The sequence below is a fragment of the Paenibacillus sp. HJGM_3 genome (genome assembly GCF_045062745.1).
GTDB lineage: Bacteria > Bacillota > Bacilli > Paenibacillales > NBRC-103111 > Paenibacillus_AA.
In genome coordinates this window covers 1-57,671 of the sequence record NZ_JBJGED010000003.1, presented here as the reverse complement: position 1 = coordinate 57,671, position 57,671 = coordinate 1, and the positions used below count along the sequence as shown (strand labels likewise).

The following is a 57,671-nucleotide window of genomic DNA, read 5'->3' as shown; positions in this document are numbered from 1 at the left end:
AGCGCGATACCATAGCGGTCGCAGATCGCGGCGATCGGCTCCAGATCGGCGCTCTGTCCGTACAGATTGACGACGACGGCCGCCTTCAGCGGATAGCCCTCGTCGGTGATCGTGCGGCACGCCCGCTCGAACGCCAGCGGGCACATGTTCCATGTCTCCGGCTCCGAGTCCACGAAGACCGGACGGGCCCCTAGGTATAGGATCGGGCCCGCGCTCGCCACGAAGGTGAGCGTGGAGCACAAAACGTAGTCGCCCCGTTCGACGCCCGCCAGCCGAAGGGCGAGGTGGATCGCGGCGGTGCCGGAGGAGAGGGCGAGCGCCCCCTTCGACCCGGTCATCGCGGCGACCTCCCGCTCGAACGCATCGACGTGCGGCCCGAGCGGGGCGATCCAGTTCGACGCGAACGCGTCGTCGACATAAGCCTTCTCCCGGCCGCTCAGATGCGGCGGGGACAAGAGGATGCGCGGCGGCAAGTCGCCGGTGCGCGGGATAGGTTGTGGCAGGCTCATCTGGAGCATCTCCTTCAATGGCATAGTGCGGGATGGCGATAGAGGGGAAAATACTCCCCAAGATCGGCCCCGCCTCCGAGCTCGGAACGAAGCCGGTCGTACAGCTCGGGGAAGAACACGCGCCGGCCCAAGTAATACTCGAGCGGCGGCAGGTGCGTCCCGAACCCCTTTTTGAAATCGAACAGCCGGTCATCGCCCCGGTACCCTCCGCCGAGGTGGAACTGCTCGAAGCCATGCTCGATGCCCCACAGGGCCGCGGCGTGGATGAGCAGCTTGGTCGGTGCCCAATGCAGGTAGTCCCGGTTCCATCCGCTCAGGTGGTAGTGCATGAACGGGTGCTCGTGCATTACGAGGCAGGCGGCCACCGTCTCCTCCCCGTGGCACACTTCGAACAGCTCCAGGCGTCCCGCAAGCAGGCGGGCGGTGTTATGCAGGAACGGGCGGGGAAAATAGTAAAACGGATCCGCCTGAAGGTCCTGCATCGTCCCGTAATACAGCTCGATAAAAGTGTCCATCCGTTCGCCCGGCGACGTGTGCCGGATCGTGAGCGGAGAGGAGCGGAATTTCCGCACGTTTTTCTTATGATTGCTGCAGTAGTGCTCGAGCAAGCCGGCCTCCGATTGTCCCCGCAGGTCTATGGAGGCGGTATGCCGGCTCAACCGGGTCTCGACCCCGGCGTAATCGCGGGCATTGCCGAGCAGCGGATGAAAGCGGACAAACTCGGTCAGGATCCGGCGTTCCCGGGCATACTCGAAGAAGGCGTCCGAGAAGGCGATCATCAACGCTTCACGCTCTCTTCCCGGAGGGAGGTTCGAGATCGGCCCGCCATACCCGTAGGGCGATGAGATGTCGTACCAATCCCCCGGCAGCCCTAGCGTTCGGACGGCAGGCAGATGGTTAACGGCCCTAAGCAAATAAGGGTAAACGACGAGCCGGCTGCCTTGCCGAAAGACAAACAGCTCCGCCTTTTGCTCCCCCTCCGCTTCCCCTCCCTCCACCTCGTACAGGCGGGCGTACTCGGCGGTGTAATAGATGTCCCGTTGCGGCAGGCGGGCGATCCAGTCGTTCCACTCCTCGGTTCTCGAGCTCGGAACGATCTCGTAACTCGCGAGATCAGTAAGCTTCATACAGCCCCGCCTCCTTCTCCAGCATCCGGATCATGCGTACGCTCTCGCTCAGCCGGACGAGCCGCGGATCGGCATCCGCGAGATGCGCGTCCGGCGACAGCACGAGCAGGCGGCGGCCCGTGCCCAGCTCCAGCAGCATCCGGGTCCATCGGCCCCCGGGATCCCATTCGCCGTCCTTCGCCTGGATCCGGTAATAGCGGTCGCCCAGCCGGCCGACTTGGGCAGTGCCTTGCGAGGTCCGCAGCTTGAACGAGGAGAAGCCGTAAGCGGCATGATGGGCCTCGGCCATCGGATAATCCTCGATGACGAATCGCACGGGCTCGCCCGTGAAAGGCCCCCCTGGTCTACCATCACACTCCTGGGGCTCGAGCTCCCCCTCGTACCAGTACGTCCGGCCCGATTCGACGAACCCGAGCCGCCGGTACCAATCGTAAGCGAGCCGGTTCCAGGCGAATACGTCGAGGGCCAGCGTCCGCACGCCCTCCTCGCGGGCCAGCGCTTCCCCGTAGGCGACGAGCCGGCGTCCGATGCCTTGGCTGCGGCACTCCCCCTCCACATTGAGGTTGTTCAGCACGAGCATCTGCTCGAGCCGCCGCCATTCGGCGAAGCCGAGCAGCCGCTCCTCCGCGTAGGCGCCGATCAGCAGCGTCGCCGCGTTCGGCCCGCACCGGGAGGAAGCCCGCAAGTAGTCGGGGTACCCGGAGCAGGCGAAGATCGTATGGCTGTACTCCCTCTCCGGCATCCCCCGCTTCAGCAACCGGCACGCCGTCTCGATATCGTTCTCCTGCAGAGGACGTAAGATCACGTTCATGCCGATCCCTCCTTCCCGGCCATCCGGTGCGCATCCAGCGGCGGATCCTGCTCGCCCGGATTCGCCACGACGCCATCCTGCCTCAACACCTTCAGCACCGTCCGACCCAATATCGCCAAATCCTGCCGCAGGCCGAGCCCCTCGACATAGGCGATATCGCAGGCGAGCCGCTCGTTCCAGCCGAGCCGGTTGCGTCCGGATACTTGTGCGAGCCCCGTCATGCCGGGGCGGACGGTGAACCGCAGCTTTTCCCGCTCGGAATAGTAGGGACCGTAGCGCATCAGCAACGGGCGCGGCCCGATCAGGCTCATATCGCCCTTCAACACGTTCAGGAGTTGGGGCAGCTCATCCAGACTCAGCCTGCGGATCCATCCCCCGAACGGAATGTAGCGCTTGTCGTCTGGCAGCAGCTCGCCGGCCGCGTCGTATAGATTGGCCATCGTGCGGAATTTGTAGATCCGGAACGGCTTCTCGTGAAGTCCCGGGCGCAGCTGGCAGAACAGCACCTCCCGCCCCAGCTTGATCCGGATCACGAATGCGACGACGGCCATGACCGGGGAGAAGACGAGCAGCAGCAGGGCTGCCCCCACGATATCGAAGCCTCTTTTCCAATACACATACATGGGCGTTCGCCTGCCTTACTCCTGAAATAATCGTTCGCGGATGGACCGCACCTGCCCCTGGTCCGCGCTCCAGTAATACACCTCGTCCCCTACGAGCGGGTCATGCCCGAACTGATCCTTGCCGGGAATTTGCTCATATGTAAAATCTTCCGCCTCCATTCCCCGGAACAGCCAAGCGAGGCTGAGCAGATCGCTGTCGGCAAAGCTGGTGTCGAGGATGTCGTCTCTGCCGGTACGCAGCAGGCCGGCGAGGTCAGGCAGATGCTCGGGTCGGAGCAGCTGCTTGGCTGCCGCCCGGACGATGCGGAATTGCTCCCGCTGGCGCCCGAAATCCCCGTCGGCGAGCGTATACCGCTCCCGGGCGAGAAACAGCACGTGCTGCCCGTCGAGCCGCTGGGCGCCCCGCTTGATCGTTATCTCGGGCGTGATCGTCACGTCCTGCTCCACCACCATGTCGAGCCCGCCCATCGAATCGATGAAATCGATGACGCCGGCGAAGTCCGTCTTCATGTACTGGTGTACCGGAATCCCCAGGAAGTCGCTCACCGCCTGCACGAGCGTCAGAGTCCCCTGCCGGTTGCCCCCCTTGTTCTCGCCGACGATATGGGCATGGTTGATTTTCGTATAGCCGACCCCCTGCACATACACCCGGGTGTCCCTGGGGATGGACACGACATTCACCTTCCGTTTCTCCGGCATGACGTGCGCCACCATGATCGTGTCCGCACGGGCATGCTCGTCGCCCCACGTATCGGTACCGATTAGCACGACGTTGAATGACGAGGAGGCGGTGGCCGGCGCCGGCGACGCCGCTGCGGCTGCGGGCGAAGGTGCTAGGGCGGCGGACCGCTCAGCCGGGAAGTTGGACGGCCCGGAGGGCTCCGCATCCGATGAAGCGGGCTCCGTATCTTCCGGCGCGACCGGCAGTGGGACGGTCAAGGCGTTTCCGGCCAGCGAGCGAAAGTGCGTCTGCGGGTCCAAGGACCGCGCCAGCCCGGTTAACCAAACGCCGCCCGCTATAAGCAGCAGAAGCAGGCCGAGCCCCAGCCGCTTCCATGCCTTGCGTTTGAGAGGCTTTCCTGCCGGCAGCCGATTCGCATACGTTGCCTTCTCAGCGGTCTGAGTCTCATGTGCCTGCATGGGCTTCCACCTTCACCCGCTCCGGCGCCGCCGCAGGCGGTTCCTCCTGCCCGCCCAAGTAGCTCGGGACGAGCTGCTTCAGCAGCCGCTTGACTTGCATACCGCTGACGGCGTATTCGTGCCGGCTGCTCATATTCTCCAGGACGCCGAGCACGAGCGCGATCTCGGCCCTCGAGATGCACGAAGGGCGGCTCATCAGGATGCGGTCGTACTTCGTTACCGCTAGCCCCTCCTCTTCGGTGAGCAGCTCCTCGTACAGCTTCTCGCCGGGCCGGATGCCGGTGAAGACGATCGGGATGTCCTTCTCCGGCTCCAGGCCGGACAGCCGGATCAAGTCCCGGGCGAGATCGTAGATCCGCACCGGCTGGCCCATGTCTAGCACGAATACTTCGCCTCCCTGCGCCAGCACGCTCGCCTGAATGACGAGCTGTACGGCTTCCGGGATCGTCATGAAATACCGGACCATGTCCCGGTGGGTGACCGTGACCGGGCCGCCGTTCTCGATCTGCCGCTGGAACAGCGGAATGACGCTGCCCCGGCTGCCGAGCACGTTCCCGAACCGGACGGCGGCGAACGCGGTGGAGCTGGAGGCGTTCAGGTCATGGATGATCATCTCCGCCACGCGTTTCGTCGCACCCATGATGCTCGTCGGATTGACCGCTTTGTCCGAGGAGATGAGGATGAAGCGCTTGACGCCGTACTTGTCGCTCGCCTCCGCCACATTGCGCGTTCCGAGCACGTTGTTCTTGATCGCCTCGATCGGGTTCAGCTCCATGAGCGGCACATGCTTGTGCGCGGCGGCATGGTAGACGATCGTGGGTAGGTGCTTGTGAAACACGCTGTCGAGACGGGAAGCGTCCTGGATGTCGGCGATGATCGGATGGACGCTGAGCTCCGGGAACCGCGTCCGCAGCTCCTGCTCGATCAAGTAGATGCTGTTCTCCCCGTGGCCGAGCAGCAGCAGCTCCCGGGGCCGGAATGCGGCCAGCTGCCGGCACAGCTCCGATCCGATCGAGCCCCCGGCCCCGGTGACGAGCACGATCTCGTGCTCGAGGCTGCCGCGGATCTCCCGGGTGTCGAGTCTGACGGGCTCCCGGCCGAGCAGGTCGTTCACCGATACCTCGCGGATCATGTTGACCGCCATTTTGCCGTTCAGCATCTCGGCGATGCTGGGCATGAGCTTGATCTGTGCCCGGGTCGACTTGCAGATCTCGATGATTTCCGCCAGGGCGGCTCTAGGGGCCGCCGGGAGGGCGATGATGATGTAGCGGATGCCGAGCCGCTCGACCGTCTCGGGGATGAGCCGGCGGTCTCCGAGGATAGGCAGCCCCATGATCTCCAGCCGCTGCTTCGCCGGATCGTCGTCGACGAACGCCACCGGCTGCATGAACTTGAACCGGGAGTGGTTGATCTCCCGCGCGACGAGCAGCCCGGCTTTGCCCGCGCCGACGATGAGCAGCTTGCCGCCGTCTTGGCTTGGCTGCCCGGCGGCTTCCTCTGACGCCCCGGCTCCGAGCGGAGACCGGTGTTGATCGCTGAGCAGCCGGCTGATCATTCGGGCGCCGGCGATGCCCAGCAGGACATAGCCGGCCGCCGAGTACAGCGACAGCGGGAGCCGATAGGCCGGTATGAGCAGATGGACGGTCGCATTCACCGCGATGACGGTGACGAACGTCAGGCAGCTCGCCTTCAGCAGCAGCACGAGCTCCTCTATGCCGGTGTACCGCCAGATGCGGTGGTACAGCTTGAAGCCGAAGAAGCATGCGGCGTGCGCCGCGATGTGAATGAGGATCGCATACGGGAGCATGTGCATGTACTGCGCGGGGATGTTGAAATCGAACCGGAGCGAGAATACGAGCCATACCGATGCCGCTACGATCCCCGCATCCAACAAAGCCAATCGAACCAGACGCGTTCTTCTCACCATGACTTCCACCTTATCGTCCGAATGAACTAACCGATCCGTACATCCGTGTACGATTGTTGCTTCCTAGGCTGGCTCATGGCCGGCCGGACCGACGGAGCTGCCCGAGTCCGGGGCCGCTTGGGCCGGGGCAGTCGGCTTCGCATCCAGCGCTTCTATGTAAAGGGCCTCCATCTCGCGCAGCACGGCGGGCAGGCCGAAGCCCTTGATCCGCTCGCGGCCGGCCTCGCCCATGGCGCGGGCGTGCACCGGATCGTCGCGCAGCCGGCGCAGCGCGTCGGCCGTGGCGCCGGCGTCGCCGACCGGCACGAGCCACCCCGTCGCGGTATCCGCGATCAGGTCGCGGATGCCGCGGATGCGCGTGCCGATGACCGGCTTGCCGGCGGCCATCGCTTCCATGACCGCGCGGGGCAGCCCCTCGCGGTACGACACGAGCGCGGCGGCGTCGCACGCCCGCAGCAGGGCCGGGATGTCGCGCCGGAACCCGAGCGCGTGCACCCGGTCCCGCACGCCGAGGCGCTCGGCGAGCGCGAGGAGCTCCGGCTCGGACGGTCCCGTGCCGGCCAGGACGAGCTGCAGGCCGCGCGCGGATCCCGCTTCGGCCCGGATGCGGCCCAGCGCCTCCACGAGCTGGCGCTGGTTCTTGTTCGCGTTCAGCTCCGCGATGCACAGCACGACGCACGCGTCCGGCTCCTCCGCGAGCTGCGGCAGCCCGAGCGCTTGCCACGCCTCTGCCTTCTCGTCCGCGCTCGGGGCCCCGCCGCCGGGGCAGCTGAGGCTACCGGGGCTACCGGGGCTGCCGCCTCCGTACACGCCCAGGTCGAGGCCGACCCCCGGCACGTACACCGCCTTCCGCCGCACGGGGAACTTGAGCGACCGCTCCCAGTCCTCGCCGTTCATCGTGATGAGAATGTCGGTCCAGCGGGCCAGCAGCCGCTCGAGCGGATAGTACAGCAGCCAGTTCAGGAGCGGCGCCCCGGCGTAGAAATGAAACCCGTGCGCCGTATACATCGTGCAGGGCACGCTGGCTCGGCGAGCGGCGATGCGCCCGAGGAAAGAGGCTACGGGCGTATGGACGTGCACGAGTTGGAACTTCTCGGTGCGGAAGCTCTCCGTCAACAGCCCGAGCGCCCGCCAATTGCCAGCCTGGAGGGGGCTGCGGCTGATCGGGACGTCGTGGCAGACGACCCCCAGCCGCTCGAGCCGCTCCCGCTCCTGCCCCGGCTGCGCGTAAGCGTGCACTTCGCACCCGTGCTGCTGCAGGAGCTCCATGTAGGGCAGGTGGAAGGCGCCAAAATGTCCGTAGATCGAAGCGACGAACGCCACCTTCCGGGATTGTTCGTGAGGAAGAAAGGCCTTACTCATGCGCTTACCCTCCTTTCGTTTGACTGGGTGAACCCTTCTGTCGGGTCGAATCCGTCAAGTGAATGCAAGCCGCGTTCATGGCCATCATGAACCACCAATACCGCTGGTACAGCGCTTCGATGCCCATGGACAATCCGATCATGGCGGCATGCGCGAGCAGGAATGCCAGAATGACCGGTCGATGAGTCGGCTCGGCCGCCCGGTAGGACCGGATGCCGACCAAGAAGTACCAGAGCATGAAGCCGCCGTAGATCAGGAAGCCGATGAGGCCGAACTCGGTCATGAACCACATCGGCGTGTTGTGGATGATGATGCGCAGCTCGTGGTTGTACGTGCCGAGGCCTATGCCGATCAACGGGCTTTGGGCGATCCACTCGTACGCTTTGCTGATGATGTCGAGCCGCGACTGGATTTGCGAAGGGCGGCTGGCCATCGAGCCGAAGACGTCCAGGTACGCGGTCCCCTTATAGAGCAGCAGCGCCGCGAAGGCTACCACGAAGCTGGCCCCGATCCGGATCAGCTGCTTCGGCTTCGTCACCGTGAGGGCCATCAGCACGAGCGCCAGGCCGATCCAGGACGACCGGGAGAACGTCATCAGGATGCCGCCCGACAGCGTAACCGTTGCGAACAAACCCATCCACCCGCGGAGCAGTCGAACCGGTCCGCCGCTCGTCAGGATGTGGACCGCGAAAGCCGTAACCAGCAAGCCCCCATAGGCGTTCGGATCAATCAGCATGCCCGCCAGCCGGCCGTCCATCACCATGAACGGGATTCGTACGCCGCTGAAGAACGCGAACAGCGCGACTGCGTTCAGCCAGACGACGCTAAGGAGGAATACCCGCAGCAGCCGGTACAGCCTTTCCCACGTATCGGTGACATGGATGAGCAGGATGTATGTCAGCAGGAGCAAGAGGAAGCCGACGTCTTTTTGCAGCAAAGCGTACCTTGGCAGGAACCCGTTCCATACGATGGATACGCCCGAAGCGGAAACGAAGATAAGCAGCATCCCCCAGTGCCACGAGCTGAATTGCCGCCGATCGAGCTTCAGCCTCAGTCCGGCCGCGAGCAGTCCGATCAGCAGGAACATGTCGGAGGGGGCGAACCGGAAGGCTCCGCCGAAATCGAACTGCATCGGCAGGCAGACGATGTACCCTACGACCGCGGCCAGCATGAGCTTGCGGGTCGTGAAAGGGGTCCGTATTGTAGCATGGACGCCAGAACTCGGCACTTGAATCGGTTGAGACGGCATACGGTCGGGTTTCCCCTTTCCTTCCTTTCCTGGCTAGTTAGGCTGCCGCCCTCCCCCGCTCCGCGCGCTTTGCCTTGCGTATCGCAGCCGCCAGCGCTGCGGCGCCGCCTGCCGTCTGTACTCCGGCTGCGGCTAGGGCGCCTGCGGCTGCCCCGACGAGTCCGTGGCCCGGGACGGCCAGCAGGCATACGAGCGCGTTCGCGCTCGCGGTGGCCAGGAACAACGGGACTTGCACCTTGAACTGGCCGGTAGCCGTAAGGGCATACCAGAGGAACGATGCGGCGAAGACCGGCACCGTCGACACGAGAATCCAATGGAACAGGCGGGTCTCGTCCGCCATCGCGGGGCTGTACAGCAGCGCTAACAGCTCCTGCCCGTACAGCCAGCCGCCGGCCAGCGCCGCAGCACTGACGGTGAGTCCTATCGCCATTAGCCGGCGGAGCAATCGGATGAAGTCGCCGTGCAGCCCGGCTGCGTGCCAGAGTGCGAGCCGAGGAGTTGCGGCTTCCCCGAGCGCCGTCACGACCACATTGCAGGCGACGATGAAATAGGAGAGCGAGGCATAGATGCCGAGCTCATGCTCCCCCCGAAAGGCGGCGATCGAGTAGGCCGGAATATTCGCGTTGAGCGACAAGAGCGCCAGCACGACGCCAAGGGGCGCGCAGGCCCGCAGCAGCAGCAGCAGTCGCTGTGCGGTAAATACAGGCCTTAGGGTAGCGAGCTGGCGCGCCCTGCGGCCTTCCAATCCGAGCGTTAGACAGAACCATCCGGTGATCATGGTGAGTAGAGCCAAGCTGAGGCTATGTGTGGGGATGTAGACCAGAGCGATGCTGATCATGGAGAACAAACCTTTGGCCGCTCTGGAGGCGGCAATGGTATCGAGCCTCTCGTGTTTCTGACAAATGCCGAGCCACAGGTCGCTGATCGATTCGATAACGCGCGACACGCTGATCAGCAGGATGATCGCGACCGTCTCGGCTCCGAAGCGGCCCAGCAGGGCGATGGCGCCCGAGATGCCGAAGGCTGCGATCGTGGTGAGGAGGCGCAAGCCGGCATATTCGCCGATCGCGTACCGGCCGGCCACGTCGACCGTCAGCATCGCCCGGAGGTGCAGATGCGACAGCATGAAGACGGGCGCGGTCACCGCGAGGCCCAGCGCGTATTGGCCTACGCTCGCAGGCGAGCCGAACTTGCTCAGCAGCATCACGATGACGAACTGGGCCCCCGCGTATGTCAAGTTGCCGAGCAAGTAGCGCATGGCCGCCAGACGCATCGCGTTATCCTTTCCCCGGACTCGAGGCGGCCGCCCAGTCGGCGAACTCCTCGCTCCGGATCGCGTACGGGCGCGAGCCGCCTCTTCGCCGGTTCAGCACCGCCCCGAGCAGATGCGCGCCATTACGCTCCAGCAGCAGCTTCGCGGCCGTCACATGCTTGTGCAGCACCTTGCCGGATTGGACGACGAGCAGGACGCCCTCCGCCATCTTGGCCAAGGTCAGGGCGTCGGAGAACGGCATGAGCACCGAGGACGCGTCGATGACGATCGTGTCCCAGCTGTCATGCAGCTCCTCGAACAGCTGCTGCATGCCGGCCGAGCCGAGCAGCTCGGCCGGATTCGGCGATACGGGGCCGGACGGCAGCACGTGCAGGCCGGGCGCGTCCCGGATCGCGTACACACAGTCCATCCATCCGGCTTGGTCGACGAGGATGCTCGTCAGGCCGGAGCCGTTCGGCAGGTCGAACGCCTCATGCACGGCCGGCGTCCGCAGGTCGCCGTCGAGGAGCAGCACCTTCCTCCCGCTTTCCGCCATCGCGGCCGCCAGATTGACGGCCACCGTCGACTTGCCTTCGCCCGGCAGCGAGCTGGTCACCAGCACGGAGCGGATCTCGCCGCCGACGCGGGAGTAGCGGATGTTCGTCCGGATCGTGCGGAACAGCTCCGCGTTAGCGGACTTCGGTTGGGCCAGGCAATACAACCTGGGTATGGTTTTCTTCATAGCCGCTTGCTCCCTCCGCAGGTTTGGTTTTCGGGGCCGGCTTGCGTTTGCGCGGCTTCAGCTTGCCGAGCGTGCCCAGCAGCGGCAGCTGCAGGTCGAGCTCGATGTCTCTCGCGCTGTTCACCGTCTTGTCGGCCATCTCCCTGAGCATCGAGAGCGCGATGCCCGCCATGAACGCCAAGCCGAACGCGACCGTCATGTTGAAGTAAGGCTTCGGGGTAATCGGGATCGGCTGGGACGGCACCTTGGCGGAATCGAGGAACAGGACGTTCTCTACCCCCATGATCGAGCGGATGTTGTCATTGAACGCTTCGGCGAAGCCGTTCGCGATGTCGGCCGCCCGCTGCGGATCCCGGTCCTTGGCGACGACCGTCGTCACGAGCGATTCACTGCTCGTCCGGGTCTTCACTTGCTCGAGCAGCTTCTCCGGCGTCATCTCCAGCGAGAGCCGCCTGACCACCTCCTCCGCAATCCGGTTGCTTCGGATGATCTCCCCGTAGGTCGTCACCAGCTTTTGCCCGGCTACGATGTCCCCCATCGCTTGCGCTTGTTTGTCCCCCTGAATGAGGAGCGAGGCGGTCGCCTCGTATTCCGGCTTCAGGACGTAGTAGCTGACGTACCAGGCGAGAGCGAGCGCGCCGATCGACAGGGCGGAGATGAACAGCAGACGGCGTTTCAGCATTTTCCACAGGCTGCCCAGTTCGAATTCCATAGCGATTCTCCTTACGGCGGGATGTGTTGCAGGCTTGGTTGGTTTTGGTTTGCGGGATCGATGGGCCTTGCATCGGGCTTGATACATTTCGTGATTGCTGTACTATCTTATTCTCGTCCTTCCATGTTATGTCCAATTTGCAATCCGTTTTTTTGGGGGAGTTTAGGGAGAACGGATGGGTTGTCCGAAGGGTTGTCCGAAGGATTGTCCGAAGGGATCATACGTTCGGCGGGGTTGTAGAGTAGAAAAGTCTCTTTAGAGCGTGAGTTCGGGCTTTCGGCGGGGCTGCAGAGTAGAAATGTTACTTTAGAGTGCGGGTTCGGGCTTTCTGCGGGGCTGTAGAGTAGAAAAGTCTCTTTAGAGCGTGAGTTCGGGCTTCGGCGGGGCTGCAGAGTAGAAAAGTTTCTTTAGATCGCGGGATCTGGCGGGCAGCGGGGCTGCGGTCACCTTCAAATAAACGATTAACGGCAAACTTTGCTGCTAACCCTCCAGCCCCCACAAACAAAAGCCGCCTCCGTGGCGAACCACCGGAGACGGCTTTCCGAGCTTAACTCTTCAATTAGACATGACATGGTTTCAACCCACATCCCGCAGGGGATGACCTTCTTGCAGAAGTTCCTATGAACAATACATTCGCCGTTCAAACCGGAACTCCTGCTTATAGACAAAATTTTCTGATTATTTAGCCCCGCTAACCACCCGATCCATGTCCATCCACAACGCTTTGAATTATGCGGAGTAATGGCCAACACAGCCTTAACCCCCACCTTAAACGACCCATGCCAACCACTAAAAGAACCTTGTATATGTCGCCGCCCATTCTATATTATGATAAAAAGACTCGACACCGTAGAGGAGGACACCCGATGCATGTCGTCATCGTCGAAGATGAGAAAGAAATCCTGGCCGGCATGACCGAGGTCATGGCCGAGCTGGTTGACGGGCTCGACCATGTGCACGCGTTCGACAATGCCGAGGAAGCCATCTTGCATATTCAGGACCACGCTCCCGAGGTGATCATCACCGATATCGTGCTGCCGCATGCCTCCGGCCTGGAGTTGATTGAACGGGTCGTGACCAAAACGTACCAACCGAAAACGATTATTGTAAGCGGATACAACCACTTCGAATATGCGCAACAAGGGATTCGGCTCGGCGTGCAGGACTACATCCTGAAGCCGTTCGACAAGCAGCGCTTCCGCTCCGTCGTACTCGGCATGATCGAGGCCGTCCGCGAAGAGGACGAGGCGCGGAAGCACCGCGACCCGGCCGCCTCCGAGCTGGGCGCCAAGGCGCTGCGAGACAAGTTCCTGCACGGGCTGTGCCTGCAGACGACCGCGCTGCACGAGCACGTGTACCATCGGCTCATGTTCTGGTCGCTCGAGTGGCTGGCCGCGACCGACTACGCCGTGATCGCAATCGACGCCGCCGGACACGGCCGGTCCCGTGCCGAACAGGAAGCCGACCTGATCAGCTTCGCCATAGGGAACATCGTAGACGACATCATCCGGGAGTTCACTCCTTCCGTCCTGTTCCGCAACGCCCGCAATCAGTGGTGCCTCATCGCAGGCGCGGCCGACACGGACCGGCTCACCGAGGAAGTCGCCGAGAAGATCGCCCTCTACAACAAGACCACCGTCCGGATTGGCATCAGTGTCCCTGCCGGGGGCGTGCAGTCGCTCGCCACCGCCTATGAGCAGGCTTTGCAGGCGCTGCAGGTGTGCAGCCTGAGCAAAGGCCGGACCAAGCAGTATTACGCGGAGCTGCACACCCGCACAAGCCTCCATACAGGGGCGAAGGGGCAACAAACGTCCCCCGAGCACATCGCTCAAGCGATGCTGGCCGCCGACGCGGCCACCCTCACGGCAGCGGTAGAGGCGCTGCTTCGGGAGCTGGCGCTGCGCCTCCGCACACCCGACCTGCGCGAGCTGTCCCGCGCCGGGCTCGAATGGCTAGCGGAGCTGCACGCCTCGCTCGCGAGCCGGGTCGAGAGCAGCCTGCACCACGTGCCGCTCGAGCTCTGGGAAGCGCTCGACCGCTGCGACAGCTTTGAATCGCTGCAAGCGTGCATGAGCGAGTACGTGGTGCAGCTGGCGAGGAAGATCAACTCCACCACCTCGCACTTCATCATCGAGAAGGCGAAGCAGCTCATTGAGAAGCGATACGCCGAGCCGATCACGCTCCAAGGGATCGCCGAGACGCTGTCCATTCACCCGGTCTGGCTGAGCCAGCTGTTCAAGCGCGAATGCGGCGTCAACTTCGTCGACTACTTGGCCGACGTCCGCATCGAGCAGGCCAAGCGGCTGCTGCGCGACTCGGAGCTCAAGATCTACGAGATCGTCCGTGCGGTCGGTTACCAGGATCTGCAGCATTTCGGCCAAATTTTCAAGAAGAAAACCGGGCTGTCCCCCAAAGACTACCGCATGGGCATCGCCCACCCATTCGACCGCTAGAGGAGACCGGACCATGAAGCGTTGGCGACTGCCCACATTGACGCTGTATCAGAAGCTGCTGTTCCTGCTGCTCGTCTCCGTCTATATCCCTGTGTTCAGCCTCGGCTTCTTCTCCAACAGCCAGTACGGGCGGCAATTGGAAAAGGCGGCGGAAGCGTTCCTCTCCGACAATCTGCAGATGAATGCGCAGCGGATGGAAGAATGGTTCGACGATGTGGAGCGCCGCTCGGTTGACATCTACTCATCCAGCGCCTTGCAGCGCCTCCTCATTAGCGCGAAGAACGACCAGCCGCAGGAGATCGATTTTCTGTATGAATTGGGCAAAATCCGCTACTCCCTCGCCGGGCCGTACGACCTGAGCATTTACCCGGCCGATCTGGACAAATATGCCGGGTACGGGACACTCATCGGCAGCATGCCGCAGCTCGACACCGACTGGTTCGGGCAGGCGCTGCAGTCGGACGGGCGCGGCTTCTGGCTGTCCGACGAGTCGGCGAATGCTTCGGGCATGCGGCAGACGGATTTTTACTACATCCGGTTGATTCGTTCCCTCGACGGCCGCTTTCAAAACTTGGGGGTCATGGTTATCCGCGCCCCAAGCCCTTTCGTGCAGAAGCGGCTGGTGACGAACGACCGTTACGCGAGATACCAACTGACCGTCATTGACGGGAACGGGCGCAACTTGCTCGACCCGGCGTCCCGGTTCGGCCCCTCCTTTTTCTCCCGCCTCCCCATTCCTCAGGATTCCGGGCGCCTGGACCGTCTCCCCGCGATCTCAAGCGACAACACGCTCTATTATGCAGATGCGCTGGCGCTCCGCTACAACGGCTGGCGAGTGGCCGCGATGATCCCGGTGTCGGATGTGCTCGGACCGATTAACGCCATTAAGCAATATACGTGGCTCGCCTTGGCCGCCAGCTTGGCCGTGATCACCACACTCCTCGCCCTGCTCACCCGCCACGTGACCGTACCGATCCGAACGGTCGTACGCTACATGCGCCGCGTGCGCCAAGGCGCGCTCGACCGCTGCGACCCCTATACGCAGCGTCGGGACGAGATCGGCCAGCTCGTCGGCGGGTACAACGCCATGATCGGCGGCATGCTCGACCTGCTGGAGACGACGAAGCAGGCGGAGCGAGAGAAGCGCAAGCTCGAGCTGCAAATGCTCATGCATCAGATCAATCCTCACTTCCTGTTCAACACGCTCGACGCGATCAAGTGGAAGGCCGAGTCCGCCCAGCAGGCGGCCATCGCCGACATGGCGACGGCACTCGCCGACTTGCTGCGCTTCAGTCTGAACGAAGGCGAAGAGCTGACGACGCTCGAGCGAGAGCTGGAGCATATGAAGTCCTACGTGTTCATCGAGCAGCTGCGCAAGGGCGGCTTCCAAGTGCTGTACCATGTGCAGCCGTCGCTATTGAACGTCCCGTTCATGAAGCTGATCCTGCAGCCGATCGTGGAGAACGCCGTCCGCCACGGCATGGATCGGCTGCCGTTCGGCGAAGGGAAGCTCTTGATCTCCGTCTTCCGCGAGGAACGCTCGATCGTATGCATCGTGGAGGACAATGGGCCGGGCTGCACGCCGGAGCAGCTGTCCGCCTTGACTGGGCTGCTGTCCTCCGGAAATAACGACCGTCCCGTTGAAAACGCGGCGGCGACGTCCGAATCCGCGGGCACGCCCGGCCGCATCGGGCTCGGACTCCGCAATGTGCACCGCAGGCTCGCCGTCAGCTTCGGCGACGAGTACGGGCTCACGCTCGCTAGCAGCCCGACCTCGGGCCTGCGCGTCGTGATCCGCCATCCAATGCTTGAGCACACTCCATAAATCACCCTTGCGAAAGGCTAATTCAGCCCTGTTCCTGGCTGCGCCGCCGGGTTCTACAATTAGAAATGTAAGCGCTCGCCACTTATACATCAACCACAGGAAGGGAGGAATCCGGCAATGGGGAGAACGGCTCGGCTGCGGCTGCTGCGACGCTATAGCCCGCTATACTTGATGCTGTTGCCGGGACTGATCTACTTCGTGATCTACCGCTACGCTCCGATGTTCGGGACGCTGATCGCCTTCAAGGAGTTCAGCTTCATGAACGGCATCTGGGGCAGCCCTTGGGCGGATCCCTGGTACAAGCATTTCCAGTATTTCATCGACTCGCCTTATTTCACGAAGATCATGTCCAACACGATTCTCATCTCCGTCTATAAGCTCGTCTGGGGGATGGCGCCCGGCATCGTGTTCGCGATCCTGCTGCACGAGGTGCGGTTCGCCCCCTTCAAGCGGATCGTCCAGACGATCGCGTACTTGCCGCACTTCCTATCCTGGGTCATCGTGTACGGCATGCTGCTCGTCCTGCTGTCGGAGACGACGGGGCTCGTCAATGTCTGGATGAAAGAGCATTTCGATGCGGCCATCCCCTTCCTCACTTCGACGACCTGGTTCCGCAGCGTGCTGATCGGCTCGGAGGTCTGGAAGGAGTTCGGCTGGAGCGCGATCATCTACTTGGCCGCCATCACCGGCATCGATCTTACCCTGTATGAAGCCGCTCGGGTCGACGGCGCCGGCCGGCTGCGCTCCATCTGGCACATTACGCTCCCGGGGATCCGCAACGTCATCCTGTTGCTGTTCATCGTGCGGTTGGGGCACATCCTGGACGCGGGGTTCGATCAGATCTACATCATGTACAACGTGAAGGTGTACGAGGTCGCCGACATTCTCGACACGTACGTGTTCCGCACCGGGCTCGAGCAGTTCAACTTCAGCCTCGCCTCAGCCGTCGGGTTGTTCAAATCGCTCATCGGGCTGGTGCTCGTCATCAGCGCCAACCGGATGGCGAGACGTTGGGGGGGAAGCATATGGTGACCCGGGGCTGGCAGGAACGGACTTATATGATCATCGTGTATAGTCTGCTGACAATGGCGGCGATCAGCGTCATTTTCCCGCTGCTGTACGTCATCGCCGTATCGCTCACGCCCTATGCGGAGGTGCTGAAGCGAGGCGGCTTCGCGATTATCCCGCGCCGAGTGACGTTTGAGGCCTATGCGACTTTTCTACAAGATTCCAAAATTCCGCGGGCGTACGGGGTCACGATTTTCATCACGATGGTCGGAACGCTGGTGAATCTGGTGCTCACCTCGCTTATGGCGTATCCGCTGAGCAAGAAGGATTTGCCTTACCGCAACGTCTTCCTGCTTCTCGTCGTCTTCACCCTGCTGTTCAGCGGCGGCATCATTCCGACTTATCTGGTGGTCAAAGCGACCGGGCTCGTCAATTCGGTCTGGGCGATGATCCTTCCAGGGGCCGTCAGCGCGTTTTATTTGCTCATCATGAAGACGTTTTTCGAAAACTTGCCGGAAAACCTGGACGAAGCGGCCAAAATCGACGGCGCCGGGGAAACGCGCATCTTCCTCTCCATCGTCCTGCCGCTCTCGCTGCCGATTCTGGCGACGGTAGGGCTGTTCTATGCGGTGGGGCATTGGAATGAATTTTTCGGCGCGATCATCTACGTGACCGACAACACGAAGCATCCGCTGCAGGTTATCCTCCGGGGGATTTTGAACCAGAGCCAAATGCCGGAGCAAGACTTCGAGCGGGTGCTGCCGACGGAGACGCTGCAGATGGCCGCGGTCATTTTATCGACGCTGCCGATTCTGGTCGTGTACCCGTTTATCCAGAAATATTTTACGCAGGGCGCGCTGTTGGGCTCCATTAAAGGATAGTGTGTTTTCCCAAAATTAGAGAGGGGTATGATTCGATATGAAAATCCGTCTGCCGCTTGTACTGAGTGTCGCGCTTGGAACCGGGCTCGTCGTTTCGGCCTGCAGCTCCGGCTCCGACAACCCGCCCTCGGCCTCGTCGTCCGGCCAGCCGTCACCAGGTGCTTCCGTTTCCGCGACTGCCAAGCCTCCCTCCGCTCCCGTCAAAATCACGATGCTACGCGGCGGCACGGGCTTGCCGGCTCCGGATAAGGATGTGCTGCTACAGCAGCTGAACAAGGACTTGAACATGAATCTCGACATCTCCATGGTGCCTTCCGAGTACGAACAGCAGTTGAACGTGCGGTTGGCGGGAGGGACGCCTCCTGATATTTTCGGCGTGGACAAAAATCAGATGTTCGCTTATGCGAAGCAAGGGATGCTGCTCGACTTGACCCCTTACCTGAAGAAGATGCCGAATTTGACGCCGGCCAATGGGTTCACCGATACGCTTATGAAAAAAGGGCAAGTGAACGGTAAGCAATACGCCATTCCATACCGGCCGCTTATTCCCGTGCAGACGACATTCTGGGTGCGCCAGGATTGGCTTGACAAGCTGGGGCTCAAGGCGCCGACGACGCTCGACGAGCTCAAGGCGGTGGCCAAAGCGTTCGTGGAGCGCGATCCGGACGGCAACGGCAAGAAGGATACGATCGGCATTACCGGCCTCGGCTTCGAGGGGACGCTGAGCCCCATCTTCGCCGCCTTCGGCGTCGCCGCCCCGGGGCATATCATGATCAAGGATAACAAGGCGGTGTATTCGTCCGCGCTGCCCGAAACAGTCAAAGCGCTTGACTATATCAAAGGGATGTTCGACGAAGGCCTGATCGACCCCGAGTTTCTGACCAATACGGGGTTGTCTCACCAGGAGAAGGCGTTCAAGGGGCAAGCCGGTATCGTCTACGCCCACTGGGCGCACATCAAGCGGCCCGACATGGAGCAGAAGATGAATTCGATCAATCCGAATCAAAAATGGACGCAGCTCGACGCTATGACCGGGCCGGGCGGGAAGTTCGCAGACATGTACGACGAGGGCAACACCTCAAACCGCTATGTGCTGCCGAAGTCCCTCGAGAAGGAGCCGGCCAAGGTGGAGAAGATTATCGAGTACCTGGACTATGTGTCCGGCGGTAAAGGCCAGCTGCTCGTCAACTACGGCATCGAAGGGACTCACTATAAGGTCGTGAACGGGCAAGTCGAAGTCGATCAGACGAAGGTGGCGGAGATCGGGCAGGCGACGATTCATCAGCTGACCGGCCGGATCGAGATGGACTATTTGAATGCCCGCTTCCCGGGGCAGAAAACGTACTTCGAGTTCACGAACAAGCTGCCGGTCATACGGATCTATGACGGCTTCCTGCCGGTGCCCGATGGCGTCAATATGAGCGACAAGAACAAATATGAGCTGGAGGAAATGGTGAAGTTCGTCTACGGCAAACGCCCGACGAGCGATATGCCGGCGTTCCTGAAGACGCTGCAGTCGACCTACCAGCTGGACAAAATCGTGAGCGAGGCGGAGAAGGAATTGAAGGCATTGGGGTTGATCAAGTGACCGTAGGTGACTCTGAAAAGAGAGGAGTAGGCCGCTATGCATGTGTATGAGTTTCAGACGTCGCTGCCGGTTAGCGCCGAATACGACGTCCTCGTCTTCGGCGGCGGCCCGGCCGGCTGCGCCGCCGCGATTCAAGCCGCCCGGGACGGGGTTCGGGCAGCGCTCGTGGAGAAAAACGGGATGCTGGGTGGCACGACGACCGTGGCGTCGGTCAACTTCCCGGGCTTGTTCCACACGCGCCTCGGCCGGCAGGTGATCCGCGGCATCGGCTGGGAGCTGATCGAGGAGACCGTCGCGCGCGGCGGAGCCGATCTGCAGGACTTCTCGGTCCCCTACGAGCCGGGACGCCATCCTGCCCACCATATCTCGGTCAACCGGTTCGTCTATGCGACCGTGTTGGACGACATGTGCGTGCAGGCCGGCGTGACGCTCCGGCTGCATGAGCTGCCGGCCGCGATCCGGCCGGACGGGGACGGCTGCGTGGCGGTGCTCGCGGGCAAGTCCGGCCTCACGGCCGTCCGGGCCCGCAAGCTCGTCGACGCCACGGGCGACGCCAACATCGCCGCGCTGCTCGGCTGCGCACTGGAGGAAGACGCGTGCAAGCAGCCGGGCACGCTCATCTACCGGCTCGGCGGCTACGCGCTCGCCGAGGTGGACCGCACCGCGCTCGAGCGGCTCGCGCGGGAAGCGATCGCGGCCGGCGAGCTGCGGCCGACGGACTTCTCGCGCCCGGGGCCGGGCGAGCCCCCGCTGTGGCGGGAGCTCCGTTCCGGCGGCGGCAACCACAACCACATCGTCGGCATCGACGCCGCCACCTCGCCGGCCAAGACGGCCACCGAGCTGCATGCTCGCGCCGCGCTGCTGCGGGCGTACCGGCTGCTGCGCCGGGTGCCGGGCTGCGAGCGGCTCGCCGTCGAAGACGTCGCCGTCGAGTGCGGCATCCGCGACACGCGGCGCATCGTGGGCGAGACGCGGATCACCGGCGACGCCTACAAGACCGGCTACGTCTGGCCGGACGCCGTCTGCTACAGCTACTACCCGATCGACATTCACCGGCACGACGACAACACGATCGACATCCGTCCGCTGGCGGACGGTGTGGTGGCGACGATCCCGTACGGCGCGCTCGTCCCGCAGGGCAGCGAGCACCTGCTGGCGGCCGGGCGCTGCATCTCCGGCGACGCCGAGGCGCACTCGGCCTACCGCGTGCAGGCGTCGGCCAGCGCGATCGGCCAGGCCGCCGGCGCGGCCGCGGCGATCGCGGCCCGGCGCGGCGTCGCCGTGCGCGACGTCGACGTCGCGGAGCTGCGCGACGCGCTGCGCCGGGCCGGCGCGATCGTGCCGGCGCCGGCTGCGGCCGCCGCGCCGGCGGACTAGCCGCTCGGGCCGTGCGGCAGGGGAGCAGTCGCACCGCCGGGAGGTGTGTGCGCCAGCCTTTGCGGCAGGTGGTCAGGCGTGGCCCAAAGTGTTTCCGCTTCGAGCAGGAATTAGTTGGCCTCGCCGACTAATTCCTTGCTTTGCGTGCACTTCTCATGTGAATTCAGTCGGTCTTGCCGACCAACTCGCGCCGAAGGCCGGGGTCACGTGCCTAATTAGTCGGTCCCATCGACCAACTCGCGCCGCAAGCCGGGGTCATGTGCCGAATTAGTCGGTCCCGCCGACCAACTCGCGCCGATGGCCGGGGTTACGCATCGAATTAGTCGGTCACGCCGACTAACTCGCGCCGCAAGCCGGGGTCACGTGCCGAATTAGTCGGTCCCGCCGACCAACTCGCGCCGATGGCCGGGGTCATGTGCCGAATTAGTCGGTCCCACCGACTAACTCGCGCCGATGGCCGGGGTCACGTGCCGAATTAGTCGGTCCCGCCGACTATTTCAGCCGGAGACCGGGTGGTCAGCTTCGAATAGAATGGTTTTTCCCGCTAATTCGGCCGGAGACCGGGAGTTCCGCGTCGAGTTAGGTGGTTTTTCCCGCTAATTCAGCTGGGCAGGCCCCTCCTCACGTCATCCACACGTACACGTGCCCGTCCGCCTCCTCCACCTCATAGCCGCGCAGCCTTACGCCTTCGTCGGCCAGGTGCCGGCCGCTCATCGACCTCTCCTTCGCGGCTATTGCCCGATTCCAGTAAGATTAACCGCCTGTACCGTTTATGCATCCTGCCAGCGAATGGCTCCCCATGGCATACATTGGCCTAATGTTGGAAACACAGTAGATAACGCCTGCGGTGAACAAGGAGGTTGGTCCATGCTACGGACGATGATCGTGACCCGCGACTTGGGCTTGCTGCACAACATTCCACTGGAGGAGATTCCCCGCCAGAACCCGCTCTGGTATTGGGTCGATTACAACGCTCCGACGGAGGAAGAGGCGCGCAGCCTGGAGACGCATTTCCACTTTCACCCTCTGGCCATCGAAGACTGCTACCATTTGCTCCAGCGGCCCAAGCTCGACCATTACGAGGACACGCACTTCTTCGTGCTGCACGCCCTGGATGAGGTGAAGTTATCCGCTCATGAGGTTGACGTGTTTATCGGAGAGGGGTTCCTCGTGACGTTCCACAAGGCCGAGCTTAGGGAGCTGGATGCGGCCTGGGAGAGGGTCACCTCCGAGCGCCATTGGGAGAAGGGTCCTCTGTACGCCATGTATTCGGTGGTGGACAAGCTTGTCGATCAATATTTCCCGGCCGTCATTCAGATCGAGGATCATTTGCTGGAGATCGAGACGGACGGTGGCCCGATACACAGCCCGACCTTGATGAACGAAGTGTTCGACATCCGTTCCCAATTGCTCAAAATCCGCAAGACGGTCATCCCCATGCGCGACCTCCTGTACCGGATTGTCAATTCTGACCGCATTACGGGGCTGAAAGAACAGCGTCTCTATTTTCACGATGTCTACGACCATCTGCTGAAGCTGGCCGAGATGATCGATGCGAACCGGGAGATGACGGCGGATATGCGGGACAACTATATCTCGCTCAGCTCCAATCGGATGAATACGATCATGAAGACGCTCACGGTTATCACGACGATCTTCATGCCCCTTACGTTCATAGCGGGCATCTATGGGATGAATTTCAACTACATGCCGGAGCTCACCTGGCGGTGGGGATACTTCGCAGTGCTTGCCCTTATGTTCGGCATCGGATTCGGCATGTTCACTTGGTTTCGCCAAAAAGGATGGTTCAAGTAGCCGCCACGACCAGCACATCCATATGACGCGCGGTCCGCAGCAAATCCTTCACAAGCGAGCCTTGCCACAGCTCCTTCCAGAACGAGGACTTCGGCTGACCGACGATCATCTGCGTCGCGCCGTATGCGGTCGCGGTGCGCACGAGCACATGCGAAATGTCCTTGGCCCGCCGCGCATGCTGCACCTCGAACCGGCCGCCCAGCCGCTCCGTCAGCTTCTGCAGCCTTGCCAGACACTCTGGGTCCTTAATGGACCGCTCACCTTGGCGCCCGTGCTCCACTTGCACGAAAGTCACCACCCATTCGGCCTTCAGCCGATACGCGATGCGGAAGCCCCGGCGGATCAGTCGCTCGGCGTGCTGCATGTTGTTCACGCACACATAGATGAATTCCTTCCGCCTCCACGGGCCCCGGAGCGAGCTGCGGCGCTCCCAGGCCTCGAGCCTCTCGTCCACATCGTCCGCGATTTCCCGCAACGCCAGCTCCCGCAGGGCGATCAGATTGCCGATACGGAAAAAATGGTTAAGCGCCTGATCCACCTTCTCCTTCGCATAGATGCGCCCTTCCTGCATGCGCTGCTGCAGCGTCTGCGGCGTCACGTCGATCAGCTGCACCTCGTCGGCCAGGCGAAGGATGTGGTCCGGCACCGTCTCCCGCACCCGCACACCCGTGATTTGCTCGACCGCGTCGTTCAAGCTCTCCAAGTGCTGCACGTTGACAGTCGTGATGACTGAGATGCCCGCTGCCAAAATGTCCAATACGTCCTCGTACCGCTTCTTGTGGCGGCTGCCCGGGACGTTCGTATGCGCCAGCTCGTCGACGAGCACGACCTCGGGATTGCGTCGGAGGATCGCCTCTGTATCCATCTCCTCCAAGCGCGTGCTCCGGTACTCGATCATCTGACGCGGCAACACTTCCAGCGCCCCTACCTGGGCGAGCGTCTCGGCCCGGCCGTGCGTCTCGAGCAGCCCGACGCACACTTGCACGCCTTTCTTCAGCAAGTCGTTGCCTTCCCGCAGCATCGTGTACGTCTTGCCCACGCCGGGCGCGGCCCCGATATACACCTTGAACCGTCCCCGCTTCATTCGCAGCACTTGGCGGTCCATCTCCTGCGAGGTGAGGCGGCGGAACAGCTCCGCCTCCTCGTCCTCCGGCTTAGACATCCGGGTCGGGAGGATGCGTTCGCCTTCATGCTCCGCCCGGTCCGCCACGACGAAGATATCGACCTGGCGCGTGCGCTTCAACATACCATGTACGATCGAGCCTTGCCACCATTCCTGCCAGCGCGTCTGCTTCGAATGGCCGATCACGATTCGCGTGACTTTGTGCTCCAGCGCGTAGTCGACCAGCATCCCGGGCAGCGCTCTCCGCGACGGGAGCGGCAGCTCTTCGAAGCTTGCCGCACCGACCCGCTCGACGAGCTTCGTGATCGATCGCTTGAACGCGGACGTCTCCTTGCTCGTCTTCCGCTTCGGATTCACGAAAGTGACGACGAGCAGGTCTCCATTCAGCCGTTTGGCGATCTGCTGGCCGCGCCGGATGTAGATCGAGCCGTTCCAGTGATATTGAGCCGACACCAGGATGCGTTCCGATACCCCCGAAGGGCCGGTGAGCCCCAGATCCTCGCGATGCTGGTCGAGCGATTCGTTCACGCCCTCGGCCACGAGGCGCAGCGTCAGCTCGCGCAGCACGGCGAGGTTGCCGCGCTTCAGCATCTCGCTCTTCTGATTGCGCAGCGTGCCCTCCGCCACCCGGCTCAGCATCGTCTCCGGGGTGACGTCGATCAGCACGACCTCGTCGGCCCGCTCGAGCGTGTCGGCCGGTACCGTCTCGGCCGCGTCGATGCCCGTCAGCTTTTTGGCGATCGCCCGCACATCCTCCAGCTCATAGACGTTGACGGTCGTAATGACGCTGATGCCGTGGTCGAGCAAAAAGCGGATATCGTCCAAGCGCGTAGGGAATCTCGCCCCCTCCCGGTTTCGGTGAGTGAGTCCGTCGACGAGCAGCACCTCGGGGCAGCGCGCCACGATCGCGTCGAGGTCGAGATCCTTCCGCTCCACGCCGTCGAGGCGGTGGCGGATGCTCGGCACCCGCTCCAGATCCCCGATCTGCTCCACCGTCTCCGGCCGCTGCATCGTGGATACGGCCGAGATGACGACATCGATCCCGGCCTGCTTGAGCGCTTGCCCATCCCGAAGCATATGGTACGTCTTGCCCGACCCGCTGAGCGCGCCGATGTACACCTTCAGCCGCCCCCGGTGCAGCCGGGCGATCGACTTCAGGAGCTCTTCCGGCGACTTGCGTTTGAAGTCGTCCATGCCATGCCACTCCCCCTAGAAGCGGGAAAAGTCCGGAGCCCTGAGAGCCCCCGACGATCCCTTCCTTACTTCTTCAACAAACTATCCAAGGCCAAGTTCAACTTCAGCACATTGACGCGCGGCTCGCCGAACAGACCGAGGTCCCGCCCCTCCGTATGATCGTCCACCAGCTGGTTCAACTGCGCCACCGACACCCCGGTCAGCTTGCTGATCCGGGGCACTTGCACCTTCGCCGACGACGGCGTAATATGCGGGTCGAGACCCGACCCCGAGTTCGTGATCAAGTCGATCGGCAGCTCGCTCAAGGGCACATTCGGATTCGCCTCCTGCCAGGCGGCGATCGACTCCTCCGTCCGCTTCAGCATATCCGGATTGGACGGGGCATAGTTGTTCGAGCCGGATGCTTCCGCTTTATAGTCTATACTCGACACCCGGCTCTGAAAATGCATCGGATCGTCGAACTTCTGTCCGATCAGCTCCGAACCGACCGTCTCTCCCGCTGCATTCTCGATGAAGCTGCCGTTCGCCCGTCCCGGGAACAGCACTTGCGCTAGGCCGGTAGACACGAGCGGATACACGATGCCACACAAGACGATGAAGACGAGGCTGATTCTTATGACGACGCCGAGCGACAATCTCCCGGTCTCTTGCTCTTGCTTTATCCTTTTATTCATTTGCGCTCTCTCCTTCTAGATCCACAAATGCACGATCAGGTCGATCACCTTGATCCCGACGAACGGGGCGATCAGGCCGCCGAAGCCGTACAAGGCCATATTCCGCTGCAGCAGCTTGGCCGCGCTCATCGGCTTGTACGCCACCCCGCGCATCGCGAGCGGGATGAGCAGCGGAATGATAATGGCGTTGAAGATTAATGCCGATAAGATAGCCGACAGCGGAGAGCCGAGCCTCATCACGTTCAGCGCCTCCATCTCCGGGATGGCGATCGTGAACATCGCCGGGATGATGGCGAAGTACTTCGCCACGTCATTCGCGATACTGAACGTAGTCAGCGCGCCGCGCGTCATGAGCAACTGCTTGCCGATGCCAACGACCTCGATAATCTTGGACGGATCCGAGTCCAGGTCGACCATGTTCGCCGCCTCCTTGGCCGCGGTCGTCCCGCTGTTCATCGCGAGCCCGACGTCCGCCTGCGCCAGCGCCGGCGCATCGTTCGTTCCATCGCCGGTCATGGCGACGAGCTTGCCTTCGGCCTGCTCGCGGCGGATGACGGCGATCTTGTCCTCCGGCTTGCTCTCCGCGATGAAGTCGTCGACGCCGGCTTCACGGGCGATCGTCGCCGCCGTCAGCGGGTTGTCGCCGGTACACATGATCGTCTTGATCCCCATCTCGCGCAGCTGGTCGAACCGCTCCTTCATCCCAGGCTTCACGGTGTCCTTCAGGTAGATGAGCCCATAGATCGTGCGATCTACCGCGACCGCGAGCGGGGTGCCTCCCTCCTGCGCGATCGCGTTGCCCTTCTGCTGCAGATCCGCGGGTACGGTCCCGCCCTGCTCCTCGACCCAGCGGCGCACCGCGTCAACGGCGCCCTTGCGTACCTTGCGGCCGTCCTTCAGGTCGATGCCGCTCATCCGCGTCTCCGCCTTGAACTCGATGAAGTCTCCGCCGACCGCGACCGCTTCGGAATACGTCATTCCTTCCTTCTTCATCAGCTCCAGGACGGAACGGCCTTCCGGCGTCTCATCCTTCACCGAGCTGATCGCTGCCCATTCCGCCACGGCGCTCACCGACTCCGAGCCGACCGGGATGAACTTGCTCGCCATCCGGTTCCCGAACGTGATCGTCCCGGTCTTATCGAGGATCATCGTGTTGATGTCGCCCGACGCCTCCACCGCCTTGCCCGACATGGCGAGTACGTTGAACTGGGTGACGCGGTCCATGCCCGCGATCCCGATCGCCGACAGCAGCCCGCCGATCGTAGTCGGGATGAGGCAGACGAGCAGTGCGATCAGCACGGGGATCGTCAGCTCGACATCCACGAACTTCGCGATCGGCGCCAGGGTGGCGACGACGATCAGGAAGATGAGCGTCAGCGAGGTGAGCAGCGTGTTCAGCGCGATCTCGTTCGGCGTTTTCTGCCGCTTCGCGCCTTCGACGAGCGAGATCATCCGGTCGATGAACGACTCCCCGGGATCGCTCGTAATCCGGATCGTTAGTTGGTCGCTGACGAGGCGGGTGCCCCCGGTGACGGAGCTGAAGTCGCCGCCCGCTTCCTTGATGACCGGGGCGGATTCCCCGGTAATGGCCGATTCGTCCACGGAGCCGAGCCCCTCGATGACTTCGCCGTCGCCCGGGATCATCTCGCCTTGCGAGACGACGACGATGTCCCCTTTACGCAAGTCGGTGGACGGCACCTGCTTGATGACGCCGTTCACCCGCTTGTTCGCGGTGATTTCTTTCTTCGTCTTCTTGAGCGAGCTGGCCTGTGCCTTCCCTCGCCCTTCGGCTAGAGCCTCGGCGAAATTGGCGAACAAGATCGTGAAAAGCAGAATGAGGAAGACAGTGCAATTGAACCCGATATCCTCCTCGGTTCCGAAATACCCAGGGAGCAGCGTCATTAGCAGCACGACGAACGTGCCGACTTCTACGACGAACATGACCGGATTTTTCATCATGGAGACCGGGTTCAGCTTGACAAAGCTGTCTACCGCAGCTTGCTTGACGATATCGCCGGTCAATAACCCTTTTCGTTTTGAACTCATGGTTGATCCCCACCTCTTCTATTAGCGAATCGTCAAATGTTCCGCGATCGGTCCCAGCACGAGTACCGGCAGGAAGGTCAGTGCCCCGATAATGAGGACCGTCCCGACCAGAATACCCACGAACAACCCGTTGTCCGTCCGGAACGTCCCGATCGTCTCCGGCACCCATTGCTTGCGTACGAGAGAGCCGGCCACCGCCAGCATCGCGATCATGGAGATGTAACGGCCTAGCAGCATGACGAGCCCGGTAGAGATATTCCAGAATGGCGTATTGTCGCCCAGGCCCTCGAAGCCCGACCCGTTGTTGGCCGCAGACGACGTATATTCATACAGCACCTGTGAGATGCCGTGGAACGATGGATTCGTGATGGCGACTTTCCCTAGCTCCGTCAGAAGCGCAATCGCCGTTGGCCCCAAAATGATAAGCGGATGCACCAGAATCGCGATCGCAATCAGCTTCATCTCCCGAGGCTCGATCTTGCGCCCGAGGAATTCCGGCGTACGTCCGACCATCAGGCCGGCTAGGAACACCGCCAGCATGGCGTACATCAGCATGTTGACGAGCCCGACCCCTTTGCCGCCGAACACGTTGTTCAGCATCATGAGAGACAGCGGCGTAATCTGGCCGAGCGGGGTCAGCGTATCGTGCATGTTGTTGACCGAGCCGGTCGTCGCCGCCGTCGTTACGGTGGTGAACAAGGACGACTGCGCGATACCGAAGCGGACTTCCTTGCCCTCCATACTGCCCTGGGAGGCGTCGATGCCGAGCCGGTTCATGACGGGGTTGCCGTTCGACTCGGACGCATAGTTCAGGGCGAGGAAGGCGACGAATAAGAGCATCATGCTGGAGAAAATAACCCAGCCTTGCTTGCGGCTCTTGGCGAACAAGCCATACGTGTAAGGCAGCGCCGCACCTATTACCCACATAGACAGAATTTCGATGACGTTCGTGAGCCCGTTCGGGTTCTCGAACGGGTGGGCCGAGTTGACGCCCATGAACCCGCCGCCGTTCGTTCCCAAGTGCTTGATCGATACCAGCGAAGCCACCGGTCCGATCGCGATCTGCTGCTCCTGCCCCTCCAGTCCGGTGACCGTCTGCGTCGGCTTGAGCGTCTGCGGGACGTGCAAGGCGACCAGCAGCAGCGTCACGACCAAGGCGATCGGGAAGAACACCCGCGTATGCGCCCTGACGAAATCCTCGAAGAAGTTGCCGATCTGATGCCCCTTGCTCGTAATCCCGCGGATGAACGCGATCGCGACGCACAGGCCGGTGGCGGCCGAGGTGAACATCATCATCATGATGACGATCATCTGGGAGAAGTAGCTTAGGCCTGTCTCCCCGCTGTAATGCTGCAGGTTCGTATTGGTTATGAAGCTGATGACCGTGTTGAAGCTCAGCGTCGCTTCCATATTACCGATATCGTTCGGATTGAGCGGCAGAAACTTCTGCAGCCTCAGGATGAGGTAACAGAAAGCGACTAGCGCGATATTGGTGACGATGAAGCTGAGGGCGTACGTTTTCCAAGTCATACCCTTGCGGTCCTTCACCCCGATCAGGGCGAATAAGGGCCGCTCGACGAAGCCGAACCAGCGGTCCGTCGCGTTCGCTTCATTGCGAAATACGTTGTATAAGTAAGTGCCCATTGGCTTGACGAGCAGCAAGAGCACTACTATGACGATAGTAATCTGCAAGACGCCCATAGTTGACAGTGTCCTCCCTTGACGGAATCCCGGCTAAAATTTTTCCGGATGGATCAGCGCATATACCAGGTACAAAAAAAGGAGCGCGGTGCAAACGAGCACTACAATCATGGCTGTTCGGCCCCTTCCTCGATCACCCGGCCGCACCAGTACAGGAACCCGGTGAAGACGAAATAAGTCGCCGCCAAGAGCAGCAGCATATACAGATCGGTCATCGCGATCGCCTCCGATTTTCATCACGTGCTTTCACAGTTTTCAATAGCGTTCCAAAAAAATGCAAAAAAAACCACAGAGGCATTAAGCCCTGTGGTCTGACGTCAGATCACACGCTTCATCATCCTCTCTCCAAAGGCATGCCGCAGGTGTGGATACCGGCTCTGCCATCCTACGCTTACGAGGTTAGCTGACGGATTCGGGCGGTGAGAGTCGCCCTACCCGGTACGTGCGATGTACCGGGATTCACCCCATGCCTCCTGCGTTTGACGGCTCTCACACCGTCGCCCGCGGGACGCGTTTGGTTCCCCCGCTTTCCCAGGCCTCAGGCCCAGGAAACTCAGCGATTCGTTCCGAACGGTCGGTTCGGATTAATCTGAGTCGTATCTTACGCTTGCCGGGTCGTTCTGTAAATGGAGGACGGCTTTCATTTTGGAGAGGGAACGGTAGGGGCGAGGGGCTAATCGAATAGGGGCTCCGATTTTCTCTATGATGCTCTGTATTTCGTGTATTTTCGCTTGATTGGCGAAACGCCTGCAAATGAGATAGCACGCATGTGGAGAATGGAAGAGATGCGCGGTTGTATCCGTTTTATTGAGAGGAACCGGGGGATATGGGCTGTTTTTCCCGAAATTGAGGATTGGGCCGGCATAGGCGGGTGAGAGGTTTCTTAGTTTTGCGGGGTGCGGGATGCGGGGTGCGGGCCCGGAGGGTGTAGACTCGATTAACGGAAAAATTTGCTGCTAACCTGATTTTCGAGGTGATTCCAACCCAAATAACGGAAAATTTTGCCGCTAATCCATTTTTTCGATTGCAAAACAACCCCATTCACATCGTTAGCAGCAAAAATGTTCATTATTTTTATGAGATCGATGAAAATCGAGCAATAGCGGAAAATTTTTCCGTTATCTATGAAAAGCCGATTTACTGAGCCGAGACCTAACTGTTCCATCACCTCATCCGATCATCCGCCAGCCCTCGTTACTTAATTACTTGTCATTCCCGGAACATATATCCCATGACCCCCGATCCGATGTCAGATTCCCAAGAACGTGTGATTTGTTCTCCCTCCGTCACCTTACTGTAATCCGTGCACCCAGCCTATGGGAACTTATACCGGACCAGTTTCCGCTTCCTGGCGCCAAAAAAACCGGCCTATGGCCGGTTTTTGCTTAGCTCTTTACTTGGAACTCTGCCAGCGGAACGGGTTCGTGCCGAAGAAAATGTCCGGGTTCGCCTGCACATTGTGCATCCAGAACGTGAAATGAAGATGGGGGCCGGTTGAAAATCCAGTCGTGCCTACGAGGCCGATGATGTCGCCTTTCTTGACCTTGTCGCCGGTCTTCACGTTCAACTGCAACATATGCGCATATTGGGAGAAGAGGCCCATGCCGTGGTCGATATAGATGGCGTTGCCGGTCAAGTACAGCGTCTCCGCCAGGACGACGATGCCGTCGTTGGTCGCCTTGATCGGCGTCCCTTGCTTGGCGGCCAAGTCTAACGCCAGGTGGGAGCTGTCGTATTTGTTGTTCACGTACCGGGTGTACCCGTAAGGGGTCGTGAGGATCCCTTCGATCGGCTTAATGAACTCCGAATCGAACAGGAATTCCGGGGCCGACTTGCTCCGAGCCGCGTCGATCTTCTTCTGATCGGCCAAAATGCGGGCCGTGTCCTGCTTCATCGCTTCCATCTCCTGCGTGACCTGCAGGTATTGCGTCTCGAATTTCTTCGACTTGATCGTCAGCACTTGATCCCCGATTGTATAGGTCCCCGGCTTGACAGACAGCGATACCGGCAAGTACGTGAAGTACCCCGCTCCATAGGGCTGGAGCTTGTAAGCAGCTCCTTGCCAAGCGACTTCGCCCGGTCCGTCGTGGCGCACCAGGACCGCGTCGCCGATGTAGGCGGTGGCCGGGAACAGCTTCCAGGAGGAGCTCATCGCTTGGCGAGCCGCCTGAGCGTTCTCATACAGCTGCGCTTCGAGCTGGACCGTCGAGCGCCGCTTCTTCTCCGCCTCGAGCGCTTGCCGCACGTCGGGCGTCGCTTCCTTCTGCCACGTCTTCCCTCCGTCCACGGTGACGAGCGGCGGCAGAGGCTCCGCCGAGTCGCTCTCCACGATGGCCCAGCCGATGGCCGAGGTGAGAAATTGCGCTTGCTTCACCTTGTACGTCTTCGAAGCAATCATCAGCGTAGTGAGCTGCGGCTGCGCGGGCGGCGCCCATAAGTCCGCCCAAGGATCTGGGGTCGCCGAGGGCGTACCAGCGGCCGTACCAGCGCCCGTGCCGGCTGGCGCACTTGTGCTTGCCGATGCACCGGCAGCGCTCGGGGCGGCCTTCCAGCTCAGCCCTCCGTCGGTCGTTATTTCCGTATAGGACCGCTTCACTCCGGCTACCTCGATCGCGTCCTCGTAACGGACCCAACCGTGGTCCAAGTCCGTCATGCGCAGCTCGACCGCAGCCTTCGGAATCGGCACCGCGAGTTCGGTCTCGCCGCTCGCCAGCTGTGGCGCTACCGCGGTTCTCACGTTGTAGGCGGCCATGCTTACCAAGGCTATGGAGATAAGCCCTGCTGTGAGCAGGACCCCTTTATAGATCCGGTTTCGTTTTCGGTTGCGAATGTTGGAAGCTGCTTGTTTGCCGTCGGCCATAGTTCCGTGCCTCTCTTTTTCATGGATGCTTCCATAGTACGATACTTGCTGCTGCCGGACAACACTTGTCTGCGACAAACGTGCGCAATTCCGGTTGCATCCTCGCCCTAGGGTCGCCATAATGAAAGCAATGAACTTTGTCTGCGCGAGGTGACCCCAATGCACGCTTTCAACGGAACGCTCAGCCGGCTGCGGCCTACCGTCAACTTTGCCAGTCACGATGAAGCACCTTCCCGGATGACATGGGGACCGCGCCTCATTCCCGACTGCCAGCTGTTCTATGTTGCGTCCGGGGAAGCGGAGCTTCAATTGGGGGCCGAAACATACCGATTGCGGAGCGGCGACTACGCCTTTTATGGTGCGCACAGTCCGCATCGGTTAGTCGCGGTTCAGGCTACGCGCTTCTTCAGCCTTCACTTTCACCTCGACCATGACTCCCCCGTCCCAGTGCATCCGGCCTACTCGATCCTCCACTGCTCCGAGCAAGAGCTCGTCCAGGAGCCGATGGCCTACACGCTCGAGATCGACGAACGGATCTCGCTCACTCTGCCGCACCACTTCGCCGTTCCCGGGCTGGAGCCGATTCATAAGCGGCTCGAGACGGAATATCAGCGCGAGCTGCCCGGTCACGCTTGGCTGCTGCGCGCGCTGCTGATGGAGCTGCTCACGGGGATCGTCCGGCATCTGCTCGGCGAGCAGCCGCTATCGCCGGATCGAGCTAAGATCGAGCCGGCCCTGCAGGCGATCGAGCTGCATCCGGAGGTCAACTGGACCGTGGCCCAATTGGCCGGGCTGTGCGGGTACCATTCGGTGTATTTCGCTTCGCTCTTCGGCCGGGTGACCGGTACGAATCCGAAGCAATATTTGATCGCGGAGCGCATCCGGAAGGCCAAGTATTACTTGCTGACGAACGAGAAGCTGGACGTCATCGCCGAACGGCTCGGCTACTCCAGCCTGCATTATTTCTCCCGCAATTTCAAGGAGCTGACCGGCCTCACGCCGACACAGTTCAAGCTGCAGAACCATTAAAGAGCAAACAAAAAGCGGTTGGCAGGTCATCTTACGCAGACTCCGCTCAACCGCTTTTCTACTTAGCTCCGTACTACATCACGCTCGTAGACGACCGGGAAATGCTCACCCTGCAGGATCTCGCCCGGCTCGACTTCGACATACGGCAGCATTGGGTGATGGGCCGAAGGCACGTACCGGGTATGCCCCGGCATGTAGTGCACCGCGATCGCCCGGCGCTTCCGCTCGGAGCGGTTGTGCGGGCTGCCGTGCCAGGTGAGGCTATGGTGGTAGCCCACCTGCCCCTTCTTGATCTCGAACGGCACCGCCTGGACCACCGCATCTGCCGGAAGCATCTCCGGATCGGCGTGATACGGCATGAACCGGTCGTCGGCGCGGAGATACTTTTGCTGGTTGCCCCACTTGTGACTGCCCGGCACCATCCACATGCAGCCGTTCTCGATGACGGCGTCGTCGAGCGCGATCCAGGCGCTGACGAGGTCGGCCGGCTGGATGACCGGCCAGAGCGGGTGATCCTGGTGCCAGGCGGTCGGCCCCCCGGTGACAGGCGGCTTGTATTGAATCTGGTCGTGCCAGATGCGGAGCGTGTCCGTCCCGCACAGCTGGGCGATTTCCTCGCACACGCGCTTGTTTTTCGCATGCTCGAGGTACGCCTCGCTCGCCATCCAGATGTTGACGATCTGGACGACCTTCTCGCTGATCTTCATATCCATGCCCATTCCGCTCTCTTGATATTCGAGCAAGTTACGGTTGAGGACCGGCGCTTTCCCCGACTTCCCTTCGATGACGCGGTCGAGCTCCTCGCGAAGCCTTTCCACTTCTGCATCGCTTAACACGACGTCCCCTTTAAGAAACCCATTCTTCTCGAACTCGTCCAATTGCGCTTGCGTTAACATAAGCTCCAGCCTCCCTAGTCGGATCCGCGAATCACGGTTTGTTGTTTGCTTCCTTGATGCAAGCATATCCGACCCGCATCCCTCCCGTATTTGCCATTCTGCAACAAGCATTTGCACTTTTGCAAGATTGTGCGGCAAGACCGGGCGTATGCGGAAACAAGAACGGCAAAAAGCCGACCGTGGTCCCCATACTCGACCTCGGACGGCTCTTTCCGCCACCCCAACTTATTTCGCGTTCTGATACCCTGGGTACATCCCGGTTGAAATCGCGATCCGATTCCAGTTGTTAATGACGTTAATCGCCATGATCAGCTCCATGTACTCCTTCTCGCTGAAGTGTTCGCGCACCCGGTTGTACAAGGCGTCGCTAACCCCGCCCTTCGAAATTTCCGTGACCGCTTCGGTCAATTCCAACGCCGCCCGCTCGCGATCGCTGAAGCATGGGCTCTCCCGCCAGACGCCGATGAGAACGACGCGTTGCTCGTTATCCCCCAGCTTGCGAAAGTCGGTTGAGTGCATATCAAGGCAAAATGAGCATCCGTTGATCTGCGAAGCCCGGATTTTCACGATCTCGTAGAGTTCTTTGTCCAGGCTGCTGCTGCTAACCCATTGCTCGAACGTGCTCATCAGCTTGTAGACCTCAGGATGGACATTATAATGATTGAATCGAAGGTTCATGGGGAACCTGCTCCTTCCATTGTGGGAATGCGGCTTCTTAAGAAGCGCGCTCATGATGTAGACAAATAGCCGGCCGGTTTTGTGACAAACACTTTGCAGCTAGGTTCGATCCACTGCCCACAATATTAATTGTGCGATTCAATGATCGGGAAGCCCGAGATGCTTCAGCTTGTCCGGATTCACAATCAGGAACAACTGCCGGATGCGCCCCTCGTCATCCCAGTCGGGGAGGAGCACCTTGACGATCGCGCCATCCCGCAACAGGGCGAGGCCCGGCTCGCCGCCAAGATGGATCAGCCTCCACTCTCCGGCCAAGCTGCCCTTCGCCGCGATCCCCTCGAAGAACGCCGCGATTCTCGCCGCGCTGACGATCGGATGGATCGCCGCCCGCACCTTGCCGCCGCCGTCCGACACCATCACCGCGTCGTCGCGGACGAACGCGAGCAGCTCGCCGAAGCGGCCCGACTCCGTCGCGCGGGTGAACATCCGCAGCCACGCTTCGGAGCGTTCGCGATCGAGCGTTCGCTTCGGCCGCTCGCCCTGGAGCTTCATATTGGCGCGGCTGACGAGCTTGCGGCTGTTCGCCTCCGTCTTGTCCATCGCCTGCGCCACTTCCCGGTAGCTCATCCCGAATACATCGCGCAGCAGGAACGCCGCACGCTCGTCCGGCGACAGCCGCTCCAGCAGCACGAGGAGCGCGTAGCTCATGTCGTCCGAGAGCACCGCCCGGCGCTCCGGATCGTCCTCCGGGCGGTCGGCGACCGGCTCCGGCAGCCACTGGCCCGGGTACACCTCTCGCCGGTGCCGTGAGGAGTTCATGACATTGAGCGCCCGATGCGTCACGCTGCGGATCAGATACGCACGCATCTCACGAATCCCGGACAAGTCGGTCTCCGCCAGCCGGACGAACAGATCCTGCACGATATCCTCGGCCTCCGCCATCGAGCCCGTCATCCGGTAAGCGACGGAGATCAGCAAGCCCCGATACTCCCGGTAAATCTCATCTATGGTTATCTGCATCGCCATTCTCCCTTCTCGGTCACCGGTCATGATCCCACGCTAAAGGGGGATAATATCGCGTACAGACTGCGGCGCTGCTCGTCCGTGAGCGGCGACAGCACCTGCGCCGCCACCCGGCTCATCGCGGCCCTCGCATCCGCCACGAGCGGCAGCGCCTTCTCCGTGACCTGCAACAGGGTCGCACGGCGGTCCTTCGGGTCGGGGAGTCGAACGAGCAGCCCCTCCTGCTCCAGCGCATCGACGAACTGGGTGACCGTCCGCGCCTGAATCCCGAGCTTGTCGGCCATATCGCCCATCCGCACCTGCCCGGCCTCCATTACCGCTGCCAGAAACCGCACTCGTGGCCCCGTTAGGTAAGCGGGGACCGAGCAAGCCGTGAGGCCGAGCTCGAATTGACGGTGGAAATGATGGGACGCGCGGAACAAAGCTTGCAGGACGTCCCCCGCCGATGGTGCGGGCTCCGAGGGATGATCGGGTTTAGGGTTTCCGGACTGGCGCATATGAATCCTCCTTGACGGCTTCTTTGCACGGCTTTTAGCACGGTCTTGCACGGCTTTTTTGCACGGCTCTCTGTGCTGCTTTTTGTACTGGTTTACTGCACTGCTTCTTGACTCCTCCAAATAAATCCCATACACTCATAGTGAGTATACTCAATATATGCGAACTCCGATTTTATTCATTGTACTTCCGGGCATTGAGCGATGTAAAGTCATTCCCCTATTCGTGCGCCTACCCTGATCTGAAAGGAGCTTCATTATGAATCATTCCGCGTCATTCATGACAGCCATCCGTTACCATCGGCACGGAGGTCCCGAAGTGCTGCAGGTGGAGCAAGCTCCCTTCCCGCAGCCTCAAGCCGGGGAAGTGCTCGTACGGATCCATCATGCCGGCGTGCTGCCGGTCGATTGGAAGCTGCGCCAAGGGCTGATGCCCGTCCCCGTGAACTTCCCGGTCATTCCGGGTACCGCCTTCGCCGGCGTTATCGCGGAGATCGGCCCGGGCGTGACCGGGTTCCGGCCGGGGCAGGCCGTATTCGGACGCAGCCCGAAGGGCACGTATGCGGCCTACACGACGGCGGCGGTCGAAGCCATCGCGCCGAAGCCCGACGCGCTGCCGTTCGCCGAGGCGGCGTCGTTGTCCGGCGGCGCGACGACGGCTTGGCAGGCGCTCGTGCATGACGGCGCGTTGAAGGCCGGCGACCGGATCCTTATCCATGGCGCCGCCGGCGGGGTCGGTCTATACGCGGTTCAGTTCGCCCGCTGGATCGGAGCGACCGTGATCGGGACGGCGAGCCCGGCCAACATGGACTTCGTCCGCTCCCTGGGCGCGGCGGAAGTGGTCGATTATACGACGACCCCTTTCGAGCAAGCGGCAGCCGAGGTTGACTTCGTGCTCGATACGGTCGGCGGCCCGACGCTGGAGCGATCCTGGGCGGTTGTGAAGCGAGGCGGGACCCTCGTGTCCCTTCTGGCCCAACCGTCCGAGGAGCGTGCGCAGGCGCTGGGTATCCGCGCACTCAAGCCGAGCCGGACGGCCGGCACCGCCGACCTGGAGGCAATCGCCCGCTTGATCGAGCAAGGCCATGTCCGGACGTTCATCGGTCCGGTCCTACCGCTCGCCCAAGCCGCCGAAGCCCATCGGCTCAGCCAATCCGGACATGGCCGGGGGCGGATCTTGCTACATGTGGGCGATTGACTCGCACATACATGCTTATCCTATTAGTTAACTATGCCATGCAACGAAATGGAAAAAACCGAAGCCCCCACCATAGGGCTTCGGTTAGACTTCCTTTATCCGCCTACGCTTTTCCCCGCCAATAGTCCCCATGCGGATAGCGATACGTACTGGGCGGCTCCGCCGCCGCGGTCACCGCGAACGGCCCGAACGGCCGATACTCGAACGGCTTCTCGTGGGCGAACGCCGGGTCGTTGCGTCGGCGCTCCATACATGCCAAGAGCACCTGCTGCTTGAGCGGGATGTAGGCCGGCACGTGCGGGCCATAGTCGTGCTCCGTCTCGATCTCGCGGAACTCGAAGTAGACGGTGCGCCGCAGCGCGTTGCCGTCGCCGGCCGGCGAGCCGTGCAGCACAGTGATGTCGTGGAAGATCGCGTCGCCCGCCTGCATCGGGACCGGTATGGCGTCGGACGTATCGAAATCGGCGTCCCGGCGAATGCGCGCCTGGATCTCTTCCTTGCTCCACTTGTTGCTCCCCGGAATGACCCACAGGCACGATTTCAGATCCGCGTCGTCCATATAGAAATCGACATTGAAGATCGGCTTTGGATTGACCGCTCCATAGGGGACTTCCGCATCCCGGTGCCACGGGACGATGATGCCCTCGTCCGGCATTTTCAGCACCATCGAATCCCATGTCGGGATAAAATTGCGGCCTTGAATTTTCTCCACGGACCGAAGGATGAACGGATTGCCGAGCAGCGTCTTCATGGAGTCCTTCTTGTCGATGACGTACTCGATCCGCTTCAGCACATTGTTGCCGGTCTTCCGTCCTTTGCCATACATGTAGTCGGAATTATCGTCGACCCCCGCCATGCCGATCTCGGTCAGCTCGGTCATTTCGGCTTGGGCCTGTTTCAATTCGTCGCCCACCACTACACGACGCAGCACAAGGAACCCATTGTCGAGGAAAAACTGCGCCTGCTCGTCCGTAATGCAGTCCTGCTGCTGAGCATCCACATAAGGAATCTCAATCGAAGGAACTTTCGAATCCATAACATGCACCTCTTTCGGCTTACTGGAATGGAATCGAGGCGATGGCCACCGCTCGGATTTGTCTTCATTGTACGTCAGATTTCGCCGGCTGTAATTAGACAAAACATATGATTTGGTATCCAATATTATGGTATGTTAAAAGCAGATGAAGTCGCCCCTCGACCATTTACCATTCGCACTCGCCAAGGAGGTAACGCCATGTCCGACTCAGGCAAAGTCGACCTGTACTCCCTCTCCCCGCAGGATACGATCCCTTACATGGAGAACTACCATTTCCCCCCGTACATCACACTCGCGCATACGTTCAACGCCCCCAAGGGCTGGCACATCCCGACCCGCTACCTGAAGCATTACGCCCTGCAATATGTGGCGGCCGGCGCAGCGGATTACGAGATCGGCGGGCGGGTGTACCGGACGGTCAAGGGGGATATCGTCGTGCATCGGCCGCAAGAGTCGAACTCGATCTATACAATCGAGGGGCAGCCGTATGTATGCGTGTCGCTTCTGTTTCATTTCGGGGCGAGCGAGTTCCCGTTCGAAGCTTTGTTCGCGCATGGGCACTACTGCGGCAATTACGCCGACCATCCGGTAGACCGGCTGCTCACGCAGCTCGTCACCCACTACCAGCAGCCCGGGCTCGAGAACCTGATGATTTGCCAGGGACTCCTCCTGCAAGTGCTGGCTCATCTGTCCCAAGGGAAGCAGGAACAGGCCCCCTCCGGCAAGCAGCATCCCGGCAAGGCCAAGATCATTCTCGTCAAAAATTACATCCACGAGCATTTCAACCGGACGATACAATTCGAGGAGCTGGAAGCCGTGGCCGCCTTAAGCCGCAGCTACATGATCCCGCTGTTCCGCAACACGTTCGGGCTGTCGCCGATGCAGTACCAAATCTGGCTGCGCGTGAAGGCGGCCAAGGAGCTGGCTATCCAGACCGAGCTGAGCGTTAGCGAGATCGCGGACCGGGTCGGTTATGCGGACGTGCATGCCTTCGGCAAAATGTTCAAAAAGAAAACCGGCCACAGCCTCACCGACTACTGCGCCACGATGACGACAGGAGTGGGCAAGCTGGACCGGTCACGGGGTTCTTACTAGAGTTGCAGCGTCTCCCGGATACAGCGGAAGATGCGGTCATGTCCAGGCTGGAGGAAATGAATCGCGTCCAAGAACCAGGCTCCCTTGGACCGCACGAACTCCGTGTCCGCCAGGATCGCCCGTTCCGCGTCGGCCAGCGTAAGACCGCGTTCTCGGGCGATGTCGCGGATCGTCTCGTTGTAGGCGGCGAATGGATGCGGGAACTCCCGGTCGTCGACCGGATCGTCCCACTCGTGCGTCTCGCCCCGCATGGAGGACACCGGTCCGCTCGTCCACAATACGCAGTCGCTGCCGAGCAGCCGGATGCGCTCGACGAGCGACTCCATCGTGCGGCGATAGTCGGCCAGCGGCACGCGGTGGCGCCAGTCGTTGATGCCGAAGTTCAGCAGCACGAGATCCGGCTGCAGCCGGCCGACCAGCTCGTCGAAATGGTCGGCTCCCCGCGCGGCCGTCCACCCGCCCTGCCCGGCGTTGTGCACCTCAACGTGCGCACTCCGCACGGCGCAGTACCGCTGCAGCTGCACGATCCAGGAGCCCGTGATCAATTCCCGGTCATAGCCTGCCGCCCGCGCCTCCTCCCAGCCGTCCGCACAGCTGCCGTATGTCCAACTGTCCCCATATCCTACGATGACAAGGCGTTCCCCGGCCTCCAGCTTCCGCCTCACTTGCTCGAATCCCATTGCGATTCCAACCTCCTCCGATTCCCTTCTATAAAACTTACCTAGATTTTACATCAGGCGATGACTTACAGAAAGCCATATTCGCTTAAATAAAAAAAGCAGGTCGACCTGCGACCCGCTTAAGAGGTGAATTCTTGGCGATCCGAGCGGTACATGTCCCTATAATCACTGGGGGTCATGCCCATGATTCCCTTGAAGGCACGATTCATGGTCCGCATTTGACTGTACCCCACTTCATTAGAAATATCCAAAATGGACAAGGACGTGCAGACCAGTAGGCTGGTTGCCCTGGCGATTCTCAAAGCATGCAGGTAATCCTTGAATGACTGGCCCACATGACGCTTGAACACACGATTGATATAGGCGGCATTCATTTGGAGTTCCCGGGCCACGCCGGACAGAGTAATGTCCTCGCTGAAATGCGTGTGCAAGAGCTGCAGGAGCTTCTGAATCAGCTCCTCGCCTTCGCCTGATCCGGGGCTCGGACCAGCGTCCGCATGAAGCGGCGATAGGCGGAGCAGAAAAACCAGAGCCTCGAGAAGCTTTGCGTGCAAGGCGGAATCTTTGAATAAGAAGTGATTCTCGTACTCCTGCTTCATGGACTGAAAGAGGCCGATCATATACTCGGTTTGATTTTCGTTTAGATCATACTGGGTAGGACGCCCGTGGCTGGTTTTGATCAGGCTGTTGCACAGATCGTGGCCGGAGGGACGAAAGAACAGCTGACTCAGCTCGAACATGCAATTGTATTTATGGACATTCGGATGATCCAAAATAATTTCGTGCAAATGATGAGGGAGTAGAAAAGTCAGGGTCCCTCGACGGAACGGATGCGGCTTTCCGTTTATGATTTCGGTGCCGGTTCCTTCGATCACAAGACTAAGCTCCGCAAAATTGTGATGATGCAACGGAAAGTTATGATCCATTCGCTTTTCTACAATGAACATAGGCAAAATGCTTTTACCGAATTGCGCATGCTTCAACGAGTCCAGGTATAACAGATTTCCAGTCATATCCCTCACCGCCGTTTTTTCTTTGGAGTCAGCCCGGCCTCCTACAACCACTACCCTTTTACCGCTCCTACAAGCTGACCGTGAATGAAATACTTTTGAACAAAGGGATACACGATAATAATGGGCAAAATCGTCAGCATTAACGCCGCCATTTTCAAGTTGTTCGGATGAATGAGGGTCTCGCTGCTGAAAAGCGACTTCTCCATTTCCGGATCGATCAATTCGGCGCTTATCAGAATGTCCCTTAATTGAAATTGCAATGTCCACATTTTTTTATCTCGGATGTAGATCAATACGTGAAACCACTCATTCCAATACGCCACTGCACTGAATACGACAAAGGCCATAGCCATGGGTAACACAAGGGGCAGGATAATATGGATCAGGATGCGCAATTCGCTCGCCCCATCGATTTCGGCCGATTCGATCAGCTCCTGGGGAAGTTGATTAATCTGATTGCGGAATACGATAATATAAAAAATGTTGATGGCGCCGGGAAGAATCAGAGCCCAGTACGTATTGTTCAAACCCAGCTTATTGACCAGCAAATAAAGGGGAATGAGGCCGCCGCTGAAGTACATCGGAATGATAAGAACCGTAAACAGAAATCGCTTGCCGATCAAATGCTTATTCGCCATGACATACCCCGCCGCAAGCGACAACAAGATGACGAGCGTCGTATTCACTACGGTAAGAAACGCTGTATTCATGAACGTGCGTATGAATTGTTTGCTGTTCACGAGCTTATGGTACGCTTCCAGGTTGAACCCTTGGGGCCAAAGCCCGACTTTGCCAAGCGAAGCCGCCTCATAACTGCTTAGCGATATACTGATCGCGTTAATAAAGGGGATCAGAATAGACAGGCAAAATAAAACAAACAACAGATAGTTGAACCAATCGAATAATCGTCCTGCCGTCGAACGATGCAGCATGTCTTCCCCTCCTGTTCAATAAAGTCCAACACCTACGAGCTTTTTAGATACCCTATTCGCGGTGATCAGCATAAGGAAGCCGAGCACGCTCTGTACAAAACCGATCGCAGTCGTTAAGCTGTATTGCGAATTTTGCAAACCGATCCGGTATACATAGGTACTGATAACGTCTGATACCTCGATTACAAGCGGGTTTTGCAGCAGAAATATTCGTTCGAAGCCGATCTCGAATAGATTAGACAGTCTTAGCAGCAGCAACAGCACGATCATGGGTACCATTCCAGGCAGAGTGATATGCCAGATTTGGCGGAGCCGGCTTGCGCCATCCACCTTCGCAGCCTCATACAAGCTGGAATCGATGCCAGCGATGACCGCAAAATAAAGAATCGCCGACCACCCTACTTCCTTCCATATACCAACGGAAACTACGATACCCCGAAATAATTCTTTTTCTGTCATAAAAAAGACCGGCTCGATTCCGAACCAGCCGAGCATCGCATTGAGCAGACCGCCGTCGGGCGACAACACCTGATAAAAAAAGCCCGATACCACGACCCAGGATAAGAAGTGAGGCAGGTAGGATATGGTTTGCGTAATTCGTTTGAATGTCGTGCTGACCAGTTCATTGGCAAGGATGGCGAATATAATTGGAGCAGTGAATCCAAAGATCAGATCGTAAAAGTTAAGGATGAGCGTATTGCCCATCACCCGCCAGAACGTTTCATCCGTCAGGAAATGAATGACATGCTTCATCCCCACCCAGGGACTGCCCGTAATGCCGCGAAACGGAGAAAAATCCTGAAAAGCGATCGAAACCCCATACATAGGGATATATTTAAAAACAACTACCAAAAGCAGTGTCGGGGCAAGAAGCAAAAAAAGCGAGAACTGCGTCTTCATATTCACCCGTCGCTTACGTCTCGCGTTTGGTCGTTTACGCTTAGTTGCCGGTTCCACAATTGCATCCATGGATCCATCCTCCTGTGCTCCATTATAGAATCATGCTTGTCTCAATAAGAGGAACGTACCCGCGGTGAACCGACCTCATCGCGAGGTCGGTTTCGCGGGCACCAGATTATTACCACTCGATTTCTTTAACGCCCAGCTTCTTAAGCTGATCCTTGTTAGCATTCATGTACTTCGTATATTCGTCATAAATAAATCCGTATTTCTTCTTGTATTCCTCGACTCTTTGATCGAACTGCTGCATCGTAATCTTCCCCATGATCGCTTCGACTGTCGCCGTCGATATGAATTGGTTCGATTCGGTTTTTTTGCTGGATGCTTCGGCGGGAAGCGTTACGAACGACTCCAGCGACAAGCCGGTTGCCAGCGCAGCGTCCTCCAGCATTTTCATGCCGTCCATTCGTCTTTGGAACTCGTTTTTATCCATCACGTTCGCGGCAGCCGCGATACTTGGTTCTTTTCGGTCGTTGAACCCAAATATCAGAGCGAGGCTCAGTGCGTATCTTCTAGCTGGATCGGACAGACCTTTCCCGTCAACCGGGGTTTTCTTGCCGTTCTCCACCTTGAAATCTTCGCCCTCTTTGCCCCAGAAAATAGCATCGTGCAGTTTATCGGTAGCAAATCCTTCAATCACTTTCCACGCCCGATCCTTATCCTTCGTTTTCGCGGAAATATAAATGCCGTGACTATTGATAGGGAACGCTCTCTTAGGCTGAACATACTTGGTATCCTTCAGCACGGCAGGATACTTCTTGAGTGGCGGTGCGATCTGGATTTCTTGATCCGTAGCCTTCGGCGCACCGGATGGAATCATTTGATCCGCGTTATTCACTTCAAAGAGGACGCTTCGGTTTTTCTTCTTTTCCGACCATTTGGCCCCGTCGGTCGTAGCGAATTCTTTGTCAAGAATCCCTTCGTCGTACAATTGCTTCATCACTTCTACGGCCGCCTTGTACTCCGGAAGCGTAAAGGTACTGACTGCTTTCCCGCCATCAATCCGGTAGGAATACGGCTTCGCTCCGTACCAATAAAAGATCGGTACGCCAGAATAGGAGATCGCAATTTCGTTGACAACACGATTCGTCATCGGAAGGGAATCCGGTTCCGCCTTCTTGATTTTGCGCAACAGCTCGATCCATTCTTCAACCGTCTCCGGCCATTTGCCCCCGTTATATTTGACGACAAGGTCGTAGCGCACCATGACGCCATCTCCCTGCGGAGCCGTCGCCCAAGACATCGGGATGCGATAATAATGACCCGAGCTCGATTTAGCCATTTCCATCATTTGCGGGGTGATGTACTTCTGGATCAGGGGCGATTTGTCATAGAAAGCCTTCAGGTCCAGAAAAGCGCCCTCGTCGGCCCGCAGGTTGGTCTCGTCCGGATACACGGTATGGACGAGATCCGGCAGGTTGCCGGAGGAAAGCATCAAATTGAACTTGGTTTTGAAGTCGGCATAGTTCGGCACCTCCATCTCCAAATCCACGTTCGCATAATCCTTAATGATATTGATAAATGGATTGTTGCTTGGATCGACGCCGTCCGTATAAGCGATACCGGAGTTGTTCATAAACATGCTCATCTTGATTCTTTTTTCTTCCGTTTTCGCGGGGGTCGGGCTTGCTGCTGACGATGGGGGCTCGCTCTTACTGGAGCAGCCTGCAGCTACAACACCCGATACCAACAAGGAAGTCATGAGTACTGATAACGTTTTCTTCTTTCTGAACAATGGACACCCTCCTAATTTCCCTTTGATGGAATCCAACTAAATCGAATTGATTTCTGGACTCTATCTTTATCATAGAACACGCCCCCCTTTGTAAGAGGTCAGTATTATCTTTAATTTGGACCCAGATTAGACAAAGATTTCGGGTACCCTCCCGCATTATCGGACGATTTCTAACCTTATTGCGGACGATTATACACCCGTGATCGGAATCAGTAACACAATTGAAGTTCCGCTACCGGGACCGCTGGTAATCGTTAGACTGGCTTGGTCCCCGTATTGCACTTTGATCATCCGATTCACGTAATGGATGCCGATGCCCATCCCTTTCTTGCGACGCTCATCTGCGCCGTTATCCAGCAGACGCCCGATTTCCTCCTCACGCATCCCCAATCCGTTGTCCTTCACTTCAATCCGAATTTTATCCTCGCCTTCAAATCCCGTTTTGACCTCGACGCAGCCGTCGTCTCCCAGCCCATGATAAATCGCATTTTCCACAAGAGGTTGGAGGATAAACCTAGGGATCGGTACATCCATCAGTCCATCCTCCGTCTGTATCTCTACTTCAAATTGAAAATCGTAACGGATTTGCTGCAAGGCCACATAATCTTTAAGGCAAGCGATTTCCCGGCCCAATGTGGCCGTCCCTCCCTTGCCCATGTTGTAATAGAGCACTTTGTTGAGCAGGGAGACGAGATCCTCGATTTGTTCCTGCCCTTTCAATCGCGCCAGCCAACGAACCGTATCCAGCGTATTATGAATGAAGTGCGGATTGATCTGAAAGAGCAGCTTCTCTACCTCAAGGCGCGATTTCATTTTTTCGTTCTGTTCCACTTCCACCAGAAGCTGCCCGATACGCTGCCGCATCTCCTTGAATCGATCCAGTACATAGTCGAATTCGGCAATCTGAGGATAGTTCAGAGGTGAATGCAAGTCGCCCATCTGCAGAGACCGGATCTCTCTGCTAAATCCGGCAAGCGGTTTGTATACGGTTCTCCTTAGCAGCCATGCGAAGCCTAGCGCCACCATCAGGGTAACGATAGCAATGACGGCAAACTGGCGCATCCAGCTGTCTCTTTCCTTGTCGTAGTCCCCGTTCGGGATGACGGCGGTCCATACCCAACCTTCACTCAACTTTTCGGAAAAGAGGTAGCTGTCCTCCGTTTTACGGAATGGCAAACCGGAATGGACGGGCGAGAGCTGGGACCCAACGGTAAATTCGCCCGATTTCTCACTATACACGATCCGGTTCCTACTATCCGACATGAGGTAATCGGTAGTCATCCCGGATGGATGATCGCCCATTAATTGAGGTAATACCTTAGGGCTTGTCTCCACATAAATATGCAAGTTTTCGTATCCGGGAAGGAAGATGCGGCGGTCCACAGAGAGTACAAGCGCGTCAGACGCAGGCTCGATTGAAGGATGGATGGCATGATAAGCAATTCCGCCGAAGCTGTACAGCTTCGGCAGTTCTTGGGGGGAAAGGTCAACCGGAAGACCGGTATCCTTGAACGCCACTTTTTGGGTGTCGGAGAAGTAATAATGGACAAACCCTATATCGGGATTCGTATACGTAATTAGAAAGATGTAGTTCTGGATGTCTTGCTCCGTTTTAAATCGATCGTAAGGATCGGACGATAAATATCGGCCCAGATCCTTGCCGATGCCTTCCTCGTAAGACAATTGCATGGCGACATGGTTTAATCTTTGAAGCTCCTTGTCCAACGAATTGGCGGTAATATTAACCTGATTTCGCAAGCTGCTCACGATTTTGTTATCCAGCATGGAGGCGATTGTATAGTAGGAAACCGCGCCGATCAAAGCCAGAGGCACGAGCGAGGATAGAAGGAGGACCACAACCACTCTGCTCTTCAGGGTATACAACGAAATGGGCCAAACGCGCGTAAGTTGCGTAAAGACACGATGCATCATAGGTTGCGACCCCTCACTTGGGCAGTTGCCGATATTCGCTAGGCAGGACTCCCATTTGCTCGTAGAATACCCTGCTGAAATATTTTTCGTTAAAGTAGCCGCACTGCTCGGCCACCCAATAAATCGGATTGGCCGTTTGCCGAAGCAATTGTTGCGCATGGGCAATTCGAAGGCTGCGGATGTAGTCGTTAAACGATTGGCCGACAATATCCCGGAAGCACTGGCTAAAGTAGCTTCTGCTCATATTGGCCGCTTTGGCCGCATCCGCCAGCCTTATTTCTTGGTTAAAATGCTGGCGAATGAATGAAATGGCCTTGACGATCCCCTGAACGACCTCATTGGAGTAGGTTTTACTAAGCTTACTGCGCAGCTCTCTACGCACCGTCTGCAGCCATTCCATCCCATTAGACCAATGGGCAAAGGGACGCAAAGAACCGAGCGGCGGAATGGATAAATCCGGGACAATGCGTCTCCACTCCAATACAGCCGAATAAAAGATGGCCTCCAATTGCGATACGGGCGGTTGAAGCTGCTCGGTCTCAGAGATCAGTTTGTTAAAAATAGAGTCATCCATCACCCAAAAAAGGGAGGTCCAGCCCTCCCGAAGCCGGACCATGTCGCTTTCCGCAGGGACCAGCAACCGCGGCTCCATCAGGGTTTCAACCGGAAGCCTATATAGGCTGCGTCCCTTTTGAAACTCGTAGAAGAACGAATGCTCTTTGTAGGCTCGCAGATTCGAATACCATTCATTCCGATCGCCTTCATACGTGCCGGTTACGAGAATCATCGCCCAATCTTGTTCCAGCCCACAGCGGACAAGTTCATCGGCTTCCTTGTCCAACCCGCTGCCGTCGAAGGATTCAAGCAGCCACAATCCGAATCCGATGCCTACAAGCGGATTCGGATATACGAACGACAGGTCTTGGAGCGCTTCCATATTGGATCGGCCGCTAAGATCTACGAAAACGAGAACCCCATCATTGTGGGTTCCTTCCGTTCCAAACACCGCCTTGGAATAGGTGGATTTATGGCGATCCGCCTGTTTGATCTCGTCGAGGATCCGACTAGAAATTCGGCCCAGGACTTCTTCCATTTGTTCCTTCTCCAGCTGCACTTTGGCGATATAATCTATGGCTCCTATGCGTAAAGCTTGTTGAATATGCTCGAACTCTTGATGGAACGTCAGAACGACCATCCAGATATGCGGATAGGAGCTTCGCACGTGACGCATTAACTCGATGCCATCCATAACCGGCATAGCCAGATCCGTGATCAGGAGATCAATCTCATGGTTCTCCAAAAATTCGAGAGCCTTCATACCATTATTGGCCTCGCCGACAACCTGCATGTTGAAATCATTCCAAGGCATGGTGTAGATCAAGCCTGTTCGCACCAATTTATCATCGTCGACGATCAGCACTTTCAGCATGCCGTTTCCCCCTCGTCACTCGTCTTCCATCTCATAGCAATAGAGCCGCGCCCCCGGCGTGCAGTAGATCTTGTTGTTCTCCTTATCCATATGGAAGCCCAGAAGCCATCCTTCAGCCTCGGCAACAACCGAGAATTGATCGTTCTGAATCTCGTAGCGGAACAGTTTGTTGTCACCCGCGCCGTATATGATGTTGCGGTCTGTGATGTCCATGCCGGGCCAGATTGCGTTTTGAATCGGAATCTCTTTTTGCCAGACGACGCGATTCTCTTCGTAGTCATAGGCGAATAATACGCCATGGCCGGTCAACCCATAAATCATCCCGTCCTTATGCTTGATCGAGACGATTTGCTGCGCCCCTGCCACGGGATGGATCTCCTTTACCTTTTGCTCCTTATCGATGTCCCAGATGAACAATCGAGCGTCTAGCGTCGGTCGATCGGCACCCGTGCCCACCTCGTTCGTAGTAGCTGCGCAGATCAACCGAGTTCCCGGAATGTTGTCCAGAACATAGACGGATTGCTCGTCTACAATGCCCCGCCATACGGTAAACTGCTCCGTACGGGGGTTTAGCCTCGTCAAGGCCCCGGAAACTTCGCCGTAATCGGGAATGGAGGCGATATAAATATTGCCGTCGGGCCCCGTTATCATGCTGACAGGCCGATTCTGCCTCGATCCGATTTGCCCGATTTCCCGCGGGTTATGTCCGGCCTCTCGGCCGACATTCCAAGGCTTCATAGGGTCATAGACGGCAATATAGGATCCCGGATAGCTGGCCGAATACAGCTTTCCATCCACGTTCGTCATCGAATAAATTTCTCCGCCCGAGGAAGGCGTCGGACATCCAAGCTTTACGCTTTCTCCCGTCGCCGGATCGTAGCGGAACATGCGCAAAGGCAGAGCGGAGCTTCCATAAATTTTGGCATCCGGCCCCTTATGCACCATCCACATCATGAGTCCCCCGGATTCGTATTGGAGGGGATAAGCCGCCTGGTTTCCTTCCTGATCCGCAAGGGTCACATGAGTATTCGTAACGGAAACGACCTTCCGCCCACCGGACAACTGAAGCTCCGGAGCAGCGCCGCGTTGCTCTACTCGGATCAGCCCATTTCCGACCACCTGGTACAGATCCTCGCTTTTTGGAGCTTTCACGAATATGTTGCCTTGTGCATCCTGCGTCATTTCCGGGAAGCCTGTAATCGCTTCCGGATAGGGGATGACCGACATCCCATTCGATTCCGGGTCGTAAATGCCAAGCTTCATCTGCTTGCTCCCAAGCGCAGCTATCACTTTCCCATCGTTTCGCACTCGAACGTTCCGACAGTACACGGATTCCTTGTCGAACGTTCCTAGATCCGTAACCATCTCTGTATTCAAATCTAACGCAAACAATTTCCCGCCCGGAAAGGTTCCGCCGTAGAGCTTGTCTTTCCCATCGTAGGCAAGAGACCAAATATACTCTTCCCCCGGCACGGCCTGTCCCAAATCGATCATTTCATGCTTATGAGCATCGTACCGCAGCAGATGGCCCTGGTAGTAAGTCCCCAGATATACCCTGCTTCCGACCGACGCAATGCCCCAAGCCCCTTGCTTGGCGCTAATATTCGGATTATTCTCGGCCCTGTACTGCGTCGTTTCATTCGTGTCCGCATTATATTTCAAGAGCAGCACAGAGTTTTCATATTGGGTTAGAGAGATGTAGATGCAATTCTGATTTCCACTCCCATCCTGCCCTACTACGTAACTTTGACCTAATATAGCCCCTTCTTTGACGGGCGCTCCCAAATCTTTAAACATCGTTCTCTCTCCTCTTCTGATTGCAAGATGCGATTCCTTCCCATGCATTTTACCTCAAAATCGACAGTTATCACGGTCAATACGGACATTTCTAGCAGACAATTTGTTATTTATCCTCTTTTGTCCCTAGTTTTTTATGATTTATCCGTATTCTATGCCTACAAAGGAGTAGAATGCAATTGAAATAATGAAAACGCATTCAACAATACGGAAAGGAGAAACCAGCTTTCACGATTCAAAAGAATTCAATCTATGACAGGAGGAGTACCTTATGTTCAAGAAATGGTTAGCGGCTATGATCTTGCTTGTTTCCATCCTGCCGCTGCTCCCTGCTCAAGCGGCAGATATGCTGATCCCCAATTACAGCTATGAATCCGGTATGACTTCGTGGACCCAAACCCACGGTACAGGCGGAATCACCGTTTCCACGGAACAGGCCCATACAGGTAGTAACAGTGTCAAGATCGTGGACAACTCAAGCACCGCGTCCTATGGAATCCAGAGCGAATATATGCCGGCAGTGGCAGGCAAAAGCTATTACGCTTATGCATGGTCCTATATCCTGAGCGGTAACGCTGACCTCTATATTCGATTCTTCAACAGCTCGAAAACACTGCTTGCCTCGGAGTTTGTAAGCAAGAGCACCCCCGTCGATCAATGGTCCTTTTTACAAACCAGCGGGGTTGCACCGGCAGGAACCGCTTATGTAGCCGTGCTGCTCTATAGTAATAATGGGGCAATAGGGACCACATACTGGGATGATGTATTGATCACAGAAAAGATTACAAACATAGGATCTGTCGTCCATAGTACGTCCATGCGCAGCGCTACCTTAGCGAAGGATGGCAATGGAAAAGCCGCCTTTTACCTTGGACTAAACGGAGCGACAGGCGTTCCCGCATCTATGGTTGAGGTGAACGTGAACACAGGCGCCATCCAAAAGCAAATGAGTCTCCCAGGTGCAACGTTCGCGCATTCTGCAACGACTACTATAGATAATAAAGTGTATATGGGCACCTATCCAAGCGGATATTTATATCAATTCACACCAGGTGCGGCCAGCCCTGTCAATTTAGGAAGAGCGATCTCTGACGCCACTTATATTTACGCGCTTGCTGCGAGCGATCTCCCGGGCAAAGTATACGGTGGAACGTTTCCCAATTCGGGTGTGTTCAAATACGAACCCTCCGCCGGATTCTACACGTTCTCGCCGAAACCTTTCTTCGCGGGATCCGAATACACATACGGTATTGCCTATGACGCTTCGAGAAACGTGCTGTATGCGGGTACCGGCGGAGTGAAGGCTCAAATCAGCAGGCTCGAGAACTCTGGCGGCTTGCGCCACGATAACTTACTCCCTGCCGCAATTGCGGATGCGAACACGGCCGTCGATAAGATGAGCTTCGATGGAGATAAAGTGTTCGCCCGCGTCATTCCGGAAGGCAAAGAGGTTGTGCTGGATGTGACTAAAAACCTGGATGGCAGCATTACCACCGTAGTGGATGCCCAATTCCCCATCGGTTCTTATGGGGTCTCACCGATTATGGGCGGTAAAGTGTACTACACGTATCAAGGGCTCCGCACTTACGATGTCAATACGAAGACTACAGCACCTGTGCTCAATCCGGACAGTACCCCAGTGAATATCCCTTTTAACGGTTACGCCTGGGGGTTAGCCACCCTGGACGATCAAGTCAACTATCCTGGAGAAACGCTAGTCGCCGTGGGTCATACAGCAGGTACAATCGGACTGTTCAAATTCAATCCTACTTCCATGAAAAGCAGCAGTATGCTGCTGTCAAGTCTCCCAGGAGTACCTGTGGATATTAGCTCACTTGGATCAGCAGGGCCGGATCAGAAAATATATGCCGGCGGTTTCCTTTCCGGCGGCGTAGGCGAATATACTCCCATGCGCAGCGATCTGAACAAGATGTTCTACGGCCTTCCGCAGATGGAAGGGATGGTGTCCCAAGGCAACACCCTGTATATGGGCGGTTATCCCAATGCCAGAATTTATAAGAACGATATGACCCAGCCATGGGCACCGTCGCTGGTTGTCGATATCGGGGCGACCGATTTGCAAGAACGACCCTTCGGGATGGCACAAGGCGATAATAAGGTGTTCATCGGAACAGTAGCCGCATCGGGACATTTGGAGGGCGCTCTGTCGATCTATGACAGCATCACAGGCACCACGCAAATCTACCGAGATATCGTTCCTAATCAGAGCATCGTATCGGTTGCCTATTATAACGGGTATGTTTATGCAGGATCTACCATTGGAGGAGGTAAGAATACGACCCCAACGGCGACAGAAGCGAAGCTGGTCAAGCTGAATGTCGCAACAGGGACGTACACGACCTATTCCATGCCGGTTTCCTCCCAAGGAATTACCGCGCTTACTGTTGGACCTGACAATAAAATATGGGGATTGTCGGAAGGCTACGTGTTCGCCTTCAACCCGACTACGAACGCTTTCGATTATCATGTGCAGCATTTTACAGACGTGAATTATTCCACCTCAAGTCAAATTACGCAAGATGGCTCTTTAGTTCAAGGAAGGCCAGGCAGCAATCTGATCTTCGGGACGATCAAAAACCATCTCTTCCAAATCAATACCTCAACGACAACGGTTACTAATCTATACAACGGAGTAAATGACTTCAGAAATGCAACTAGAGACGGCTATGGCAACATCTATTTTAGAATGAATAACAGTCTATTCCGTTGGGCCTATTAGCCTGAGCTTTCTCTTTCCCTTCATAACTCAAGGACCTTTGGAGCGACAGCTCCAAAGGTCCTTGAGGGTTATCCTCAACCAGTCGGACTCTCGGCGATATCGGCCACGGTGAACGTAATCCGCATGATCGCCGGATTCTCCCCGGTATGCCGGACGGCGCGTTGCTGCGCCTCCAACAAGTCGAAATATTTGTAGTAAATCTCCGCCTCCTCCAGAGAGGCCACGGCGAAGGGCGCTTCTTCGATAAAATAGCGGGCGTCGGCGAATTTCAGCACATGGGCGGTTTTCGTTCTAGGCATGTTCCGATCTCCTTAACATCAGTCTACGTGCTTCAATTATCGCACCCGCCACACCGGAATTCAAACCTGCCTTGCAACCTCCCCGCATGGCCAAGCGTACTAAGTATGATAAAGTTCCCAATGAATCCCACTCGCAAGTTCTTAAGAAAATCTTCATGTTTTCCCTACATCCTTTTTAAGCCCCGCGCTGTAAAATGATGGGTACCATACATACCGGTTGCCCAAAACGGAGGTTGTTGTGTGCTAGAAGTAGAACAGCTGTCCCACTCGTTTCTGAACGGAGCGGAGCCCACGCTGGTGCTGGACGGGATCGACTTCCGGGTCGATACCGGCGAGATGGTGGCCCTGCTCGGCAGCTCCGGCTCCGGCAAGTCCACCCTGCTCAACCTGATGGCCGGCTTGATGAAGCCGACGCGGGGGAGCATCCGCATTGCCGGGCACGCCATCGAGAAGATGAACGAGAACAAGCTCGCGGTGTTCCGCCGGACGCATATCGGCTTCATCTTCCAATCCTACGAGCTGATCCCCCATCTAACCGTCCGGGAGAACGTCGAGCTGCCGCTCGTCTTCCTCGGGGTGAAGGGCAAGGAGCGGCGGGTGAGAGCGATGGCGCTGCTCACCCGTGTCGGACTCGGCCAGAAGACGGAGCTCTTTCCCTCCCAGCTGTCCGGGGGCCAGCAGCAGCGCGTCAGCATCGCTCGCTCGCTGATCGGCGACCCGGCTGTCGTCTTCGCGGACGAGCCAACCGGCAACCTGGACACGAAGACCGAGTCCGAGATCATCGATCTGCTGACGGAGCTGAACGTGAACCACGGCACGACCTTCGTCATCGTCACCCACGAGCATGAGGTCGCCCGGCGGACGAAGCGAATCATCCAGCTGCGGGACGGCCGGCTCGTCGAGCCGGAGAGGCCGGAGCCACAGCCGGAGCCCCTGCAGGAACAGGCGGGTGTCGGCACATGAGACTGCGCGATTACATTACGATCGGCTGGGATCAGCTGCGCCGCCGCAAGGTCGTCACCCTGCTCTGCGTCATGGGCATCGCCATCGGCTCCGCCTCGATCATCGTGGCGCTCGCGTTCGGCGAATCGATCGCCCACTACAGCCAGCAGCAGATGAGCCGCTATCTCAAGACGGATGAGATTACGATCATGCGGTCGGGCGAGCGCGTGAAATCCACGATCGGCGGGCCAGCGGTCGACCTGAACGCGATTACCGATCAGAAGCTCTCCCTCATCCGAGCGCTCCCTCACGTGAAGTCCGTGGCCAGCTACAGCCCCATGGGCATGGTGGAGTTCGTCGTCGACTCGACCAAGTCCGGCCGCCTCGACTTGCTCGCCACCGATCTGACTACGTTGTCGGACTTCGGCATGGAGGTGCAGCAAGGAACACTCGCCGACATGGACAACGCGATCGTGCTTACATACTCGGCCACGGTTGGGCTGCGGGATACCCGGACCGCCCAGATGGACGATGCCGAACGTGCTCGTCTCGCCCAGGAAGGGAAGCGAGATACGTCTCCCCTCATCTCTTACCCTCTGTACCAGAAGCAGCTGCGTCTTGTGCAGACCATTCCGCTCGCCGACGGCACGTCCAAGAAGTTCGAGTACTCCGTCCGCGTCATCGCGATAGAGAAGATGCCCGCGAATGCGAGCGACGACGCGATCCGCTATTCGCCGAAGCTCGCCTACGTCAGCCCGAGCTTGGCCCGGCAGTTCAAGGATGCGGCCAGCTCGGTGCCGAATCCGGCGGGAGGCATGGCCGAGCAGGACTTCTTCAACCAAGTGAAGGTGAAGGTCGATTCGGTCGAGGCCGTCGCGGACACGGAGAAAATGATCAAGTCGCTCAAGCTGCAGACGATGTCCAACCTGAGCCAACAGGAGAGCTTCGCCAAGGAGTTCGCGATCGTGCGCATCATCTTCGGCGGCGCCGGGCTGTTCATCCTGTTCGTCGCCTCCATCTCGATCGTCGTGGCGATGACGATGTCGACCCACCAGCGGCGGCGTCAGATCGGCATCATGAAAGTGCTGGGCGCGAACCTGGCGCAGATCCGCAACATGTTCGTGTGCGAATCCGCCCTGCTCGGTGTCCTAGGCGGGGTGGTCGGCATCTGCCTCGCTTACTGGGTCATCTGGGGCATCAACATCCTGGTCATCCAGTTTTCCGGCACGCGGCCCGGCCAAGATCCCGAGATTCTGTTCATCAGCTTGTGGATCCTGCCGCTCGGGATGTTCTTCGCCCTGCTGACCGGGATCTTGTCCGGCATCCTGCCGGCGATCAAGGCATCGCGCACCGACGCGCTGACGGCCATCAAACGAGAATAGCGAAGGAGTGCGGGAGATGAAGAAGAGAAGAACATGGCTGTATCTCACCCTGGGCGTCCTCTTCCTGGCGGTCAGCGCCTTCTTGTATATGCAGAGTCACCCTAAAACCCCGACCCAGACTATGGGGGCGGTTCCGGGCAATACGATCCAGTTCCAGGTGACGCAGGAGGATATGTCCAGCCGCGTCGAGGTGAAGGGCAAGTCATCTTATGTGAAGGAGACGATCGTCTACGCGCCCTTCTCGGCCAAGGTGACGCAATGGAATGTGAACGACGGGGCTCAGGTGAACAAGGGCGACCTGCTCTACACGCTGGAAGACAAGCCGCTCAAGAGCGCGATCGAGCAGCAGTCCGCCGAGCTGCGCAAACAGGATCTGGAGGCGAAGCTGAAGCTGGCCGAACAGGCGGCTACGGCTTCGGCGGGCAAGACGCTGGCCTCGAACGATGCCGAGGCGCTGCAGCAATACGCGCAGGCGAGCAGCCGCGACGTGCAGACGGAGCTCGAGCGCCTGAACCGCTCGATGGCGGAGTCCGAGCTGCAGCAGAAGCAAGAGCAGCTCGCCAAGGCGGTACAGACGGCGCCGGAGTCCGGTATTTTCCTGCTCGCCAGTACAACGAAGCCGCAGCTGCTGCAGGAAGGCGCGCCGGTCGGCAAGATCGTCGACGTCTCCAAGCTGCAGATGACGACGTCGGTCGGCGAGTACGACGTGTTCCGGATACAGCCGGGCATGCCGGTCGAAGTCAACATCGAGGCGATGAAGGAAACGAAGCTGGCCGGCAAGGTCGAACGGGTGTCCCAGTTCCCGAAGGCCGCCGGCGCCGGGACCAATGCCGACACGGCGGCGGCGCAGTTCGAGATCGTTATCTCGCTCGACGCCAATGCGAAGCTGATCGCGGGGCTGAGCTTGACCGCCTCGATCCAGACCGAGACGCGCCAGGGCGCCATCACCGTCCCGACCATCGCCGTTCAGCGTGACAAAGATGGCACCTTCGTCATGGTCCAGACCGAGTCGGGCTTGCAGAAGAGAACGATCAAGATCGGGCTGGAGACGCCGGATAAGACCGAGGTGCTGGAAGGGTTGAAGGTCGGCGAGACGGTCGTGCTTCAATAAAGGGACGCCACCGCGGGCAGGGGACAACTGCAAACCCTGAATAGCGGTGGCGTTTATTTACGTATATTTTGCCGGAAATAAAGAAACACAAGGGAATGAGGCCTTTTTGCCCGTTATGTCTAATGTCTAGATTGTTGGAGGAATACTGATGATTAAAGCCGCCCAGCAGTGGAACGAACGCTTCAAGCAGCTGATCGCGAACAACCGGTTCGTGCTCGCACTCTTGGTGTTGCTGTTAACCGGGTTAACCATTCTGGTGTTTACGCGCATTTCGTTTATTTTCACCCCCGCGCTTGTCATTCTTAAGACGGTCCTGTTCCCGTTCGTGCTGACCGGCGTGGCGTATTATTTGCTGAATCCGTTCATCGACTACTTGGAGCGGGGCGGCGTCCGGCGCGTCTACTCGATCTTGTTCCTGTATATCTTCATCCTGGCCTTTCTTACGCTGCTCATCCTGATCGTCATCCCTCTCATTCGGGAGCAAATTCAGGCTTTCGCGGCCAACTTCCCGCGCTATAGCGAGCAGATCACCGGCCAGATCGACCGCTGGATGGGCAGCAGCCTCCTCGATCAGCTGCAGGAGACGATCGACTTCAATCTCAATGACTTCACGAGCAAGCTGTCGGAGTCCCTTACCAAGGTGCTGAATAATACATGGATGAGCATTGCCGCCGTCGTGGGCGCGATCACCGAGATTGTCCTGACGATCGTGACGGTCCCGTTCATTTTGTTCTACTTGCTAAAAGACGGGCGTAAGCTCCCCCACTATCTGCTGCATTTCGTGCCCACCGCCTGGCGGGAGCCTACGTACCGCGTCCTGACCGAGATGAACGGCCAGATCAGCTCCTACATCCGGGGGCAGATCTTCGTCAGCTTTTGTATCGGCGCCCTGCTGTACATCGGGTACCTGATCATTGGCCTGGATTATTCGCTCATTCTGGCGATCTTCGCCGCGTGTACGGCCATCGTGCCTTATCTGGGCCCGGCGATCGCCATCACGCCTGCGCTCATCGTCGCGATCGTGACCTCTCCCTTCATGCTGCTGAAGATGGTCATCGTCTGGACGCTCGTGCAGCTAGTGGAGGGCAAGTTCATCTCGCCGCAAATTATGGGGAAGTCGCTTCACATCCACCCGATTACGATCATCTTCGTCATCCTGGCCGCCGGCAGGCTATTCGGGGTGCTCGGCATCATCCTGGCGATCCCGGGCTACGCCGTGCTGAAGGTTATCTGCACGCACCTGTTCCGTTGGTTCCAGGCGCGCTCCGGCT

General features: G+C 58.7%; 47 protein-coding genes and 1 riboswitch (1 of these 48 running past the window's edge). Of the genes, 16 read left to right on the top strand and 31 right to left on the bottom strand.

The window, feature by feature from the left end:
* From ACI5FR_RS04415 to ACI5FR_RS04365, 11 genes are all read right to left on the bottom strand, one after another.
* Positions 1-509, bottom strand: the 5' portion of a protein-coding gene (locus ACI5FR_RS04415; protein ID WP_405450828.1) for a DegT/DnrJ/EryC1/StrS family aminotransferase. Its footprint begins 691 nt before the window's first position; only the first 509 of its 1,200 coding nucleotides appear in the window; the start codon lies at positions 507-509; its stop codon lies off the left edge, out of view.
* 14 nt (positions 510-523) lie between these two features.
* Positions 524-1,636 carry a GNAT family N-acetyltransferase gene (locus ACI5FR_RS04410; RefSeq protein ID WP_405450825.1) on the bottom strand — a complete coding sequence of 371 codons (1,113 nt, stop codon included), beginning with the start codon at positions 1,634-1,636 and terminating at the stop codon, positions 524-526.
* On the bottom strand, positions 1,623-2,447 hold the full coding sequence (locus ACI5FR_RS04405; protein ID WP_405450823.1) for a GNAT family N-acetyltransferase: 825 nt from the start codon (positions 2,445-2,447) through the stop codon (positions 1,623-1,625). Before ACI5FR_RS04405 ends, ACI5FR_RS04410 begins: the two co-directional genes overlap by 14 nt.
* Complete coding sequence (locus tag ACI5FR_RS04400; protein WP_405450820.1) at positions 2,444-3,070, bottom strand: sugar transferase; 627 nt, start codon at positions 3,068-3,070, stop codon at positions 2,444-2,446. Before ACI5FR_RS04400 ends, ACI5FR_RS04405 begins: the two co-directional genes overlap by 4 nt.
* A gap of 15 nt (positions 3,071-3,085) precedes the next feature.
* Positions 3,086-4,210, bottom strand: coding sequence for an LCP family protein (locus tag ACI5FR_RS04395; protein WP_405450817.1), 1,125 nt, complete (start codon positions 4,208-4,210; stop codon positions 3,086-3,088).
* A complete protein-coding gene (locus ACI5FR_RS04390) occupies positions 4,197-6,137 on the bottom strand; it encodes a polysaccharide biosynthesis protein (protein ID WP_405450815.1) in 1,941 nt (646 codons plus the stop codon). Before ACI5FR_RS04390 ends, ACI5FR_RS04395 begins: the two co-directional genes overlap by 14 nt.
* Before the next feature lie 63 nt (positions 6,138-6,200).
* Positions 6,201-7,499: a glycosyltransferase family 4 protein gene (locus tag ACI5FR_RS04385; protein ID WP_405450812.1), complete on the bottom strand. Its 1,299-nt coding sequence runs from the start codon at positions 7,497-7,499 to the stop codon at positions 6,201-6,203.
* Between the two features lie 4 nt (positions 7,500-7,503).
* Positions 7,504-8,748, bottom strand: coding sequence for an O-antigen ligase family protein (locus ACI5FR_RS04380; RefSeq protein ID WP_405450810.1), 1,245 nt, complete (start codon positions 8,746-8,748; stop codon positions 7,504-7,506).
* Positions 8,749-8,785: 37 nt separating this feature from the next.
* Complete coding sequence (locus ACI5FR_RS04375; RefSeq protein WP_405450808.1) at positions 8,786-10,021, bottom strand: lipopolysaccharide biosynthesis protein; 1,236 nt, start codon at positions 10,019-10,021, stop codon at positions 8,786-8,788.
* A 4-nt stretch (positions 10,022-10,025) separates the two neighbouring features.
* A complete protein-coding gene (locus tag ACI5FR_RS04370; RefSeq protein ID WP_405450805.1) occupies positions 10,026-10,742 on the bottom strand; it encodes a CpsD/CapB family tyrosine-protein kinase in 717 nt (238 codons plus the stop codon).
* Positions 10,690-11,454, bottom strand: a complete 765-nt coding sequence (locus tag ACI5FR_RS04365; RefSeq protein WP_405450802.1) for a YveK family protein — start codon at positions 11,452-11,454, stop codon at positions 10,690-10,692. The genes ACI5FR_RS04370 and ACI5FR_RS04365 overlap by 53 nt, the downstream gene beginning before the upstream one ends.
* Before the next feature lie 866 nt (positions 11,455-12,320).
* Between ACI5FR_RS04365 and ACI5FR_RS04360 the strand changes: the two genes are divergently transcribed.
* From ACI5FR_RS04360 to corA, 7 genes are all read left to right on the top strand, one after another.
* Entirely contained in the window at positions 12,321-13,907 is a 1,587-nt protein-coding gene (locus ACI5FR_RS04360; RefSeq protein ID WP_405450799.1) for a response regulator, read from the top strand.
* A 13-nt stretch (positions 13,908-13,920) separates the two neighbouring features.
* The gene (locus ACI5FR_RS04355; protein WP_405450797.1) at positions 13,921-15,732 is read left to right on the top strand and encodes a cache domain-containing sensor histidine kinase; all 1,812 of its coding nucleotides are present in this window, start codon (positions 13,921-13,923) and stop codon (positions 15,730-15,732) included.
* Between the two features lie 117 nt (positions 15,733-15,849).
* Positions 15,850-16,764 (top strand): ABC transporter permease, encoded by a 915-nt coding sequence (locus ACI5FR_RS04350; protein ID WP_405450794.1) that lies wholly within the window; start codon positions 15,850-15,852, stop codon positions 16,762-16,764.
* Positions 16,758-17,621, top strand: coding sequence for a carbohydrate ABC transporter permease (locus ACI5FR_RS04345; RefSeq protein ID WP_405450792.1), 864 nt, complete (start codon positions 16,758-16,760; stop codon positions 17,619-17,621). The genes ACI5FR_RS04350 and ACI5FR_RS04345 overlap by 7 nt, the downstream gene beginning before the upstream one ends.
* Before the next feature lie 37 nt (positions 17,622-17,658).
* Positions 17,659-19,209, top strand: coding sequence for an extracellular solute-binding protein (locus ACI5FR_RS04340; RefSeq protein WP_405450790.1), 1,551 nt, complete (start codon positions 17,659-17,661; stop codon positions 19,207-19,209).
* 36 nt (positions 19,210-19,245) lie between these two features.
* Positions 19,246-20,586 (top strand): FAD-dependent oxidoreductase, encoded by a 1,341-nt coding sequence (locus ACI5FR_RS04335; RefSeq protein ID WP_405450788.1) that lies wholly within the window; start codon positions 19,246-19,248, stop codon positions 20,584-20,586.
* An 867-nt stretch (positions 20,587-21,453) separates the two neighbouring features.
* Positions 21,454-22,401: a magnesium/cobalt transporter CorA gene (gene corA / locus ACI5FR_RS04330; protein WP_405450785.1), complete on the top strand. Its 948-nt coding sequence runs from the start codon at positions 21,454-21,456 to the stop codon at positions 22,399-22,401.
* On the opposite strand, the gene ACI5FR_RS04325 is transcribed toward corA, so the two are convergent.
* From ACI5FR_RS04325 to ACI5FR_RS04300, 6 genes are all read right to left on the bottom strand, one after another.
* A complete protein-coding gene (locus ACI5FR_RS04325; RefSeq protein ID WP_405450783.1) occupies positions 22,394-24,718 on the bottom strand; it encodes a universal stress protein in 2,325 nt (774 codons plus the stop codon). The genes corA and ACI5FR_RS04325 overlap by 8 nt on opposite strands.
* 65 nt (positions 24,719-24,783) lie before the next feature.
* Positions 24,784-25,392: a potassium-transporting ATPase subunit KdpC gene (gene kdpC, locus ACI5FR_RS04320; protein ID WP_405450780.1), complete on the bottom strand. Its 609-nt coding sequence runs from the start codon at positions 25,390-25,392 to the stop codon at positions 24,784-24,786.
* Between the two features lie 15 nt (positions 25,393-25,407).
* Entirely contained in the window at positions 25,408-27,438 is a 2,031-nt protein-coding gene (gene kdpB / locus ACI5FR_RS04315) for a potassium-transporting ATPase subunit KdpB (RefSeq protein ID WP_405450779.1), read from the bottom strand.
* A gap of 21 nt (positions 27,439-27,459) precedes the next feature.
* Positions 27,460-29,139: a potassium-transporting ATPase subunit KdpA gene (gene kdpA / locus ACI5FR_RS04310; RefSeq protein ID WP_405450776.1), complete on the bottom strand. Its 1,680-nt coding sequence runs from the start codon at positions 29,137-29,139 to the stop codon at positions 27,460-27,462.
* Positions 29,140-29,172: 33 nt separating this feature from the next.
* A complete protein-coding gene (gene kdpF, locus ACI5FR_RS04305; protein WP_405451477.1) occupies positions 29,173-29,250 on the bottom strand; it encodes a K(+)-transporting ATPase subunit F in 78 nt (25 codons plus the stop codon).
* A gap of 262 nt (positions 29,251-29,512) precedes the next feature.
* Positions 29,513-29,708: riboswitch (cyclic di-AMP (ydaO/yuaA leader) on the bottom strand.
* A gap of 824 nt (positions 29,709-30,532) precedes the next feature.
* The gene (locus ACI5FR_RS04300) at positions 30,533-31,999 is read right to left on the bottom strand and encodes a M23 family metallopeptidase (protein ID WP_405450774.1); all 1,467 of its coding nucleotides are present in this window, start codon (positions 31,997-31,999) and stop codon (positions 30,533-30,535) included.
* A 159-nt stretch (positions 32,000-32,158) separates the two neighbouring features.
* On the opposite strand from ACI5FR_RS04300, the gene ACI5FR_RS04295 reads away from it, so the two are divergent.
* The gene (locus tag ACI5FR_RS04295; protein ID WP_405450771.1) at positions 32,159-33,028 is read left to right on the top strand and encodes a helix-turn-helix transcriptional regulator; all 870 of its coding nucleotides are present in this window, start codon (positions 32,159-32,161) and stop codon (positions 33,026-33,028) included.
* Positions 33,029-33,090: 62 nt separating this feature from the next.
* Here ACI5FR_RS04295 and ACI5FR_RS04290 read toward each other — a convergent pair whose 3' ends face one another.
* From ACI5FR_RS04290 to ACI5FR_RS04275, 4 genes are all read right to left on the bottom strand, one after another.
* Entirely contained in the window at positions 33,091-33,924 is an 834-nt protein-coding gene (locus tag ACI5FR_RS04290; RefSeq protein ID WP_405450769.1) for a phytanoyl-CoA dioxygenase family protein, read from the bottom strand.
* Between the two features lie 225 nt (positions 33,925-34,149).
* Complete coding sequence (locus ACI5FR_RS04285; RefSeq protein ID WP_405450766.1) at positions 34,150-34,602, bottom strand: carboxymuconolactone decarboxylase family protein; 453 nt, start codon at positions 34,600-34,602, stop codon at positions 34,150-34,152.
* Between the two features lie 138 nt (positions 34,603-34,740).
* A complete protein-coding gene (gene sigJ / locus ACI5FR_RS04280) occupies positions 34,741-35,622 on the bottom strand; it encodes an RNA polymerase sigma factor SigJ (RefSeq protein WP_405450763.1) in 882 nt (293 codons plus the stop codon).
* 26 nt (positions 35,623-35,648) lie between these two features.
* Complete coding sequence (locus ACI5FR_RS04275; RefSeq protein WP_405450760.1) at positions 35,649-36,122, bottom strand: MarR family winged helix-turn-helix transcriptional regulator; 474 nt, start codon at positions 36,120-36,122, stop codon at positions 35,649-35,651.
* A gap of 256 nt (positions 36,123-36,378) precedes the next feature.
* Between ACI5FR_RS04275 and ACI5FR_RS04270 the strand changes: the two genes are divergently transcribed.
* Positions 36,379-37,317, top strand: a complete 939-nt coding sequence (locus ACI5FR_RS04270; protein ID WP_405450757.1) for an NADP-dependent oxidoreductase — start codon at positions 36,379-36,381, stop codon at positions 37,315-37,317.
* Between the two features lie 103 nt (positions 37,318-37,420).
* On the opposite strand, the gene ACI5FR_RS04265 is transcribed toward ACI5FR_RS04270, so the two are convergent.
* Positions 37,421-38,353, bottom strand: a complete 933-nt coding sequence (locus ACI5FR_RS04265; RefSeq protein ID WP_405450755.1) for a phytanoyl-CoA dioxygenase family protein — start codon at positions 38,351-38,353, stop codon at positions 37,421-37,423.
* A gap of 198 nt (positions 38,354-38,551) precedes the next feature.
* Between ACI5FR_RS04265 and ACI5FR_RS04260 the strand changes: the two genes are divergently transcribed.
* Positions 38,552-39,448 carry a helix-turn-helix domain-containing protein gene (locus ACI5FR_RS04260; RefSeq protein WP_405450752.1) on the top strand — a complete coding sequence of 299 codons (897 nt, stop codon included), beginning with the start codon at positions 38,552-38,554 and terminating at the stop codon, positions 39,446-39,448.
* Here the strand turns inward: ACI5FR_RS04260 and ACI5FR_RS04255 are convergent.
* The 5 genes from ACI5FR_RS04255 to ACI5FR_RS04235 form a co-directional block, all read right to left on the bottom strand.
* Positions 39,445-40,128 (bottom strand): SGNH/GDSL hydrolase family protein, encoded by a 684-nt coding sequence (locus tag ACI5FR_RS04255; RefSeq protein ID WP_405450749.1) that lies wholly within the window; start codon positions 40,126-40,128, stop codon positions 39,445-39,447. The genes ACI5FR_RS04260 and ACI5FR_RS04255 overlap by 4 nt on opposite strands.
* Before the next feature lie 119 nt (positions 40,129-40,247).
* Positions 40,248-41,141, bottom strand: coding sequence for a helix-turn-helix domain-containing protein (locus ACI5FR_RS04250; RefSeq protein WP_405450747.1), 894 nt, complete (start codon positions 41,139-41,141; stop codon positions 40,248-40,250).
* A 50-nt stretch (positions 41,142-41,191) separates the two neighbouring features.
* Positions 41,192-42,073: a carbohydrate ABC transporter permease gene (locus tag ACI5FR_RS04245; RefSeq protein WP_405450746.1), complete on the bottom strand. Its 882-nt coding sequence runs from the start codon at positions 42,071-42,073 to the stop codon at positions 41,192-41,194.
* Positions 42,074-42,088: 15 nt separating this feature from the next.
* Positions 42,089-43,042, bottom strand: coding sequence for an ABC transporter permease (locus tag ACI5FR_RS04240; protein WP_405450743.1), 954 nt, complete (start codon positions 43,040-43,042; stop codon positions 42,089-42,091).
* A 109-nt stretch (positions 43,043-43,151) separates the two neighbouring features.
* On the bottom strand, positions 43,152-44,609 hold the full coding sequence (locus ACI5FR_RS04235) for an extracellular solute-binding protein (protein ID WP_405450741.1): 1,458 nt from the start codon (positions 44,607-44,609) through the stop codon (positions 43,152-43,154).
* A 4-nt stretch (positions 44,610-44,613) separates the two neighbouring features.
* Between ACI5FR_RS04235 and ACI5FR_RS04230 the strand changes: the two genes are divergently transcribed.
* Positions 44,614-44,808 (top strand): hypothetical protein, encoded by a 195-nt coding sequence (locus tag ACI5FR_RS04230; protein ID WP_405450739.1) that lies wholly within the window; start codon positions 44,614-44,616, stop codon positions 44,806-44,808.
* A gap of 149 nt (positions 44,809-44,957) precedes the next feature.
* On the opposite strand, the gene ACI5FR_RS04225 is transcribed toward ACI5FR_RS04230, so the two are convergent.
* The 3 genes from ACI5FR_RS04225 to ACI5FR_RS04215 all read right to left on the bottom strand — a co-directional run bounded on the left by ACI5FR_RS04225 (position 44,958) and on the right by ACI5FR_RS04215 (position 49,926).
* Complete coding sequence (locus ACI5FR_RS04225) at positions 44,958-46,625, bottom strand: sensor histidine kinase (RefSeq protein WP_405450737.1); 1,668 nt, start codon at positions 46,623-46,625, stop codon at positions 44,958-44,960.
* A gap of 88 nt (positions 46,626-46,713) precedes the next feature.
* Positions 46,714-48,129: a response regulator gene (locus ACI5FR_RS04220; protein ID WP_405450734.1), complete on the bottom strand. Its 1,416-nt coding sequence runs from the start codon at positions 48,127-48,129 to the stop codon at positions 46,714-46,716.
* A 15-nt stretch (positions 48,130-48,144) separates the two neighbouring features.
* Positions 48,145-49,926, bottom strand: coding sequence for an NHL repeat-containing protein (locus tag ACI5FR_RS04215; RefSeq protein WP_405450731.1), 1,782 nt, complete (start codon positions 49,924-49,926; stop codon positions 48,145-48,147).
* A gap of 271 nt (positions 49,927-50,197) precedes the next feature.
* Between ACI5FR_RS04215 and ACI5FR_RS04210 the strand changes: the two genes are divergently transcribed.
* Entirely contained in the window at positions 50,198-52,666 is a 2,469-nt protein-coding gene (locus ACI5FR_RS04210; RefSeq protein WP_405450729.1) for a hypothetical protein, read from the top strand.
* 74 nt (positions 52,667-52,740) lie between these two features.
* On the opposite strand, the gene ACI5FR_RS04205 is transcribed toward ACI5FR_RS04210, so the two are convergent.
* Positions 52,741-52,965: a hypothetical protein gene (locus tag ACI5FR_RS04205; protein WP_405450726.1), complete on the bottom strand. Its 225-nt coding sequence runs from the start codon at positions 52,963-52,965 to the stop codon at positions 52,741-52,743.
* Between the two features lie 240 nt (positions 52,966-53,205).
* Here ACI5FR_RS04205 and ACI5FR_RS04200 point away from each other — a divergent pair, with 240 nt between their 5' ends.
* From ACI5FR_RS04200 to ACI5FR_RS04185, 4 genes are all read left to right on the top strand, one after another.
* Complete coding sequence (locus tag ACI5FR_RS04200; RefSeq protein ID WP_405450723.1) at positions 53,206-53,928, top strand: ABC transporter ATP-binding protein; 723 nt, start codon at positions 53,206-53,208, stop codon at positions 53,926-53,928.
* On the top strand, positions 53,925-55,289 hold the full coding sequence (locus tag ACI5FR_RS04195) for an ABC transporter permease (protein ID WP_405450720.1): 1,365 nt from the start codon (positions 53,925-53,927) through the stop codon (positions 55,287-55,289). The genes ACI5FR_RS04200 and ACI5FR_RS04195 overlap by 4 nt, the downstream gene beginning before the upstream one ends.
* A gap of 16 nt (positions 55,290-55,305) precedes the next feature.
* Entirely contained in the window at positions 55,306-56,400 is a 1,095-nt protein-coding gene (locus ACI5FR_RS04190; protein WP_405450718.1) for an efflux RND transporter periplasmic adaptor subunit, read from the top strand.
* A 151-nt stretch (positions 56,401-56,551) separates the two neighbouring features.
* Positions 56,552-57,671, top strand: a 1,120-nt coding sequence (locus ACI5FR_RS04185; RefSeq protein ID WP_405450716.1) for an AI-2E family transporter, incomplete at its 3' end; no start/stop codon positions are given.

Coding starts and splice junctions, on each gene's coding strand:
- ACI5FR_RS04235 (WP_405450741.1), bottom strand. CDS start 44,609: ATGAACAACTCCGGTATCGCTTATACGGACGGCGTCGATCCAAGCAAC.
- ACI5FR_RS04270 (WP_405450757.1), top strand. CDS start 36,379: ATGAATCATTCCGCGTCATTCATGACAGCCATCCGTTACCATCGGCAC.
- ACI5FR_RS04410 (WP_405450825.1), bottom strand. CDS start 1,636: ATGAAGCTTACTGATCTCGCGAGTTACGAGATCGTTCCGAGCTCGAGA.
- ACI5FR_RS04335 (WP_405450788.1), top strand. CDS start 19,246: ATGCATGTGTATGAGTTTCAGACGTCGCTGCCGGTTAGCGCCGAATAC.
- sigJ (WP_405450763.1), bottom strand. CDS start 35,622: ATGCAGATAACCATAGATGAGATTTACCGGGAGTATCGGGGCTTGCTG.
- ACI5FR_RS04265 (WP_405450755.1), bottom strand. CDS start 38,353: ATGGATTCGAAAGTTCCTTCGATTGAGATTCCTTATGTGGATGCTCAG.
- corA (WP_405450785.1), top strand. CDS start 21,454: ATGCTACGGACGATGATCGTGACCCGCGACTTGGGCTTGCTGCACAAC.
- ACI5FR_RS04355 (WP_405450797.1), top strand. CDS start 13,921: ATGAAGCGTTGGCGACTGCCCACATTGACGCTGTATCAGAAGCTGCTG.
- ACI5FR_RS04220 (WP_405450734.1), bottom strand. CDS start 48,129: ATGCTGAAAGTGCTGATCGTCGACGATGATAAATTGGTGCGAACAGGC.
- ACI5FR_RS04290 (WP_405450769.1), bottom strand. CDS start 33,924: ATGTTAACGCAAGCGCAATTGGACGAGTTCGAGAAGAATGGGTTTCTT.
- ACI5FR_RS04295 (WP_405450771.1), top strand. CDS start 32,159: ATGCACGCTTTCAACGGAACGCTCAGCCGGCTGCGGCCTACCGTCAAC.
- ACI5FR_RS04370 (WP_405450805.1), bottom strand. CDS start 10,742: ATGAAGAAAACCATACCCAGGTTGTATTGCCTGGCCCAACCGAAGTCC.
- ACI5FR_RS04325 (WP_405450783.1), bottom strand. CDS start 24,718: ATGGACGACTTCAAACGCAAGTCGCCGGAAGAGCTCCTGAAGTCGATC.
- ACI5FR_RS04380 (WP_405450810.1), bottom strand. CDS start 8,748: ATGCCGTCTCAACCGATTCAAGTGCCGAGTTCTGGCGTCCATGCTACA.
- ACI5FR_RS04245 (WP_405450746.1), bottom strand. CDS start 42,073: ATGCTGCATCGTTCGACGGCAGGACGATTATTCGATTGGTTCAACTAT.
- ACI5FR_RS04260 (WP_405450752.1), top strand. CDS start 38,552: ATGTCCGACTCAGGCAAAGTCGACCTGTACTCCCTCTCCCCGCAGGAT.
- ACI5FR_RS04210 (WP_405450729.1), top strand. CDS start 50,198: ATGTTCAAGAAATGGTTAGCGGCTATGATCTTGCTTGTTTCCATCCTG.
- ACI5FR_RS04230 (WP_405450739.1), top strand. CDS start 44,614: ATGCTCATCTTGATTCTTTTTTCTTCCGTTTTCGCGGGGGTCGGGCTT.
- kdpB (WP_405450779.1), bottom strand. CDS start 27,438: ATGAGTTCAAAACGAAAAGGGTTATTGACCGGCGATATCGTCAAGCAA.
- ACI5FR_RS04255 (WP_405450749.1), bottom strand. CDS start 40,128: ATGGGATTCGAGCAAGTGAGGCGGAAGCTGGAGGCCGGGGAACGCCTT.
- ACI5FR_RS04360 (WP_405450799.1), top strand. CDS start 12,321: ATGCATGTCGTCATCGTCGAAGATGAGAAAGAAATCCTGGCCGGCATG.
- ACI5FR_RS04390 (WP_405450815.1), bottom strand. CDS start 6,137: ATGGTGAGAAGAACGCGTCTGGTTCGATTGGCTTTGTTGGATGCGGGG.
- ACI5FR_RS04385 (WP_405450812.1), bottom strand. CDS start 7,499: ATGAGTAAGGCCTTTCTTCCTCACGAACAATCCCGGAAGGTGGCGTTC.
- ACI5FR_RS04190 (WP_405450718.1), top strand. CDS start 55,306: ATGAAGAAGAGAAGAACATGGCTGTATCTCACCCTGGGCGTCCTCTTC.
- ACI5FR_RS04215 (WP_405450731.1), bottom strand. CDS start 49,926: ATGTTTAAAGATTTGGGAGCGCCCGTCAAAGAAGGGGCTATATTAGGT.
- ACI5FR_RS04345 (WP_405450792.1), top strand. CDS start 16,758: ATGGTGACCCGGGGCTGGCAGGAACGGACTTATATGATCATCGTGTAT.
- ACI5FR_RS04365 (WP_405450802.1), bottom strand. CDS start 11,454: ATGGAATTCGAACTGGGCAGCCTGTGGAAAATGCTGAAACGCCGTCTG.
- ACI5FR_RS04395 (WP_405450817.1), bottom strand. CDS start 4,210: ATGCAGGCACATGAGACTCAGACCGCTGAGAAGGCAACGTATGCGAAT.
- kdpA (WP_405450776.1), bottom strand. CDS start 29,139: ATGGGCGTCTTGCAGATTACTATCGTCATAGTAGTGCTCTTGCTGCTC.
- ACI5FR_RS04275 (WP_405450760.1), bottom strand. CDS start 36,122: ATGCGCCAGTCCGGAAACCCTAAACCCGATCATCCCTCGGAGCCCGCA.
- ACI5FR_RS04340 (WP_405450790.1), top strand. CDS start 17,659: ATGAAAATCCGTCTGCCGCTTGTACTGAGTGTCGCGCTTGGAACCGGG.
- ACI5FR_RS04300 (WP_405450774.1), bottom strand. CDS start 31,999: ATGGCCGACGGCAAACAAGCAGCTTCCAACATTCGCAACCGAAAACGA.
- ACI5FR_RS04350 (WP_405450794.1), top strand. CDS start 15,850: ATGGGGAGAACGGCTCGGCTGCGGCTGCTGCGACGCTATAGCCCGCTA.
- ACI5FR_RS04405 (WP_405450823.1), bottom strand. CDS start 2,447: ATGAACGTGATCTTACGTCCTCTGCAGGAGAACGATATCGAGACGGCG.
- kdpC (WP_405450780.1), bottom strand. CDS start 25,392: ATGAATAAAAGGATAAAGCAAGAGCAAGAGACCGGGAGATTGTCGCTC.
- ACI5FR_RS04400 (WP_405450820.1), bottom strand. CDS start 3,070: ATGTATGTGTATTGGAAAAGAGGCTTCGATATCGTGGGGGCAGCCCTG.
- ACI5FR_RS04240 (WP_405450743.1), bottom strand. CDS start 43,042: ATGGATGCAATTGTGGAACCGGCAACTAAGCGTAAACGACCAAACGCG.
- kdpF (WP_405451477.1), bottom strand. CDS start 29,250: ATGATTGTAGTGCTCGTTTGCACCGCGCTCCTTTTTTTGTACCTGGTA.
- ACI5FR_RS04250 (WP_405450747.1), bottom strand. CDS start 41,141: ATGACTGGAAATCTGTTATACCTGGACTCGTTGAAGCATGCGCAATTC.
- ACI5FR_RS04375 (WP_405450808.1), bottom strand. CDS start 10,021: ATGCGTCTGGCGGCCATGCGCTACTTGCTCGGCAACTTGACATACGCG.
- ACI5FR_RS04205 (WP_405450726.1), bottom strand. CDS start 52,965: ATGCCTAGAACGAAAACCGCCCATGTGCTGAAATTCGCCGACGCCCGC.
- ACI5FR_RS04285 (WP_405450766.1), bottom strand. CDS start 34,602: ATGAACCTTCGATTCAATCATTATAATGTCCATCCTGAGGTCTACAAG.
- ACI5FR_RS04195 (WP_405450720.1), top strand. CDS start 53,925: ATGAGACTGCGCGATTACATTACGATCGGCTGGGATCAGCTGCGCCGC.